The sequence below is a fragment of the Ruegeria sp. B11 genome (assembly GCF_056539785.1).
On sequence record NZ_JBQFVO010000004.1, the window covers coordinates 113,559 to 167,987 of the forward strand.

Consider the following 54,429-nt stretch of genomic DNA (forward strand, 5'->3'; position numbering starts at 1 on the left):
GCAGTGCGCCGAGGTATGACTTTGTTCGCGTTGCCGATCCATGCCGCGGATGGGGCTAAGGCGGTCTGGGGCACCTGTGACCAGATCTGGATAGCGCTTGGCGATACTTCGGACGACGTGAACTGGTACACCAAACGTGCCACTCTGTCGGGCGTCTATTCTTCGACACTGTTGTATTGGCTGGGTGATGACAGCCCGGATTATCAGGCAACATGGGAATTCCTGGATCGGCGGATCGAGGGCGTAATGCAGTTTGAAAAGTTCAAGGCGCAGGTGAATGGCAACCCGCTGCTGAAACCGTTTCTGGCCGTCCCCAACTGGCTTGCGGGTCAGGTGAAGGCTCCGACGAAGTTGCCTGACAACCTGCCCGGTTCGCTGTCATCGGGAAAATAGTCGCAGCGTTTCCACTTGCCGCTGGGCCTCTGCGTTTTCGCCTGCTAGGCATTGGGCAAAGGAGATATGCCCATGACCCAGACAATGCGCGCTGTCGAGATCACTGAAGCTGGTGGCCCGGACGTTCTGCAACTGACGGAACGCCCGATGCCGGAACCGGCAGAGGGTCAAGTGGTTCTGAAAGTCGCGTACGCCGGGGTGAACCGTCCTGATGCGCTGCAGCGGGCAGGGGCGTATGATCCACCTCCCGGTGCAAGCGATTTGCCGGGGCTGGAAGCGTCAGGAGAGGTCGTCGCCATCGGCTCGGGTGTCGAAGGTCTGGTCGTTGGCGATCGGGTTTGCGCCCTGTTGCCCGGCGGCGGTTATGCTGGATATGTCGCAACGCCCGCCGCTCATTGCCTGCCTGTGCCTGCGGGTATGGGTTTGAAAGAAGCTGCCTGCCTGCCCGAAACCTTTTTTACTGTTTGGTCCAATGTCTTCACCCGTGGCGGCTTGAAACCAGGGGAGCGGTTTCTGGTCCATGGCGGTTCCAGCGGGATCGGCACGACGGCCATTCAGTTGGCCAATGCGTTTGGCGCCCGCGCCTTTGCAACCGCCGGGTCGGCTGAGAAATGTGAGGCTTGTATCAAGCTAGGTGCCGAAAAGGCGATCAACTATCGTGACGAAGACTTCGTGGCCGCGATGCGTGCCGAAGGTGGGGCGAACCTGATCCTGGACATGGTCGGAGGTGATTATATCCCGCGCAACATCAAGGCTTTGGCGGAAGACGGGCGGCTGGTTCAGATCGCTTTCCTGCAAGGTCCGGTGGTCGAACTGAACTTTGCGCTGATGATGGTGAAACGCCTCACCCTGACTGGCAGCACCTTGCGCCCACAAAGCGATTTGGCCAAGGCGCGCATCGCGCAAGACTTGCGTGAAGCTGTGTGGCCATTGCTTGAGGCCGGGAAGGTCGCACCGGTGATGGATTCAGAATTCGATCTTTCTGATGCCGCCGCTGCACATGCGCGGATGGAAACATCGGGCCACATTGGCAAGATCGTTCTGAAGGTCTCTGGTTAAGCTGCTGCCATGTAGTCAGGCGACCGCCCGGCGATACAGGTGCCATGTGGCGTGGCCTAGAACGGGCATGACGACGATCAGCCCCAGCAACATCGGGATCGCGCCCAGTACCAACATCGCGGCCACAATAGCCCCCCAGGTCAAGATCACACCCGGGTTCTGACGCAAGACCCGGACCGAGGTTACGACGGCCACGGGAACGCCCACTTTGCGATCCAGCAACAGCGGAAAGCTGACCACGCTTAGCGCCAATGCGACCAGTGCAAACAGGAAACCGGTGGCGGTGCCGATGATGATCATGCTCCAGCCTGCTCCGGTGGTGAACACTTCTGTCACGAATGCCATGGCCGAAGCCGGAGGTTCTGGCCCTAGGGTTTGCGCGTAGATGCCTTGCGCGACCATCAGCCAGATCATCAATAGCATGACCAGATAGAAGCCCAATGCCAGTATGGCTCCGAAGGAAGGCGAACGGAATACGCCGAACGCGTCCAGCCAATGAACGTCTCCGCCCTGTTCCCTCTTGCGACTGATCTCATAAAGCCCGACGGCGGCGACCGGCCCGATCAGCGCAAAGCCCATGACAAGCGGGGCCAGCAGGGGCACCATGTCTTTGTTGAGCCCAATACCGAACATCAGCAGACCTGCGATTGGATAGATCAGAACGACAAAGATCGCATCGGCCCGGGTTTCGAGAAAATCGTTATATCCAGCTTTCAGGCATTCGCGCAGATCCTGCAGGGTCAGCGTATGCACCGTCGGCAGAGCCTGAACATCCGCGCTGCCGATCTCGGTCACGGATTCAGTGACATGATCGCTGGTTGCCCGCAGATTTCGGGCGACCCAGGTGATTGGGTTACCGATTGTCTTGTCCATGTTCATCCCCTTTTCTGGCGTGGGTGCGCCGCGGGATGCATCCGGCGTGGCAATTCGCGTGACCGGATCAGCCGGCAACGTCTGCCCAATTACAACGTCTCGTTGCATTATAGCACATATTGCGAAATTTTGCCCGATCACCCTTGCAGAGCCGGAAGGATTGCTCTGCCGCACAGGCGTGTTAGCTTTGTTTCCACAGGCAAGGGAGGCATTCATGCAGCAGACAGCACGCACAGTCGTCATACACGAATCCGGCGGCCCCGAGGTTCTTCGGATTGAGGATCGCCCGCTTGGCGATCCCGGCCCGGGTGAGGTGCGCATTCGCCATCATGCCTGCGGATTGAATTTCATCGATGTGTACCAGCGTACCGGCCTTTATCCGCTGGAGTTGCCTCATGCGTTGGGAATGGAAGCGGCCGGAGTCGTTGAGGCGGTAGGCGAAGGCGTTACGCATCTTGCTCCCGGCCAACGCGCGGCCTATGCCGCAGGACCATCGGGAGCATATTCCGAAGCGCGCGTGATGCCTGCAGCACAGGTTTGTCCGCTGCCCGAGAGTATCTCGTTCCGCACCGCAGCGGCCATGATGCTAAAGGGCATGACGGTTGAATACCTGTTTCACCGCACAACGCCGCTGCGGCGCGGAGATACCGTGTTGTTCCACGCGGCTGCCGGAGGTGTGGGACTGATCGCCTGCCAATGGGCGAAATCCGAAGGCATCAAACTGATCGGGACAGCGGGAACGGATGAGAAATGCAGCCTGGCGCAGTTCAATGGCGCGTCACATTGCATCAACTACCGGACCGAGAATTTTGTCGAGCGTGTGGCCGAGATCACCGGAGGCAAAGGGGTTGATGTGGTGATGGACTCCATCGGTGCGGACACGTTTGAGGGATCGCTGGATTGCCTGAAACCCTTGGGCATGATGATTTCATTCGGAAACGCTTCGGGGCCAGTGCCGCCTGTCGATCTGGGAATGCTTGCGCAGCGGGGATCTCTGAAGGTGACGCGGCCAACCTTGTTCACGCATATCTCGGATCACGCCACCTGTCAGGCGATGGCGCGACGCTTGTTTGGCAAAGTGGACGGGCGCGAGGTCAAGATCCATGTCGATCAGGAGTTTCCGTTGGATCAAGTTGCTGATGCGCATCGTGCTTTGGAAGCACGACAAACCACCGGCAGCACAGTCTTGGTGCCCTAGCGGCACGGGCCCGGCGCAAATAGCCGGGCCCTACTTTCTCATCAAAACCGATATGCTACACGCAGTTGAACTGTAGTTGCGTCAACATCGACGCCCGATGAGTTGAAGTCGTCGAACTCATGATACAGAATCTCGCCTCCAACGCTGATATTGGGGGCTACGATCTGCTCATAGCCTGCGCCGATGAACCAGCCATCGTCACTGCCCAGATTATCGGTATCCGCATCGGCATAACCGGCGGTGCCATAAAGCAGGCCCTGCGGGTTCACCTTGTAGCCCGCGCGTGCTTTGAGCCGCCAGACATTCTCGACCGTGGCGGCGCCGGAAAGGTCTACGTCGCTCCAGTCATAGTCGAAGCCACCTCCGACGACCCAATCGCCCAGATCGTAATCATATCCAAGGATGATACCGCCGATCGCACCATCGCCGTCGACGCCTGATACGTTTGTGTCGATGTCCGCATAGCCAAACTGTGCACCGCCGTAGAATCCAGTCCAGTTGCCTGAGGATTGCGCCATGGCGGATCCCGCAGTCAATACGGCGACCGTGGTGATCAGTGCCAATCTTCCTGTCATCGTCTCATTCCTTTCGCTCGAAACCTGCTGCCAATCAAATCTAATGGCAGCGTTATGATTGAATCTACGTTCCGGCCCTTAGGCCGGATCAGTGATGTTTTGACTGTCCCGAACAAATTTATTCAGGCCGGTGCCCCGGCGTGGGCCCACTCAGGTTGGGCTCTTTTCTCATATGCTAGATAGGGTGAAACATGATGCCTTCAAACGAAGATCGGCGGCGGATACGATCTGCCGCCGATGCACAAAGGTCTTGTCAGCGAATTATTGCTGTAGTTCAGCCGGGTCTTTGTCGGCGATGTCTTCCCAGTTCGCGCTGGCTTTCTCAACAAAGCCCGGAATGTCGCCTTCCCAACGCTCCTGAATGTCTTGTGACAGGTTCAGATACAGCTTGTTGTCGACGATTTTCCAGTAGTTCGGGTCACCATCGAACTTGAAGCCCATTGCGGTGCCAAATGCGCAGTAGCCGCCGTAGGCAGGCAGATAGGCCTCTGGGTTCGCCTCAAAAGCGGCTTTGTTCTCTTCTGATGCAAAACGGTACAGGGCGTCGTTGTGCAGCGTGGTGATTTTGTAATCACCCTTGGTTGCTTCGCCAACGGTGAAATAGGCAACCGGGTCATAGCCCTGCATTGCCAATCCGGTCGAGCTTGCGTTGATTTCGACGCCAGCCGCCATTGCTGAGCTTGCGATCGCAACAGACAGCGCGACTCCGCTGATGATGGATTTGAACGTGTTCATGACTTCACCTTTCGTGAATAGGCTCGCTGAAGAGCACTGAAATTTTGCCCGGGCGAACCGGATTTGATTGTCGCGACGCCTGTAATTGGCCGTCACAAAATCCCAGTTGGGGAATGGCCTGATCACGTTCAAAGCAATCAATTGTGATTGTGCAGTCACAAAGACCGGTTGTTCATTCCTGCACGTCAGGCACCAGCGCCAGGACAAAATCTACCACCTTTTCCGCAGGCATTTCGCAGGGGCGAAGCAACGCGCCGCTTTTCTGTGTGAGATAAAGGTTCAGGCTGATGTAATCCGGCCCGCCCAATTGGTGAGCCACCAGTTTGTGAGATTTCCCGCGGGCCATGATTTGATGTGAAACCACATATCTATGTGGGCCAACCGTTCCGGTGAACGTGCCGACAGGCAGATAATGGAACGCTTTCAGCAACGCGCTGAGCGCGGTCACGATTTACCGATTCTCGGCTCTGTCCCTGCCTTGATCCGCGCTAGGTTGGCGCTGTGCCGCCAGTAGAGCAGCAAGGTCAGAGCAATTCCAAGAACGAAGGTACTGCCATCTGTCAGCACCATGATCCAGGTGGTGGATAGGGCGGCGGCGGCCAGCGCACCAACGGATGAAATACGCCAGATCAGCGCCGCGACCAGCCATGTCAAACAGCAGGCGACACCCACGCGCCAGTCAAGTGCCAGCCAAAGGCCCAGAAAGGTCGCAACGCCTTTACCGCCTTTGAAGCCCAGCCAGACCGGAAAGCAATGCCCGAGGAACGCGGCCAATGCGGCGATCTGCGCGGCATCTTCACCAGCCAAAGCGCGTGCCAGCAGAACAGCAACGGCACCCTTGGCTGCATCAAACAGCAATGTCAGCGCTGCCGCTGCCTTGTTGCCGGTTCGCAGGACGTTGGTTGCGCCGATATTGCCCGACCCGATTTGCCGCAGATTTCCCAGACCCATCACGCGCGCGACGATCATGCCAAAGGGTATGGAGCCTAGCAGGTATCCCAACGCGGCCCACAGTATGAGCTGAATCATTGTGCTGTCGATCAGGGGCATCAGGCTCTCCGGTACACTTCTTGTCCAGCGACATAGGTTGCGGTGACCTTACCCTGCATCCGCTGGCCGTCAAACGGTGTGTTCTGCGATTTCGATTTCAGCGTAAAGCGGTCCAGAACAAAGGGAACATCCGGGTCGAACTGCACCAAGTCGGCAGGCGCGCCTAGGGCCAGGCGACCGCTCTCCAACCCCAGCCGTTTGGCCGGGTTCAGGGCCATGGCGCGGAACAGGGTCGGCAAGTCCAGCTGTTCGGAATGATATAGCCGAAGCGCAGCAGGCAGCAGTGTTTCCAGCGCCACCGCGCCCGAGGCCGCCTCTTCAAACGGCAGACGCTTGCTTTCCTCATCCTGCGGCGTGTGCATCGAGCTGATCGTATCGATCAGACCGGTTCGCACTGCTTCGATCACGGCTTGCCGGTCATCTTCGGATCGCAGCGGGGGCTTGATCTTGAAGAAGGTGCGATAATCGGACACGTCCAATTCGTTCAACGTCAGATGGTGGATCGAGGTGCCTGCTGTGATGTCCAGCCCGTTGCGCTTGGCGCGCTCCAGTGCGGGTAGGGCGCGGGCCGTGGTGATCTGATCGGCGTGATAGGCGGCCCCGGTCATTTCAAGCAGGGCGATGTCGCGGTCCAACCCCATACGCTCGGCCATAGGCGATACGGCAGGCAAACCTCGCAGTGCGGCGAATTTACCGCTGGTGGCCGCGGCACCGCTGCTCAGGCCCGGCTCTTGCGGGTGGGCAATCACAAGCGCGCCACAGGATTTGGCGTAGGTCAGCGCGCGTGAGAACACCTTGGTATTGGTGATGACATGATCGCAATCGGTGAAGGCCACAGCTCCCGCATCTTGCAGGAACCCGATCTCGGTCATCTCACGCCCTTCGCGCCCTTTGGTCAGGGCGGCCATCGGCAAGACGTTTACCGGCGCGTCCGCTTGCGCGCGGCGGGTGGCGAACTCCAGCGTCTCGGGTGTGTCGACGGCAGGCAGAGTATCGGGACGGGTGACGATGGTTGTCACACCCCCTGCAGCCGCAGCCAGACCTGCGGATTTATAGCTTTCTTTGTGCCGCTCACCGGGCTCACAGACCTTGACGCCAATGTCGACAATGCCGGGGGCGAGGCACTGCCCACCGCAATCGACCACCTGCGTGTCAGCGTCTGGGGCCGTGCCTTCACCAAGCGCTGCGATCCGACCATCGGCAATCTGCAGCCAGCCGATGCTATCTTTGCCAGCTTCGGGGTCGATCAGGCGAGCGTTAGTGAAAATCAGATTGCTCATGCCATGGCCCTTTCGATTGCAGCTTTGGTGGCGGCGGGGTCCGCCTGGTATTTGATAAGGTGTTTGTCGCCGCCTTTGGTGACGATCTGGACAAAACTGCCAATGGTATTGACCGCCTGAATTTGGTTCAGCGCCACCTTACGCGGACCAGGACCGGTGAGAGTGGTGCCCGTCATTTCCCACTTGGCGACCAGTTCTTCCGAAGCCAAATACCAAGCGCGGATGGTGATGGCGGCCAACCCTGCGGGCGCGCCGGTCCAGACGTAAGGGTTGCCTATCAACCAAAGCAAGACCATCGCAGCCGCCATTGCAAACGCGGCGAGCCATGCGTTGGTGCGGATATAAGCGCCCTTGTCTGGCGTGAATGTTACAGGATCAGCCACAAGGCACCTCCGACGGCGATCAGAATCAGCAAGGCAATGACGGCTGAACCGATGCGGCTTGGTTTATTATCCACTGGCGGGCTTTGCGCGGCCGAGAACGGTTTTGCGCTTTCGGTCTCAATCGTGCCGCCGGACCAGTTGGTAGCCTCTTCGGTGAACAGGCCAATCAGATGCAGGCGGGGATCGAGGGAAAGGGTTGCAGATCGACCACCCAGCGCCGCACTGCGCAGGACCATCACCCAGCCTTCAATGGCGTCGAACTTCGCGCGATCCAACTGGTCTTCCGAGACACCACAGCCTTCGCTGAGATAGCCATAAAGCCCGAGATCTTCGAGGTCGGATACCGGAAAAATGTCGATCTGTTCTGGATCCAGCCCCTCGACACCCAACACCTGATCAACAGCCCCCGGTTCGCGCAGGAATTTCGCTTCTTCCGGGCGCATGTCCAGCGAGAACAGGCGGATCACACCGCGCTCATGGGGGGCGATGATCAGATCGTTCATGCGGCTTCTCGCACGTTGCGCGCCAGCAGGTCCATGGCGGCCATGCGGACGGCAACGCCCATCTCGACCTGTTCCTGAATGACGGATCGGTTGATGTCATCGGCCAGAGTGCCGTCGATCTCGACCCCGCGGTTCATTGGACCGGGGTGCATCACGATGGCGTCTGGCTTGGCCAGCGCCAGCTTTTCAGCGTTCAGACCGTAGCGGTGATAATATTCGCGTTCCGAGGGGATAAAGCCGCCGTCCATCCGTTCCTTCTGAAGGCGCAGCATCATCACAACGTCGACGTCTTTCAGACCCTCATTTATATCATCATAGATCTCGGCCCCGAATTCCGCGAATTGCGACGGCACCAGCGTCGGCGGGCCGATCAGACGGATGCGGTTTTCCATCTTGCCCAGCAGGATCAGGTTCGATCGCGCCACGCGCGAATGCGCCACGTCTCCGCAAATCGCGATGTTCAGCCGGTGTAGGCGGCCTTTGGCACGGCGGATGGTCAGCGCGTCCAGCAGGGCTTGCGTCGGGTGCTCATGCCGCCCGTCACCTGCGTTCAGCACGGCGCAGTTTACCTTCTGCGCCAGCAGGTCCACCGCGCCAGAATGAGGATGCCGTACCACCAGCAGATCGGGATGCATTGCGTTCAGCGTCATTGCTGTATCAATCAGCGTCTCGCCCTTTTTGATCGAACTGGCCTGCATCGCCATGTTCATCACATCCGCGCCCAATCGCTTGCCCGCAATTTCGAAACTCGCCTGCGTACGGGTCGAGTTTTCAAAGAACATGTTGATTTGAGTCAGGCCCGACAGCACATCGGAATGCTTAGCCGATTGCCGGTTCAGATCGACATAGGTTTCGGCCAGATCAAGGATAGCGGTGATATCGGATTGCGACAGATGCTCGATGCCAAGAAGGTGACGATGGGCGAAACGCATGGGCGGGCTCCTGTCTGACAATCGGACCGCTTATAGGAAGCCATGCAGGCCAAGGCAACCTAAGGTTCCGACCCTTCGGTTAGTTTCTCACATCCGCCTTCGGGCAGGCATTGTTCCCCTGGTTTGCACCACTTGCCATAGCCACAATCAATGGCCTTGATCGGGACACAGCCCTGATAAGCCGAGCATTTAAAGCCGGGTCGGCATTGCGAACCGGTTTCTTCACACAGAAACCAGCCGGGGCGCGAACATCCGCCGCCCGGCAAACAGGATGAACCGGCTCCGCAACTCCTACCATCTGCGCAGGTTGTGGATGGAGCGGGGACCAAATCCGGTCTGCTGCGCTCGCATTCACCGCGTCCGTTGCAGAAGCTACCACCGGGGCAATCCAGGCGCGAGGTGCACTTATTCGCCCCAGCAGGGGCGCAACGGGTTCCTCCTGCCACGCAGCGCTCGAACGGGCCGCAGGTGCGCCCACCTCCACAATAGGTGTGTCCCGGCGGGATACAGCGACCATCAAAGCTGCAGCGTTGGCCTGCGGGGCAGCAACCGCGCCCGCATTGCAACTGTCCGGCGCGGCATTGAGTATTCCGATCAAACAGCTGCGCACTCGCCGAACCGCCAAAGGTTGCCAGCAATAGAGCAATCAGAAGGAATCGCAGAAATGACAGCATGACCCTGCCATGGTCGGTGCGACCCTGTGCCATGGCAAGGTCTATTCGCTTTCCCTCGGTCAAAAGCTGGTTAGATTGAGGGTTATGGAATCGGGTTTGGACCATCATACCGCGCGGGCGCTGCTGGAATGGCAGATCGAGCTGGGCGCAACCGAGGCGATCGGCGACGCGCCGGTGGATCGCTATGCGTTGCCGGACAAAGCGGCCAAGGCTAAGAAACCAGCTGCGGTTGAACCTGCGAAAAAACCAGAACCGGTCGATGCCGCAGCTGTTGCAAAACAGGCGGCGAAAACCGCTGGATCGCTCGTCGATTTGCGTGCGGCGATGGAGGCGTTTGATCTTTGCGACCTCAAACGCGGCGCGCGGCAGTTGGTGTTTGCCGATGGCACCCCCGGTGCACGGGTAATGATCATCGGCGAAGCGCCCGGCCGTGATGAGGATCGCGAAGGTAAGCCCTTTGTCGGGCGCGCTGGGCAATTGCTGGACCGGATGCTGGCCGCGATTGATCTGGATCGGCGCGAGAATGTCTACATTACCAACGTGTTGCCGTGGCGGCCCCCGCAGAATCGCGATCCCAAGCCGGAAGAGATTGGCATGATGAAGCCGTTTCTGGAGCGGCATGTGGCGTTGGCCAAGCCCGAGGTGCTGGTGGTGATGGGCAATATTAGCTGTCAGGCCTTGCTGGGCAAACGCGGTATCACGCGGCTGCGCGGGAAATGGGATCAGGCGCTGAACCTGCCGGTCATCCCGATGTTCCACCCGGCCTACCTGCTGCGTCAACCGCAGATGAAACGTCAGGCCTGGGCCGATTTGCTGGATTTGCAAGCAAGGCTGAGGGGCGCGGGATGAGAGTTCTGGCGTTTTCCGATCTTCATATGGCGCGCAACCGGGCCGCTGATCTGGTGGTCGCCAGCGCCGAGGCTGATCTTGTCATCGGAGCGGGGGATTTTTGCAATGCGCGGCGGGGCCTGAATGAAGCGATGCAGATGCTGTCGGGCATTGCAGCGCCGCTGATCCTGGTGCCGGGCAACGCTGAGAGCGCCGAGGAACTGACAGCCGCTGCGCCCGAAGGCGCGCATGTTCTGCACGGGACGGGCATGACATTGGATGGTCTGCGCCTGTTCGGGCTGGGCTACGGCGTGCCGGTGACGCCTTTCGGAGACTGGTCCTGCGATCTTACTGAAGCTGAAGCATCGGAACTGCTGGACCGGTGCGAGGCTGCGGATGTTCTGATCGCGCACTCTCCGCCAAAAGGATATGGGGATGTGACATCGCAAGATGTGTCGGTCGGCTCGACCGCAGTTCGGGACGCGGTTGAACGCATCCAGCCCGATTTTGTCTTTTGCGGTCATATCCACGACAGTTGGGGATACCGCGGCATTCTCGGGCGGTCTCAGATCGCCAATCTGGGCCCAAAACCACATTGGTTCGAGGTAACAACGTGATCGAGACAGTGACATTGATGGCCTTCGTCCCAGCCGCACTGGTGCTGAATTTCACACGCGGCGCTGACATGATGTTCTGTTTCGGGCAAGGGTTACGGTCCGGGTCACGCCCAGCGATGATGGCCAGCCTCGGTGTTTCGACGGGTCTGATGGTGCAAGTTTTGCTGGCGGGGCTTGGACTTGGGGCGTTGGTATCAGCCGTGCCTTGGCTGTTTGACGTTATCCGGTGGATGGGCGTTGCTTATCTGTTGGTCCTTGCATGGGGCGCAATCCGGAAAGGGACAGTGTCGGGCGATGCAGCAGTCAAGCCTGCTCATTTCGCGTTTTGCGAGGGGTTGCTGGTGAACCTGACCAATCCCAAGGTCATTTTGTTTGTTTTGGCCTTTATCCCTCAGTTCGTGGACCCAGCAAACGGCCCGGTACTGCCGCAATTCCTAACCTTTGGTGCAATCATTACCTTGGGCAGCATTCTTGTGAACGGGATGGTCGGTATCTTTGCGGGCGGAGCAGGGCGCATTTTGATCTCAAACCCACGCGCTTCACGTGTCATTGGATGGGTCACGGGCGGGATATTCGCGGCTCTTGCTATCCGGCTTGCCATTATGGAAAGGGCTTGACGACATATGTCGCGCATTGACGAAAGCATTGAGTTCATCCCCGTCCGCATTGCGGTTCTGACCGTGTCGGATACACGCTCACTGGACGACGACCGCTCGGGCCAGACGCTTGTCGACCGGATCGAAACGGCTGGACATTCAGTGGCGGACCGCAAGATCATTCAGGACGAACGCGCCCAGATTGCCGAGCAATTGCGCAGTTGGATTGCGGATCCTGAAATCGACGTCGTGATCTCGACCGGCGGCACAGGTCTGACGGGTCGCGATGTGACAGTCGAGGCACATCGGGATGTTTATGAAAAAGAGATCGAAGCGTTTGGCACCGTTTTCACCATCGTGTCCATGGAAAAGATAGGTACTTCTGCCGTGCAGTCACGCGCCACAGGCGGAGTTGCAGGCGGAACCTATCTGTTCGCGTTGCCGGGCAGCCCGGGTGCCTGCAAAGACGCTTGGGATGCGATTTTGGAGAAGCAGTTCGATTATCGCCACCGGCCCTGTAATTTCGTTGAAATAATGCCCAGATTGGACGAACACCTGCGACGGAAGTAGACTGGTTCTGCGTTTAATGGATCATAACCGCTTTGTGGCTTGGCATTTTTTGCGACCCGGCTACCTTTGCGGAAGGCAGCATGTGCGACCAAAGGTGAGTGACCGATGCGATTTCTGCGGCAAAGCCTTGTTGGGGTCTTCCTGGCGTTTCTGACGCTGGGCCTGTTGATCGTTGCCGCACAGATGATCTCGGGCGCGGTTCAGGATGTGCTGACGCGGGACAATCAGGCACCTGAGGCGCGGGAACGCATATTCGCCGTTACCGTACGAACCGCCGAGCCGGAAACCGTCACTCCTTATCTGGAAGCGTTTGGCCAGATTCAAAGCCGCCGCCGGTTAGAGCTGCGCGCGGCCTTGGGTGGGCGCGTTGTATCACTGGCCGAAGACTTTGAAGATGGCGGTACCGTAACGGCGGGAGAATTGCTGGTCGAACTGGACCCAGCCGATATGCAATCGGCTCTGGACCGTGCCAAATCCGATCTACTGGATGCCCAGTTTGAAGAGCGGGACGCCGAACGCTCGCTGCTGTTGGCGCAGGATGAGTTGAAATCAGCCGAGGCACAGGCCGAACTGCGTGACCGGGCGCTGCAGCGCCAGCAGGATCTGCAGACACGTGGTGTCGGGGCTGCTGCAAGCGTCGAAGAAGCGGAACTGGCCGCAACATCGGCTCATCAGGCAGTTCTCGCGCGCAGGATCGCTTTGGCGCAGGCCGAATCTCGTGTGGATCAGGCAACAACCTTGTTTGCGCGGGCTCGTATCGCGTTGGAAGGGGCCGAGCGTGACCTGGAGGATATGACGATCCATGCCGGGTTTGATGGGACGCTGACCGAGGTCACTTTGGTTGAAGGCCGCTTGGTCGCGGCCAACGAAAAGCTGGCCGAACTCGTCGACCCCAATGCGCTTGAGGTCGCGTTTCGGGTTTCCACCGCGCAATTCGTGCGGTTGCTGGACGCGCAAGGTGATCTGATCTCAGCCCCGGTGACTGTATCGCTTGAGGTCACGGGGACCGATCTCACTGCCACCGGCCGGATCAGTCGCGATAGTGGCGCGGCGGGTGAAGGGCAAACCGGGCGTCTGATCTATGCGCGTCTCGACGACGCGCCGGGATTCAAGCCGGGGGATTTTGTCACCGTTTCGATTGAAGAACAGCCGCTCGATAATGTGGTCCGTCTGCCATCCTCGGTTCTGGACGCCACGGGCAATGTGCTTGTTCTCGGCCCCGATGACCGGCTGGAACCGTTGGCTGTGCAATTGATCCGTCGTCAGGGCGATGAGGTGCTTTTGCGTGGTGAAGGCCTGGAAGGCCGCGAGGTTGTGATTGGCCGGACGCCTCTGCTGGGTTCGGGTGTACGTGTGCGGCCCCTACGGATTGAGGCGAATGCCGAAGCTGATCCGGGCATGGTCGAGCTTTCGGACGAAAAGCGCGCTCAGCTTGTGGCTCAGGTCGAGGCCAGTGATGTCATGTCTCAGGAAGACAAAGCCCAAGTATTGGGCCAGTTGAGCGAGGCCAAAGTGCCCGCCACCCTAATACGCCGTCTTGATGACAATCGGGCCGGGGGCTAAGCGCGATGATCCGCGACATTCCCAACGCGGCGGGCGGTATCCTCAGCTATTTCACCCGGCACCGGACTGCGGCCAATCTGTTGCTGCTGATCATGCTGGTGCTGGGGGCCGCCGCGATCCCCAACATGCGGGCACAGTTCTTTCCTGATGTGATTCTCGAACGCGTCGATGTGAATGTCCAATGGGACGGCGCAGGCCCCGAGGATGTCGACAATGGCATCATCCAATTGCTGGAACCTGCGCTTTTGGCGGTTGAGGGCGTTGCCAGCACGGAATCGACCTCACGCGAGGGAACGGCGCAGGTCCGGCTGGAGTTTGAGCCGAACTGGGACATGTCTCGCGCGGTTGAGGAGGTCCGGACCGCCGTCGATAGCGTCACCAACCTGCCCGAAGACGCCGAGGAACCAACCATCAGGCGCGGCGCTTGGCGGGATCGTGTCACGGATGTGGTCATCACGGGGCCCATCGAAGCTGAACAACTGGCCAAATTCACCGATGAATTGATAAGCCGCCTGTTTGCAGTTGGTGTCACGCGCACCACGATCCGGGGACTGGCCGCGCCACGTGTGGTGGTCGAGGTGCCCACCGCGCAATTGATCGCCAATGATATCTCGCTTTCGGACATTGCCGAGGCCATCGCGGCAGAAGTCACCGCGAACCCTGCGGGCGATGTCACAGGTGCCAATGCGCGTATTCGGACAGGCGTTGAGAAACGCACCCCGGAAGAGATCGAAGGTATCGCCCTGCGCAACTTTGCCGATGGTTCAAAGCTGATTGTGGGCGATGTGGCGGAAATCCGGGTCGAGGGAGTCACGCGCAACCGCAGCTATTTCGTCGGCGACAATCCGGCGATGTCGATCCGCGTCGACCGGTCCAATCTTGGCGATGCCATAGGTATCCAGCGCGATGTCGAGGATGTCGTGGCCGAGATGCAGGCCAGCCTGCCCGAAGGTATCACTGTTGAGCTGATCCGCACCCGCGCACAAGCGATCACCGACCGACTGGATATTCTGGTCGACAATGGCCTTGTGGGTCTTGGGCTGGTGGTCTGCCTGCTGTTCCTGTTCCTCAATGCCCGCATTGCGTTCTGGGTGGCCGCCGGTATTCCGGTGGCAATGTCTGCGGCGATTGCGCTGATGTATCTGGGCGGGTTGTCGCTGAACATGGTGTCTCTGTTCGGTCTGATCATTACCTTGGGCATCGTGGTTGATGATGCCATCGTCGTGGGAGAGCACGCTGATTTTCGCGCCCGCCGTTTGGGCGAAGCGCCAATCGTAGCTGCAGAACGCGCCGCTCGCCGTATGGCGATGCCGGTGTTTGCTGCAACAGTTACCACGGTTATCGCTTTCTTTGGCCTCACCGCCATCGGTGGCCGCTTCGGAGAGCTGATCCGAGATATTCCGTTCACCGTTATCGCTGTCTTGATTGCCTCGTTGATCGAATGCTTCCTGATCCTGCCGAACCATATGGCCCATGCCATCGCGCATTCGGCTAAGGAGCATTGGTATGACTGGCCCAACCGGGTTGTAAACAAGGGCTTCCGCTGGGTGCGCGACCACCTGTTCCGCCCGCTGGTCGCGTGGGTGGTCTGGGCACGCTATGTGGTTGTTGCACTGATGGTGGTGATCCTGGCCAGCCAGATTGCTCTGTTTATCCGGGGCGATGTGAATTGGCGGTTCTTCAACGCACCGGAACGCGGTTCGGTCACTGGCAATTTCATCATGGTCGAAGGGGCGACGCGCGCTGAGACGCTGGAAATGATGCGCATGGTCCAGAAAGCCACGGAAGAACTGGGTCAGGTTTACGAAGAACGCCATGGCCGCAACCCGATCGAATACGTTCTAGCCGAGGTTGGCGGTTCGGCCGGATGGGGGCTGCGCGCGGCGGACGGCAAGGATGACGATTTGCTGGGCGGCATCTCGATCGAGCTGATCGATGCCGACTTGCGCCCCTATTCCAGCTTTGAATTTGTGGGCGAGCTGCAGGATTTCGTGCCGCGCCACCCGAAGGTTGAGCTGCTTAGCTTCCGTGGTTGGCGTTCAGGGCCCGGTGGCGATGCGATTGACGTGCAGTTCTACGGTGCGGATGTGAACACGTTGAAATCTGCATCCGAGGATCTCCAGGCGGAACTCGCGAAATACCCTGAAGTTTCAGCGCTCGAGGATAACCTCGCCTATGACAAGGAAGAGTTCATTCTGGACCTCACCGCGCAGGGCCAGGCGCTGGGTTTCCGCATCGAAACACTGGGCCGCGTGTTGCGAAACCGGCTGAACGGGATTGAGGCCGCGACCTTCCCGGATGGTCCGCGTAGCACCGAGATTCGGATCGAACTGCCCGAGGGCGAACTGACTGCTGATTTCCTCGAACGCACATTGATGCGGACTCCGGATGGCGTTTATGTCCCGCTCGCCGATATCGTCTCGGTCGAGCGTAAATCGGGTTTCTCGACCGTCCGGCGCGAAAATGGTCTGCGGGTCATCTCGGTGAATGGTGATATTTCCGAGGACGACCCGGCGCAGGCTGCCGAAATCGCCCGCGCCATGCGCGAAGAGATATTGCCAAACATCGCCGCCGAACGGCAGGTCGAATGGCGCATGGCTGGCCTGAGTGAGCAGGAGGATGAATTCCTGTCCGAGGCCCGCACAGGCCTGATCCTGTGTCTGACCGGAATTTATCTGGTATTGGCTTGGGTCTTTGCCAGTTGGACAAGGCCCTTGGTGGTCATGGCGATCATTCCCTTTGGCCTCGTGGGCGCGATCTGGGGGCATTACCTGTGGGGCGTGCCGTTAAGCATGTTCACCGTCGTCGGCCTGTTGGGCATGACCGGGATCATAATCAACGACTCGATTGTTCTGGTGACCACAATCGACGGATACCGGAAAGAGCGCGGGTTGGTGCCGTCAATCGTCGAAGGCACGGCAGATCGATTGCGGCCTGTGATGCTGACCACGCTGACCACGGTACTCGGGCTGACGCCCTTGATGTACGAAAGCTCGCAGCAGGCGCAGTTTTTGAAACCGACCGTGATCACACTGGTCTATGGGCTGGGCTTTGGCATGGCCCTGATCCTGCTGCTAGTGCCTGCATTGCTGGCCATCCTAAACGACATCTCACGCCCGATGACATCGATGAGACGGGCCTTGCGCGCGCCGGACAGGGTGGTACGCAATGCCGTGCGCGCAACGGGCGCAGCGTTGGCGATCTGGCTGGGTGCCTCGATGATCTGGCCCGTAGTGACAGGTGCGCCGTTGGCGCTGCTCTCGGGTCTCTACCCAGCCGCCGAAGGTCCAAGTGTGCTGCAAATGGGCTTTGGCGTTTTCGTAGCGGGTGCGACCGTGATCCTGCTGGTAGGTGTCGTGCTGTCCAGCGTGCTTTATGCACGCTTGTCGGATCGGGTCGAGGCTTGATCCATCTCTAAAGCACGCTGCAAAAGATCGGGAACGCGGTCGCTCATTGGCAGGTCGCCGCTGGTGATCTGGTCCACCGGAAACCACTGAGCGTCCTGCGCGTCGTCTGCAGCGACAGGCGTGCCGGTTACATAGCGACACGCAACTCCGACCAGCAGGTAGTGCGCCCGGGTCTGCCCGCTATCATCGCGCAGCAAAAGGTCGAGATTGTCGAGATAGACCAAAGGCTCAGCAATCACACCGGTCTCTTCCCGCAGCTCGCGGGTGGCGGCGTCCAGAACCGTTTCACCCCATTCCACATGGCCGCCTGGAAAGCCCCACAGCCCCTGATCGGGTTGCTTGCTGCGTTGCACCAAAAGTACCTGGCCATCGTGCAGCACGACAGCCAAGGCACCGATCTTTGGGGTCTGGCTCATCCGGTCAGCCTGCGCTGCATCCTTGGATATCGACAGCGTGGTTTGCCCCCAGAACCGTGATGCGCACTTCGGACCGATCCAGCGCGAATGGCCCGCCGGAGGCACCGATAATCTCCGAGCTTGCGATCAGGGTGTTGCCCTGACGGCGTGTATCGGGCTGCGATGCCCAGAGTGCCGGGTTTCCTGGTTCAATGACGGCGAATTCGGACCCGCCCGCTGAAGGCATGGTGATACGCGCCTCGATCAGCATTCCGTCTGCAGTGGGAGTCAATTGGCACGTCGCATCCGCCACGCCTGCTTCGCGTTCGGAAAACGGGCGCTGGGCGAGGGCTGCGGCGATGGCCGGATTGCGTGCAGCGTCGGCATCCATTGTGTGATCGAATTCCAACCGACCCGGCACGCAGACATCCTTACACACGCCCAAGTCCATCTCGCCGCGCAAACGCACGGGTTTGGCAGGGTTCTTAGGCGTGATTTCGACGGGCAGTACAAGTTGATCCTCATACCCGACCGAGCGCAGCCCGTTCTGATCAAACACATGCGGCGCGGGCCATGTGAAGGCTATGTCAGCAATATTGCGAGAGCCTTTCCAATCAAACTGTGGCGGAATGCCCGCATCGCCGGGTGCGCGCCAATAGGTCTTCCACCCGTCCTTGAGCTTTAGACGCAAGGCCCCCTGATAGGTACCTTCGGCGGTTTTGCCGCCGTCCAACACCTCAAGCTGAACCAGATTATCAACCCCCTGCGCAGTGGCGGGGGCACCAAAACAAAGGCTGACGGCCAGCACGGCTGCAGCAGATTTGCAAAGCGCTTTCATATGCAGAACATGCGCATTCCGGTCGTGATTGCCAAGTCACGTTCCGGTCACTTCTGTGAAATGCACGGAAATCCCGGCTGATCCCTTGCCATTCCCCGGTTCACAGGGTCATTCTAGGGATATCCTATGGCGCAAGAGATATCTGCTGATGGACCTTACGGGAAAACTGTTGATTGCGATGCCCGGAATGGGCGACCCGCGATTCGAGCATTCGGTCGTCTATATCTGCAGCCATGGTGATGACGGCGCGATGGGATTGATCGTGAATAAGCCTTCGGACTTGCGGATCAAGACCTTGCTGGAACAGCTCAACATCCCGTGTCGGATACCCGTAATTGGCGAACGGCTGGTGCAGTTTGGCGGCCCGGTCGAGATGTCGCGTGGCTTTGTCCTGCATAGCGCAGATTACGAGGCGAATCTGCATTCAATGCAGATTTCCGAAGATTTCAGCATGACCGCAACGCTGGATGTGCTCGAGGATCTGGCCTCGGGCAAGGGGCCGCTGAATTCGATGCTGACTTTAGGTTATTCCGGCTGGGGGCCGGGTCAGTTGGAAGATGAGATCGCGATGAATGGTTGGTTAACGACTGATGCGTCGTCGAAACTGGTCTTTGATGTCCCTGATGACGAGAAATGGGAGGCGGCTTTGGCTACGCTTGGTGTTGATCCGCTGACCCTATCAGCCAGTGCAGGCCGCGCCTAATCGCGAGGGGCTGCTGCGCGGCGTAGACGGTCGTTGATGGCCGCACCTAATCCGTGATGGGGAATTGGTGATACGGCGATTGGCCGACCGGTATCGTTAAGTTTGTGAAGGGCGGCAAACAGGTTGGCGGCGGCCTCGGGCAGGTTGCCGGTGCTGGAGAGGTTCAGATCACAATCAACGGGGCCAAAACCCAGCAACACCTCGTCCCCCTGCCGTGACCGGGCGTTCAGCCGCACCGGCGCGTCCGGCGCGTAGTGGGATTGCAACTGCCCCGGCGCGGTAAGCAGATCGCCGGGTTGGTGGTGATGCAGTTCTGCCTTTAGAACCTCTTCGATTTGTTCCAATGCGACACCACCTGGACGCAACAGGGCAGGGGTGCCGGCCAGACCCACAATAGTGGACTCAAGCCCGACACCGCACGGCCCATCGTCCAGAACTGCGGCTATGCGTCCCTCCAGCCCCGCTCGGACATGGGCCGCCGTCGTTGGGCTGATCTGACCAGAGGGGTTGGCCGATGGCGCTGCCACAGGACCGTCAAAAGCGGTCAGTAAAGCGTGCGCTGTGGGATGCGCAGGCACGCGAACGGCCAGAGTATCCAAGCCAGCTGTGACCAGCGACGAAATCCCGTGATCGGGGCGCAGAGGAAGAACCAGAGTTAACGGTCCGGGCCAGAAGGCATCAGCCATCAAATCAGCCTGATCGGTCCACTCGACGAAGCGTTTCGCGGTCTCGGTTGAGGCGACATGGGCGATCAGTGGGTTAAAACTGGGTCGCCCCTTGGCCTCATAGATCGCGGCCACAGCCTCGCCGTTCCGTGCATCGCCACCCAGTCCATAGACGGTCTCGGTCGGGAAAGCGACCAGCAGCCCCTGTCGCAACAGGTCAGCGGCCTTGGCGAGCCCGTCGGCGTTTGCTGGTAAGTCTTGAGTACCGAGAAGGGTCATGGATCGTGACGCCGCGTTTTGGTTGCTTGCAGTTCAGGTAACGGTAGGTAATCGTGCCAGCCCAGATGAATACCGGCGTGGGGCCGGGATTCCAACCCCACGCTGACAACTTGCCAGAACCAGAGGGAAACCATGCCCTATCGCGCCCCGATCTCAGACTATGAATTCCTGTTCCGCAACGTGATCGGCTTTGACCAGATCGCCGCGACCGAAAAGTTCTCGGAAGCCAGCGAGGATGTGGTTAGCGCCATTCTGACCGAAGCCGGGAAGATGTGCGAAGAGATCATGGCCCCGCTTCAACGCCCTGGTGATCTGGAACCCGCGCGGCTGGAGAACGGCGTGCTGCGGACCTCTCCGGGCTATGCCGAGGGCTGGAGGGCGATTGCCGAAGGCGGCTGGATCGGGATGAGCGGCGATCCCGAATATGGCGGTATGGGTCTGCCCATGACCATGACCACTGCCGTGAATGAGATGATGAGCGCGGCCTGCCTGTCGCTGCAACTGGCCCCGCTGATGACCCAAGGCCAGATCGAGGCGCTGGAGCATCACGCAAGCGATGCGTTGAAGGCGCTCTATCTGCCCAAGATGATGGCGGGTGAATGGTCAGGCACCATGAACCTAACCGAACCGCAGGCCGGATCGGATGTGGGCGCGCTGACCTCGAAGGCCGAAGACAATGGCGACGGCACCTATTCGGTGACCGGGCAGAAGATCTATATCTCTTGGGGCGACAACGACTTTGCCGAGAATGTCTGCCATCTTGTTCTGGCCCGCCTGCCAGACGGTGTTCCGGGAACCAAAGGGATTTCGCTGTTTCTGGTGCCGAAATACATACCCGACGAGAACGGCAACCCCGGCGTGGCCAATGACCTCAAGGTGGTCTCGCTGGAACACAAGATGGGTCTGCACGGCTCGCCCACCTGCGTGATGCAGTATGACGGGGCCAAGGGTTGGCTGGTCGGCAAGGAACATGGCGGCATGGCCGCGATGTTCACCATGATGAACAACGCGCGTTTGGGCGTTGGTGGCGAAGGTGTGGGCGTCGCCGAGGGCGCTTATCAACACGCGTTGGCCTATGCGTTGGAGCGTAAGCAGGGCAAGACGCCCTCGGGCACGATCATCGACCATGCGGATGTGCGGCGGATGCTGATGTCGATGCGCGCGGATGTGTTTGCGGCGCGGGCGATCATGCTGGCCAATGCAGCTGCAATCGACATGGCGCAGGCCACGGGTGAGGCCGATTGGGCGGCACGTGCGGCGCTGCTGACGCCGATCTGCAAGGCTTTTGGCACCGAGACCGGCATGCGCGTTTCCGAGACCGGCGTTCAAGTGCATGGTGGCATGGGCTTCATCGAAGAAACTGGTGCTGCACAATATTATCGCGATGTCCGTGTGACCGCGATCTACGAGGGCACCAATGGTATTCAGGCCATGGACCTCGTAGCGCGCAAGATGATGGATGGGGGTGAGGCGGCCTCGAACCTTCTGGATGAGATCGAGGATCAAGCTGAGAAGGCGCGCGCCACGATGCCTGAACTTGCTGGTCCTGTTTGGGAAGCTTCCGAGTCGCTGCGGGAAGCGACGGAGTGGCTCGTTGCTCAATCGGATATGAACAACCGGTTTGCTGGCGCGGCTTCGTATCTAAAAGCGTTCGCGCGGGTTCTGGGCGGGCATTACCATCTGTCAGCGGCGCTAGCCGATCCCGATGGACCGCGCGCCAAGTTGGCACGTTATTATATTAATGTGCTGCTGCCTGAACATACGGGCTTGCTTGCGCAGGCGCAGAACGGGGCGGATGACCTCTATGCCCTCAGCCCAGAGGAACTGGCGGTTTGATGGATGGCGAGGCTCCGCAAGTGATGCGATATCCGTGGGAGGAACCACCCGCTCCTGGCGAATGGGTCGAAGTTGCAGAAGGAGTTCTGTGGATTAGGCTGCCTTTGCCGATGGCGCTGGATCATGTGAATGTCTATGCACTTGATGATGGCGACGGCTGGACCATAGTCGACACAGGGCTTTCTTCAAAGAAAACACGGGGAATCTGGCAGGCCCTGATGGAAGGGCCATTGGCTGGCAAACCCGTCCGTCGCGTTGTCGTGACTCATCACCATCCTGACCATGTCGGCAATGCGGGCTGGTTCCAGTCCGAGCATGGTGCAGAACTGGTCACCAGTCGTACCGCATGGTTGTTCGCACGTATGCTGACGCTGGATGTGCAAGAGAATTGGCCGAAGGAAACGTTGGATTATTACCGCAGCGCGGGGATGGATCCGGACGTGCTGGCCGGTCGGATGGCTGAGCGTCCGTTCAACTTTGCCGACGCCGTGTACCCTATGCCGCTGGGATTTACCCGTGTCAAACAGGGCGACGTGATCCGCATGGGTGGCCGCGACTGGGATGTTCACATGGGCAACGGCCATGCGCCCGAGCATTGCACCTTCTGGAGCCGCGAGGACAATCTGGTGCTGACCGGTGATCAGATCCTCAGTTCGATCAGTTCCAACTTGGGCGTCTATGCCACCGAGCCGATGGCCGATCCGGTGGCCGACTGGTTGGAGGCGTGCGAACGCCTGCAACCGCTGGCCCGGCCCGATCATTTGGTTTTGGGCGGGCACAAACTGCCGTTCACCGGGTTGCCGATCCGCATGCGGCAGTTGATCGATAACCACCACGGCGCGCTTGAGCGTCTGCTGAACGATCTCGATCAACCCAAAACCGCCGCCGAGTGCTTTGCCCCGCTGTTCAAGCGCCAGATCAGGGGCGGGGAATACGGCCTCGCGCTGGTCGAGGCGGTTGCACATATGAACCATCTCTACCACATTGGAGCGGTCACCCGGACGCGGCGCGCGGACGGAGCTTGGGAATATCAGCGCAAAGGGTAGAGCAATGGACAAGATCGAAACCTCAGCCGAGGCAGCGGAATCTGCGGCTTTGCCGCGGTGCTATGAGGTGCACGCCAACCCTGAAGCGGCATCGGGGAACAAGGATTTGCCCAAGCCATTGCAAAAGCCGGTCGAAAGCAAAAGCCCTGCTCAATGGGCCTATGAGCGGCTGATCATGTATATTCAGAATTTCGAGAAGACTCTGGATGGCGATCACGAGGTTGCCATGGGATTTACCGGTGGTGACGCCGGTGTAATGCGGATCGAGGGCATGGGCTATTTCGATCCGGATGTGATTACCTTCTATGGCTCGGACGGAGGCGGCGCCAAAACGCAGCTCGTCCAGCATGTCAGCCAGTTGAATGTGATGCTGCGTGCCTTGCCGAAATCGATCGAGGATAAACCAGCCAACCGCATTGGTTTCCGGCTGGCGGCTGATCTGGAAGAAAGCTGACGCCCACTCTTGCAATTCACACTTACGCAGCCTTGAATGGATAGACCATTCAGGAGGCAACCGCGTGACCAATTTCTCAGCCGTTACAACTGCCTACCGGGGCGCATGGGCGCGGCGGCGCGTGTTTGTGCCTGTTTATGTCGCTGTCCGGTTGCTGCTGGTTGCACTGATCGCTCCGGGCGTTGCCATCGCCGTCAATCTTGCTGTTTCATTGTCTGATCAATCGGCGCTGACGGATCAGGACATTGCGATGTTCCTGCTGTCACCAGCAGGCTTCATCGCGGCGGTTGTAGTTCTCAGCCTGTTCTTACTGGCCGAGGTCTTTGTCTTCTCGGTCATGGCCGGATCATTGCGGATGGGTGAGCGTGACCCTTGGCGCGCGGGCAGTGCTTCCATCCGGTTGATCTTGACGCGTTTACCTGCACTTTTTGGCTTTGCGGCGCGGTTCATTCTGCGTGTGCTGGTACTTGCGCTGCCTTTTGTCGCCGTGGCAGGTGTGATCGCCTGGTGGATGCTGACTGAATACGACATCAACTATTACCTCACCTTCCACCCGCCTTCATTCTGGGTGGCGGTAGTGCTGATCGGATTTGTGGTGCTGTGTCTGGCTTGGGTTCTGATCCGCAGGCTCTCGGCCTGGGCGCTGTCGCTGCATCTTGTATTATTTGAGGGCTGCAAACCCGCCGAGGCCTTCTCCGCCAGCACGGATCGAATGGAAGGCAAACGCGGTCGCCTCAAGATCGAGCTCGGCCTTTGGCTTGCGATGCGTCTCGTGATCGCCGCACTGATTGCCTTTGTGGCCGGACTGTTGTTCGATCTGGTGCCGTTGCAGGAAAGCACGAACCTGCGTTTTGCGCTGATCCTCAGTATGATCGTAGCGGGCCTCTGGTCGCTGGCTGGGCTTGTGCTTGCAGCTGTCGCTCTGGGCGCATTGGCGGTTCTGCTGGATGGGTTCTTCGACACACAGGGCCGAGAGGTCCCTCATCCCGAACCAGGCAACCTGCGCGCGCCGCTTTACGCTGTGGTCGGTGGCGCGGCAATCGCCCTGCTGATCGGGCTCTGGTCCGGGCAGGAGTTGCTGGTCCGCATTCAGGCCCCCGATCATGCGGATGTCATTGGTCATAGAGGTGCGGCGGCGATAAGGCCGGAAAATACCATGGCGGCAGTGTTGAAGGCTATCGAAGATGGCGCCGATTGGGTTGAGATCGACGTTCAGGAGACTGCGGATGGTGTGGTCATTATCGCGCATGACAGTGATTTCATGAAACTGGCGGGTGTGCCGCTCAAGGTCTGGGACGCAACCATTGAGGATATAGCCGAGATCGATATCGGCAGCTGGTTCGGCCCCGAATATGCTTCGGAACGGACGCCCACGCTGCGGGATGTTCTGGAAGCTGCGAAGGGCAAATCCAAGGTCATCATCGAGCTGAAATACTATGGCCATGACGTCGACCTGGAAAACCGAGTTGCCACGATTGTCGAGGAGCTGGATATGCAGGATGACATCGCCACCATGTCATTGAAATATCCGGCCGTGCAGAAGATGAAAGCGCTGCGCCCCGATTGGCGGGCAGGCGTTCTGGCCGCGACCGCGATAGGCGATCTTTCAGGGCTTGAGGGCGATTTCGTGGCCGTAAACGCAGCAACGGTGTCACCGGGTCTGATCCGCTCGGTCCATGAGGCGGGCAAGGACATCTATGTATGGACGGTGAATGACCCGTTGCAGATGTCGGCGATGGCATCGATGGGGGTTGACGGGCTGATCACTGACCGCCCGGCCATGGCCCGCGAAGTGCTGCGTGTTCGTGCCGAGATGGGACCGGGCGAACGTCTGATGCTATGGTTGGCGACGACATTCGGATTGTCCATTGATACTGCTGAGATGCGTGATGCGGAACCATAGACTGGCCGCCCTTCTGGTCTGTTGCGCGCTGCCTGCAGGTGCGCAGGACCTGATGCGTAGCGTGGAAATGCCCGCTCACCGGGCTTTGTCCGACACGATAAAAGGCACTGAACTGACCCCCTTTGAAACGGATGGCTGTTCGGGTGGATTATCGTCCAGCTGGCGTCTGGTCGCCGAGACCTTTCCGAAGTTCAGCCTGCTTTATGAAGAACACCCGCCATGGGAGTACTGCTGCGTTACCCACGATCGCGCCTATTACAATGCAGGCGGCGCATCGCAGGCCGATGACAGCTTTGACGCCCGGCTCGCTGCCGATGACGCGCTGCGCACCTGTGTCAAAACCCACGGCGAAAGCCACGCTGATGAATACGCCGAACGTTATGACATGACGCCGGATCAGATCCGCTCGGTTCATTCGATCACCTCCGAGGCGATGTTTCTGGCCGTGCGTTTTGGGGGCGGTCCCTGCAGCGGGTTGCCCTGGCGCTGGGGGTTTGGTTATCCAGGCTGCACGATTTTTGGACCAACTGCGCGCGAATGACGTCGTGACAGGCCCTGAGTTTTGCATTATCCAACATTTCAAATACGCGAATTGGGATTCTAATAAACATGGCTGATCACAAGCACGGCGAGATGGACATCACTGTTCAAACCAAAACCTTCGACGGGTTCGTCAAATTCACCACGTGGTGCGTGGTGGCTATTGTACTCCTTTGTCTGTTCCTGGCTGTCTTTGCGGCCTAAACAGCATCCGAGGCGCATCTCTTGTTTAGAATTCTGATTGCCTGCCTGTTGGCGGTGACCGTTGCAGGTTGCGCCGGATCGCAGCGCCCGCAGGCTGATCCCTCGGAAATCGTGGCCCGATCCTATCGTGATCCGGGGCCATCGACGCTGACGCTTTATACGATGATCAGCACACGCACCGGGTCGGGGGCACACACGTCGCTGATGATCAGCGGCAGCGAGCGGGTCATATTTGACCCTGCCGGATCGTTCCGGGCGGATGTGGTGCCGATCAAGAATGATGTCCTTTATGGCATCACGCCAAATGTCGAGCGCGCCTATCGTAGCAGTCATGCGCGCGAGACGCATTATGCCCGTATTCAGACGATCGAAGTGACGCCACAGCAGGCCGAGATCGCGCTGCAATTGGCCAAGCAAATGGGCCCGGTTTCGCAGGCTTTTTGTGCAAATTCGACCTCGCAATTGCTGCAACAGGTCCCGGGGTTCGAGCAAATCAAAACAACATTCTACCCGGTGAAGCTATCCGATCAGTTTGGTCAGATTCCAGGCGTTGTCACCATGGACTATCGTGAGAATGACTCGGCTGATCTGCAGCAGGGGCTGGCGGAAAACAATGCGCGCCTCAATCAGCTTGAAGCGGTCTCAACCAACTAGGTACAGCAGACCGTAAAGCGTGGCGGCCCCTGAAAAGATGGCCGCTATGACGTTCTTCGTCACAATTCCCACCGTCAACGCAACTGCCGCAGCCGCCATGCGCGGCATATCCGGTTGTCCTTCGGTGGCCGTGGGCCAGACTACCAAAGGTGCGATCAGGGCAGGCAGAATCGCCACTGCTGTGTATCTCAGGTGCCGCAGAAGCCAGGGTGGCATCGGGCGGTCGCCAACCAGCCCGATAAAGGTAAAGCGCAGAAGGTAGCTGCCTATCGCCAGACCTACGATGATGATCCACATGGTTGTCGGGTTGATCTGCGTCATGACTTTTTTCGCTCTAACATCAATTCAGCCTGCGCACCTGCCATCATCCCGGCTATCCCTGCGATCAACAGTCCAAGATTGAACGGCACTGCCACGCACAGCAGGGCGACAACAATCGCCACCAGCGCGGCTACAACATGCGCCATGGTGCGCATCATTGGTCCGATCATGGACAAGAACGTGATCGGCAGCGCAAAATCCAGAGCCCAGCTTTCCGGAATCTGTGCCCCCAGAACAGCACCCAGATAAGTGGCGAGTATCCAAAGCGGCGTGATCGGCGTGACCGAGCCGACAAAGTACGCCATGCGCTGAGGCACGGACATATCCGGTTCTTTCTCGAATCGGACAATCGAACAGGCGTAAGACTGATCAACAATAAGATAGGCTCCAAGGGCCCGTTGCCACAGCGGAGCCGCCCCCAGATAAGGGGTCAGTGAAGCCGAATACATGGCCACCCGCAGGTTCACAGCCAGGGCCGAGATCAGAACGATAACCGTTGGTGTATTGTCCTGCAGCAATTGCAATGCGGTGAACTGAGCAGCGCCGGCAAACACCGTGGCGGAAAAGGCCATCGTCTGGATGATATCCAGCCCTGCTTCTGTGGCAAAAACACCAAACAGAAGGCCAAAGGGCATGGCGACGAAGATAAACGGCGTCCCGTCGCGAAAACCTTTCCAGAAATATGACTTGGATGTGGCAGAGGCCATGGCTAAATCCTATGGTGACGCGAGCAGCAGTAGCCGTCTTGGGAAGGGGTTGCAATTGGCCACGGAGATCGACCTGTCAGACTACCTCATTGCGCCCGATCCGGGGGCTGCCCGCCTGACGCGCGGTGTCGAGGGTGTGGACCAGAATGGTGAGATCAGTCAGATCTCGGTGGTCGAGGAACGCCCGCTGACCATTTTCCTCAACTCACAGGAAATCGTGACGGCAATGACCATCGGCGACTATCCCGAATACCTTGCGCTCGGGTTTCTGCGTAATCAGGGGATGCTGCTTGCAGATGATGAAATTACTCGGGTCGACTATGACGACGATCTGGAAACCGTGGTCGTGCGTACCGCGCGTGAGACCTCATACGAGGACAAGCTGAAGAAGAAGACCCGCACCAGCGGTTGCGCAGTAGGCACTGTGTTCGGAGACATGATGGAGGGGCTAGAGGACGTGCGCCTGCCACAGGTCTCGGTGCGCACCTCATGGCTGTATGAGTTGGCGTCGAAGATCAACCGCACCCCGTCTCTGTACCTCGAGGCGGGTGCCATCCATGGTACGGTGCTTTGTCATGAAAGCCACCCGTTGGTTTATATGGAAGACGTGGGCCGCCATAACGCAGTCGACAAGATCGCAGGCTGGATGCTCTCCGAGAGTGCGAGCGCGTCTGACAAGATCCTCTATACGACCGGTCGTTTGACCTCGGAAATGGTGATCAAAACGGCGATGATGGGCATCCCAGTTCTCGCTTCGCGATCGGGATTCACCGCCTGGGGCGTCGAGATCGCGCGCGAGGTTGGTTTGACCCTGATCGGCCGGATGCGCGGGCAGCGGTTTGTGTGTTTGTCGGGCGAAGACCGATTGGTGCGCGATGTTGATCCGTCGAGCGTGGCGATTGAGGACAAAAAACATCGCAGGAAAAGTGCCGATGGCTGAACAGTCGCAAAAACCGCTGGGGGTTATTCTGGCAGGCGGCCTCGCTACGCGGATGGGAGGCGGTGATAAAGGGCTGTTGCAGATCGGCGGGCAGAGCCTGCTGGATCGGGTGATAGACAGGCTGCGCCCTCAGGTCGGCGGGCTGGCTTTGAACGCCAACGGCGATGCCGAACGGTTTGCTCGCTTGAACTTGCCGGTTGTTTCGGACTCGATCGAGGGCTTTGCAGGACCGCTGGCCGGCGTTTTGGCCGGGCTTGATTGGGCCGCTGAACAGGGCGCTCAATCTATCGTGACGGTTGCGGCGGATACTCCGTTCTTTCCGCATGATCTTGTGGCGCAACTGGTGAACGCATCCAAAGGGCAGAAATACCCCCTTGTTCTGGCAACCACCCCGCGCACGAGTGACGAGGCTTTAAAATCCGGCGGCGGCAAGCGGATCAATCGGCATCCGACCTTTGGGCTCTGGCCGGTGGCATTGCGAGATGATCTGAGGGCGGCGTTGAACGGTGGACTGCGCAAGGTTGTCCTGTGGACCGACCAGCATGATGGGCGAGAGGCGCTGTTTTCGGCCCAGCCGTTTGATCCGTTCTTCAACGTCAACACTCCCGATGATCTGGCCCGCGCTGAAACCTTGTTGGAGCAGGTATGAGGGTCTACGGCGTCACCGGTTGGAAAAACGCGGGCAAAACCGGCCTAGTGGAACGGCTGGTGGCTGAAATCACCGGACGTGGGTTTACCGTTTCCACCGTTAAACATGCGCATCATTCCGTCGACGTAGACCATCCGGGTACCGACAGCCAGCGGCATCGCGCGGCGGGTGCGTCCGAAGTGCTGTTGGCATCCGGCCAGCGGATCGCACTGATGCAGGAGTTGCGCGGTGCGCCCGAGCCGAAGCTGGACACCCTGCTGTCGCGTTTGTCTCCGGTCGATCTGGTGTTGATCGAAGGCTTCAAACGCGAGCGTCACCCCAAGATCGAAGCGTTTCGCGCAGAACCCGGAAATCCGCTGATCGCCACGGATGATGAGACGGTTCGCGCGGTTGCAAGTGATACGCCTTTGGAATTGGATTGCCCGGTGTTTGATCTGGATGATACGGCGGCCATTGCAGATTTTATCTTGGAAGAGGTCGGATTATGAGCACGCCGGATATCTCACCTCCGCCCTTGCGCAATGATTGTTTCGCCTTGCCTGCAGGGGTGAACTGGACACCCGTTGATGAGGCTCTGGCGCTTTTGCGAGACAGATTGTCGGTGGTAGCTGGGGTTGAAAACGTGCCCGTGATGCGGGCGGCGGGCCGAGTTCTGGCGGTGGACGTGTCGGCCAAACGATCAAACCCGCCTCAGCCCAACACCGCTGTCGATGGGTACGGATTTGCCGGTCCGGTGCCGGACGGACCCTGTGTCATGCCTTTGGTAGAGGGCCGGGCGGCCGCGGGTGTACCCTTTGACGGTGAGGTCCCAGAGGGCCATGCGATACGCATTCTTACCGGAGCTGCACTGCCAAAGGGTGTTAATACGGTCATATTGGAAGAGGATGTGACCTTTGATCATGGGCACATTGCATTCCGAGGTCCGTTGAAACAGGGCGCGAACACGCGAAAGGCAGGCGAAGACGTGGTTGAAGGCGCGCTGACCTTGCCAGTTGGGCGGCGTTTAACACCAACGGATCTGGCGCTTTTGTCGGCGGTTGGTCTGGCTGAGGTTTCCGTCCGCAAGGTTTTGCGCGTCGGAGTGCTATCGACCGGGGATGAGTTGGTCGAGCCGGGTGACAGCGCCGGACTGGGGCAGATTTATGATGCCAATCGTCCGATGCTGCTGTCACTGGCCGAGCGGATTGGATTCAAAGCGGTTGATCTTGGGCGCGCCGAGGATGATCGCGCGGCGCTGAAACAGCATTTGGATCGCGCGGCTCAGCAAGTGGATGTAATCCTGACCAGTGGCGGCGCCTCCGCCGGCGATGAAGATCACGTCTCGGCATTGTTGCGAGAGGCCGGGGCGATGCAGGAATGGCGCATCGCATTAAAACCCGGGCGACCATTGGCGCTGGGCATGTGGGGTCAGACGCCGGTGTTTGGCTTGCCGGGCAATCCGGTGGCAGCACTGGTTTGCACGTTGATCTTTGCCTGTCCGGCACTAAACCTGCTGGCCGGTGCAGGCTGGCAAGAGCCGCAAGGCTTCGACGTGCCCGCCGCTTTCGAAAAGCGCAAGAAACCGGGGCGTCGCGAATATCTGCGGGCACGAATCCGTGAAGGACGGGCCGAGGTGTTCCATTCGGAAGGATCTGGCCGGATCAGCGGGCTGAGCTGGGCCGAAGGCTTGGTCGAAATCGAGGACGGTGCCCGCGATATCAAGCCCGGCGATCTGGTGAGGTTCATACCCTACGGGAATTTTGGGCTTTAATCGAACGTCCCTGCGACACGCCCCACCAGCATGAAGGCACGCGCTGTGCGGGTTTCGCTCAGGGCTGTAAGCTCGGCATCGCTGGCATTAGGTTCGAACTCGACGATCATATGGTCAAAGCGGCGCAGGAAATGGTGTGCGGCATCGCGAAAGATCGGATCCTGTTTCATCCGCGCCGCAGTCAGCGCCAGTGACGAACGGTCCCGAATGCCACCCAAGGCAGCCACCGACCGCCCGCGCGCGCCTTGGGCAAATTGCCGCCAGACTTCGGGTCGCGCCATATCGGGGCGCAGGTCATCCATATAGATGCCTTCCTGGCTGAGAAGGGTCAGAACATCTTGTGAGGCCTGCACAAGTTTCGAGGTCTTGCGATCTTTCAATGCAAGCCGCAGCGCGTTAAATCCCTCGGCATCGCTTTGCGTCTCGGGGAAGTTCAGGGCGCGGATAAAGATGTCGGTGGGCAACGGGGGCGCCATTTCTTCCGCTGAGGTGCCAAGTTCCAACGAAGTCTGATTGGCCATGTCCGGCGCGGGCCTTTGGGTGCGCCCGGGTTCACCGCGATTGGTCGAGAATGTCGCCAGCGCGCTCTCGGTCTTTTTTGCGCTTTCGGCGATTTCATCCAGTTTCTTGCCGACCGTCGGCTCATACGTGCTGGCCGCGCGTTGTTGCTGAACGACATAGCTGTTGCGGATCGCATCGATGGCTGTCTGCAGGCGGGCGCTTTCTTCGCGCATCACCCGGCTGGCGCGCATCGCGAGGGCTGCGACCCAGATCATTGCAACCGGCATGAACACCGCCAGGAAGGTGACGATGAACCCTCCTTGTTGCCCGCCGGGCAGTACCAGAAACACGACCGACACCACCAGCCAGATCAGGCTGAGAACAACTGCTGCAATCTCGATCTCGGTGACCGAACGGTGCGCCGGACGGTCGTAGATACCCAGCGAGGTGGGTTTCTCGGGTTCTTGCTCAGGTTCAGACCCTGACATGACAAACGCTCCGGTCAGGCGTATTCGATACTCAGAACTTCATAAGAGCGCACGCCTCCGGGGGTGCGGACCTCGACACTGTCGCCTTCTTCTTTGCCAATCAGGGCGCGGGCGATGGGGGATTTGATGTTCAGAAGGCCCGCTTCGATATTGGCCTCATACTCACCCACGATCTGCCAGGTCTTTTCTTCGTCGGTATCTTCATCCACCAACGTGACCTTCGCGCCGAACTTGATGGCCCCTGACAGTTTGGCCGGATCAATGACATCTGCCAGCGACAGGATGCCTTCAAGCTCTTTGATGCGGCCTTCGATAAAGCCCTGCTTTTCGCGCGCCGAGTGGTATTCGGCGTTTTCTTTCAGGTCGCCCAGTTCGCGGGCTGAGGCAATCGCCTCGATGATCGCCGGGCGCTCGACGGATTTCAGATTCTTCAGCTCTGCCTCGAGCGCGGCATTGCCCGAAGGCGTCATGGGGATCTTTTCCATTGTCTTGTCGTCCACGCAGAAATTGTTACGCCCCGCCGCACAAAAGCGTCGGGGCGAAGGATGGGTTGGCATTTACCTGACCCAAATGGCACGTGAATTGCAAGAGGGGAGGCGCGCGTTGTCAGTAAACTCGCAACTTAGCGCCGCCGTTCAGGGGGTTGGGTGCGCCTGTGGCGCTGTCCCAACAATTCCCCACTTCGCCAGCGACTGGCTTCATGTCCAAGCCACAGCATCTCAATCATACTGAACCACTTCGAATTCGATGCCATTGTCATCTTCGAAATAGAACCGCTTGCCTGGCTCATAGTCTGCGTGGTTGTGCGGTTCAAATCCCGCTTTGCGGACCTTTTCCTCGGTGGCGTCGATATCTTCGACCAGCACACCTACATGGTTCAAGCCGCCGACGTAATCATAGCTGCTTTCGCCTGATGGCTTGGGATCGCCGGGGGCGTAGAGTGCCAGATAGGTATGAGGGCTGCCCACATGCACCGTATAGCCACCGGCAATAGCAGGGCCTTCCCAGCGTGTTTTCCAGTCAAAGACTTTCTGCATCCACGCCGCAGATGCCTTTGGGTCGCGGACCGTGAAATTAGTATGTTCCAGCGTCGCCATCATGGGATTCTCCTTCCAATTTGAGGCTTGTCCCGACTCACTGTAATTTCTAAACCTAACTTTAGGTCAAGAGATTTCTTTGGGAGGATGTAATGGTTGTTTCGGAAGGTCTGGCGATTGGAGCATTGGCCCGGCGCACTGGGTTGGCAGTGTCGGCGATCCGATACTACGAGGCGCAAGGTTTGATATCTCCATGGCGTAACGCGGGTGGGCAGCGGCGTTATCAGCGCGCCGATATCCGACGGCTAAGCTTTGTGATGATCGCGCAGCAATTCGGTCTGACTTTGCCCGAGATCCGCGAGGTATTGTCGGGCTTGCCAGGAAACCGCACACCGACGCCTCAGGACTGGAAGAGTATCAGCGAACGGCTGCGCACGCATCTGGATCAGCGAATCGATACGCTGATGCGACTGCGCGACAATCTGGATGGATGTATTGGTTGCGGCTGCCTCAGCCTGCCGAAATGCAAGCTTTACAACCCCGATGACAGGGCCAAATCCCATGGTAGCGGTCCCAGATACCTCATGGGGGACGCACCCGAAGCCTGAAGTGTCGAATAGCGGCGTTGTTACGCCGTGTTTCGATTGACCAAAGTCTTTATGACCATGTAATCAGCCGTGAAACAATATTGCGCCGACCGCATAAAGAAAGCGCCAATTCGGAAAGTTAGCTAAGGAGCCCGCGATGGCCGAGATTGAACGCGAAGCGATGGAATATGACGTGGTGATCGTGGGTGCTGGCCCTGCGGGACTGTCTGCGGCCATCCGTCTGAAACAGCTGGATGCCGACCTGAACGTCGTGGTTCTAGAGAAGGGTTCAGAAGTGGGTGCGCATATCCTGTCGGGTGCGGTGCTGGACCCTTGTGGTCTGGATGCTCTGATCCCCGATTGGAAGGAAAAGGGTGCCCCGCTGAACGTGCCTGTGCATGAAGACAATTTCTACATGCTGGGCGAGGCTGGCAAGATCCGCATCCCCAATTTCCCGATGCCGCCGCTGATGAACAACCACGGCAACTACATCGTCTCGATGGGCAATGTCTGCCGCTGGATGGCAGAGCAGGCCGAAGAACTAGGCGTCGAAATCTTCCCCGGCATGGCCTGTTCCGAGCTGGTCTACGGTGAGAACGGTGAAGTCAAAGGCGTTGTAGCCGGTGTATTTGGTCTGGAGCCAGACGGATCCTACGGCCCCAACACCGAACCGGGCATGGAACTGCATGGTAAATATGTCTTTCTGTCGGAAGGCGTGCGCGGCTCACTGTCCAAGGAAGTCATCGCCAAATACGACCTGTCTGCCGGTAAAGAGCCGCAGAAATACGGCGTTGGCATGAAAGAGATCTGGGAGATTGATCCAGCCAAGCACAAAGAAGGCTCGGTCACGCACACCATGGGTTGGCCGCTGGGCAGCAACGCGGGTGGCGGGTCGTTCATCTATCACCTTGAAAACAATCAGGTCTATGTCGGTTTTGTGGTCCACCTTAACTACAAGAACCCGCACCTGTACCCCTACATGGAATTCCAGCGCTTCAAGCATCACCCGATGGTGGCTGACCTGCTTAAGGGCGGCAAGCGTGTGGCTTATGGTGCCCGCGCGATCACCGAGGGTGGCTACCAGTCGATGCCGAAACTGGTCGCACCGGGTGTTGCGCTGTTGGGTTGCTCGGCGGGCATGGTCAACGTGCCGCGCATCAAGGGCAACCACAACGCGATGCTGTCAGGCAAGGCCGCGGCCGAGGCCGCCTATGATGCCATCAAGGCCGAGCGTTCGGGTGATGAGCTGACCGCTTATGAGGCCAACGTTCGCGATGGTGCAATCGGCTCGGATCTGAAGAAGGTGCGCAACGTCAAACCTCTTTGGTCGAAATACGGCCTGACCGCCAGCCTGGTACTGGGCGGTATGGACATGTGGACCAATACGCTGGGCTTCTCGCTGTTGGGCACGCTGGGCCACGGCAAGAACGACGCGGAATCGACCGAAGATGCCAGCAAGCATCAACCCATCGACTACCCGAAACCCGATGGCACACTGTCCTTTGACCGCCTGACGAACGTATCGTTTGCGGCCACCAACCACGAGGAAAGCCAGCCTTGCCATCTGAAACTGACCGACCCGGACATCCCGGTTAAGGTCAACCTGCCCAAATTCGACGAGCCGGCACAGCGTTACTGCCCCGCAGGCGTCTATGAGATGGTCGAGGATGAAGACGGGCCGCGATTCGTGATCAACTTCCAGAACTGTGTTCACTGCAAGACCTGTGACATCAAGGATCCCAGCCAGAACATCACCTGGACTACACCGCAGGGCGGCGACGGGCCGAACTACCCCAATATGTAGGCAAGAACACGGGCGTTGGCAGGGTCGTGAAGGCTCTGCCATTGCCTCTCGCCCAGCAAAGCCCTAGCTTGTCGGTCAGTCAACGACAGCAAGGCAGATTATCAGTGGTTTCCCTGGTTCGACGTGCGGCACTGGCCGTGATCCTCAGCTCTTCAATTGCGCTCCCTGCGGTATCGGATACCGGATCGGGGTCGTATCTGGCTGGACGTCAGGCGATTTATCAGAGCGATTATCCCGCTGCCGAGCGTTACTATGCGCAGGCGCTGCGCGCTGATCCCCAAAATCCGAAACTGCTGGAAAACGTGGTCGTCGCCCGGCTCGCTTTGGGTGAGATTGAGCGAGCCCTGACCGTCGCCGAAGTTATCGAGGAAAATGAACTGCCCAGCCAGGCCGCTCGGATGGTGATCGCCGCCAATCTGGTGGCAGATGGCAAGCTGGATGAATTTCTGGCCCGCGATCCTGAAACGCAAGGGGTTGGACCGCTGGTTGATGGCCTGATGATTGCTTGGGCTCATATGGGGCAAGGCGCCATGACCAAAGCGATGGAACAATTTGACGTTGTTACCACGCAGGAAGGTCTGAAAGAATTTGCACTTTATCACAAGGCCATGGCGTTGGCGTCAGTCGGAGACTTTGAGGGGGCCGAGGCGATCCTTGCCGCAGATGATGGCCTGGTCGCCCGTTTTTCACGCCGGGCTGCGCTGGCGCGTGCCGAAGTGCTGTCGCAGCTGGATCGCAACGACGATGCGCTGGAATTTCTGGATAACGTCTTTGCCGCCGGCAGTGATCCGACCATCGAAAGTTACGTCACCCGGCTGTCTGATGGCGAAACGCTGCCCTTTACCCATGTCCGTTCTGCACAGGATGGCATGGCCGAGGTTTTCTTTACCGTTGGCGCTGCGCTGAGTGCGGAGGCCGCGCAGGATTATGTTCTGCTATATGCCCGGGTCGCGGCCTTTCTGCGGCCTGACCATATTGATGCGCTTTTGCTAAGCGCTGAGTTGTTGGATGGGCTGGAACAATATGATCTGGCGGTTGATGTCTATCGGCAGGTGCCTCCGGACAGCAGCGATTATCACGCCGCCGAGCTGGGGCGCGCCGAGGTCCTAAGTCGCTCTGACAGAAAAGAAGCTGCCGCCGAGGTCCTGCAAAACCTTGCCGCTCAAAGCCCCGATTTGCCCGGTGTGCATGTAGCTTTGGCCGACCTGCGGCGCCAGCAAGAGGACTACGCGGCAGCGGTCACCTCTTACGACAAGGCGATTGGCCTGACGGAAGAGGGTGCAGGCGGAAACTGGTTCCTGCACTATGCCCGCGGGATATCGCATGAACGCCTGAAGAACTGGGACGAGGCCGAGGCCGATTTCCGCCGCGCGCTTGAGTTGAACCCGGACCAACCACAGGTGCTGAACTATCTCGGGTATTCGCTGGTCGAGCGGCGCGAGAAATTGGACGAAGCGTTGAATATGATCGAACGCGCCGTCGCAGCGCGCCCTGACAGCGGCTATATCGTTGACAGCTTGGGCTGGGTGTTGTTCCGCCTGGGCCGGTACGACGAAGCAGTTGACCACATGGAGCGCGCCGTTGAGCTGATGCCGGTCGATCCGGTGGTAAATGACCATCTGGGCGATGTTTACTGGGCCGTAGGTCGTGGGCGTGAAGCCGAGTTCCAGTGGAAACGAGCACTGTCTTTCATTGATCCTGAAGATACCGACGGCGAAGCCGATCCTGAACGCATCCGCCGCAAGATCGAAGTCGGATTGGATGCGGTTCTGGCCGAGGAAGGCGCCGAACCCCTGAAGGTCGCCAATGAAGGCTGAGGCATTTGCCCCCGCCAAGATCAACCTGACCCTGCATGTGACCGGCCAACGCGCGGATGGCTATCATCTGCTTGATTCGTTGGTTGCCTTTGCCGATGTTGGGGATCAGTTGAGCCTCAGTTCCGGCCCCGAGCTGTCTCTGTCGGTCACGGGTGAGTTTTCGGATGGCGTACCGACCGATGATCGCAATCTGGTCTGGCAGGCCGCCGAGGCCGCAGGCTGGACCGGTCGCATTCATCTGAACAAACAACTGCCGCACGGTGGCGGTGTCGGGGGCGGCTCCTCGGATGCTGCGGCGGTATTGCGCACTGCGACGAAGGGGGGAGAGTGGCCTGATAGCGTGCCGCTGTCGCTTGGCGCGGATGTCCCGGTATGCATACATGCTGCTGCAGCGCGTATGCGCGGGATTGGTGAACAGATTGAGCCGATGGCGTTGCCGCCCCTCCCGGCGCTTTTGGTAAATCCGGGTATTGAAGTTTCCACCGGCCCGGTGTTTTCCGCTTTGCACAGCAGAGACAACGCACCGATGCCTGCTGAGATCCCTGCATTCAAAACACCCGAAGACTGCGCTACGTGGTTGCAGGTTCAGCGGAATGATTTAGAGGCACCTGCAATATCTGTAGCGCCGGGCATTGCGGAGGTCATAGCGGCGTTGGAAGGCACCCGAGACGCGTTGATGGTTCGTATGTCGGGTTCAGGCTCAACCTGTTTCGCACTTTATCCAACGCTCAAAGCAGCCCATTTTGCCGCCTATGAGATCGGCGCGGCCCAACCCGGCTGGTGGTACCGCGCAACGACGCTCAGTTAAGGCGCGATACGACGTAATCGGCCAGATCGCCTAACAGGGTGCGGATTTCGTGATCCGGAAGAGGCGCCAGCGCAGCCTTGGCCTTGGCCGCCCAACCAAACGCATCCGCGCGGGTTGCATCCAGCGTGCGGTATTTGGCCATCAGCGACAAAGCGTGATCCAGATCGCCCTCTTCCTGCCGTCCGCGACCGATCGTCCGTTCCCAAAACGCGTGTTCCTCGGCAGTTGCCTGAGCCACGGCTTTGATCACTGGCAGGGTCAATTTTCGTTCACGGAAGTCGTCGCCGACGTTTTTGCCTGTGGCCGCACTATCGCCTTGATAATCCAGAAGATCATCAGCGATCTGGAACGCGATTCCGAGCGCATCGCCATAGTGATACAGCGCCTTGACCTGCGCCTCGGTCGCGCCTGCGATCACACCACCCACTTCGGTTGCGGCAGAAAACAGCGCCGCTGTCTTGCCGCGCACAACCTGCAGGTAGACACTTTCATCCGTGCCCAGATCGGTGGCCGCTGTCATCTGCAGCACCTCGCCTTCGGCAATTGTGGCCGACGCATTTGCAAGGATATCCAGAACCCGCAACGAACCGGTTTCGACCATCAACTGAAAGCTGCGGGAAAACAGGTAATCTCCAACCAGAACACTGGATTTATTGTCCCATAGCAGGTTTGCCGTGGGTCGCCCGCGCCGCTGCCCGCTTTCATCGACGACATCGTCATGCAGCAGGGTTGCGGTATGAATGAACTCGACCGTTGCAGCCAGCTTGACGTGATGGTCGCCTGAATAGCCGAACAGCTGCGCCGCCGCCAGGGTCAGCATCGGGCGCAGACGCTTACCGCCCGCCTCGACCAGGTGTGCGGTCACTTCGGGAATGCGCGGGGCATGTTCCGACGCCATACGCGTCCGAATCAGCGTATTTACTGCGGCCATTTCGCCCGCAAGCATCTCTGCCAGACGCTCATGCGGTTTCGAGATCGTGCTGACGTTCATCACTCTCCTGATACAAGGCTCGACATCCCTGTCACCTTGCCCTTACATCCATCCCCATGAAAGAACTATTGCGCAGCACCGATCCGACAATCCTAGCCTTTGCAACGGCTCTCCTTGAGGGCGAGGATATAGACTGCTTTCAGATGGACGTAAATATGAGCATCCTAGAAGGCGGCATCGGAATCTTTCCCCGTCGCCTAATGGTGCGGGCAGATGATCTGACCCGCGCCGAACGGGTCATGCGCGATAACGAGATCCCGCTGGGGCGATGAGCAGCTTTTCCGACAGTGATCTGACCTGCAATGATTTTCTGGGCGGGCGTGTGCGTCTGTGGCAGCCGCGCTCAGGATATCGTGCAGGGGTCGATCCGGTCTTACTGGCGGCATCGGTCCCGGCACAAGCTGGCCAGTCGGTGCTGGAATTGGGCTGCGGGGCAGGGGCTGCTATTCAGTGCCTAATGGCACGAGTGCCCCACCTGAAGGCAACTGGGGTTGAACTGCAGGCTGGCTATGCAGATCTGGCCCGCCGCAATTCGGAACAAAACGCAGCGATCACCGTGGTTGAGGCGGATTTGAACGCACTACCGAATGATCTGCGACAAGAACAGTTCGATCATGTGATCGCCAATCCGCCCTACTACCGGGCAGGCGCGCACAGCCCTGCCACCGATGCGGGACGGCAGATCGCACTGGGTGAAGACACGCCGCTTGAGGACTGGATCAATGTCGCCGCCCGACGTCTGGCGCCGCGCGGTTATCTTCACATGATCCAGAGGGCAGACCGGCTGCCCGATATGCTTGCGGGGTGCGCGGGCCGCTTGGGCTCGGTTCAGGTGCTGCCTCTGGCTCCCCGTGCGGATCGCGCGGCTGAGCTGGTGATATTGCGCGCCAGAAAGGGCGGGCGCGCCGCTTTTCGGCTACATGCACCGCTGATTCTGCACCTCGGTGACCGGCACTTAGAAGACGGTGAAAGCTATACCCCCAAGGTCTCGGCGGTGTTGCGCGATGGGGCGGATTTGACCGGGCACTTTGCCTGATCGGCAATGACCAGCCGAATTTGTCGGATTTATTATAGATTTCGTGCGTCTGCAGCGTGACAGGCTGGAAATGATGTGATCAACTTCCTACGTGACACTTACAAACCAGAGAAGGAGGACCGCCATGAGCGTGAGCGCACATCTGACGGAGTTGAAGAAAAAACACGAAATTCTCGGTCTTGAAGTGGAAGAAGCGCAACGCTCACCTGGTATTGACGATCTCCATATCGCACAGCTTAAAAAACAGAAGCTGAAGCTAAAAGAAGAGATCGAGCGCCTGTCGACCTAAGGTTCTAGGCCTTCAGGCTGGCGCGGGCCGCGATGGCAGCGCCACCGGTGACAAACAAGGCCGCGATCGCCAAGCCCCAGGACGGGGCGGCGATCCCGGCCAGAACCAGTACAAGTGTCGATAACAAAGGTGCCGCGTATGAGGCGGTGCCCAGGATTTGAATGTCTCCGCGCTTGACCCCGATATCCCAGACATAGAATGCCAGCCCCACAGGCCCGAGGCCGAGCGCAAGGGTCGAGGCCCAGCCGAATGCGCCTTGCGGCCAGATCGTTTCTTCCACCGCGAAATGCAGGCCCCATGAGGCGATGGCCGTCAGGACGCAGAACACCGCGACCGAGCTTGTGGGCACATCGCCCAGCCGACGCGACAGTACTGAATAGCTGGACCATGTCAGCGCGCAGAGCAAAGCCAGCCCGTAACCGGGCAAGTGTTGAATCTGGAAGCCAGCGCTGCCTCCACCGGTGATGATGACGGCGGCTCCAGCAAAGCCAAGGCAGGCTCCGATAAGGTGGCCCGGTTTCAGATGCTCTCCGGGCAGCAGGCCTGACAGAAGAACGATCAGCAAAGGCCAGAGATAAGCGATAAGCCCAGCCTCGGCTGCAGGGGCCATGCGAAGGGCTGAAAAGTACAGCGCGTGGTAGCCAAAAAGGCCAATTGATCCAAGCAGGTATGTCGTCCACGCGACCCGGCGCAGTTGACCCAGCCCGCCGCTGGCGAATGTCCAAATCAGACCCAGCGTACCGCCGATGGTAAAACAGATCGCGTTCAACAACAAAGGCGGCGTCGGGGCCGAACCCACAGTGAACAGCGCCAGCAGAGACCATAGCAAAACGGCGACAAAACCAATCGCGGTCGCGCCCATTCTGCTCATTCACCAGCTACCTTCTCAACAGGGATGATTTCAAACTCATCCGATATATGCGCGGTCTTTTCAATCTCGGAAATGAACCAGTCGCGGAACGCTGCGATCTGCGGTCGCTTCTCTGCCCCTTGCAGGCAGAGGAAACGAAATCGCCCGGCGGTCTCCAGTGCCACTTTGAACGGCGCGACCAGTCGCCCTTCGGTCAGGTCTTTCAGGATCATGGCGCGCCGCCCCAGAACCACGCCCACCCCGGCCACGGCAGCGTCGATGGCGTGATCGGCGTTCGAAAAATGCGCCCCATGGGTCGGAGTGAAATCCAATCCAACCGCACGGAACCACGCGGGCCAGTCGCAACGCGGCTTGAGAAAACTGATCGAATCGTCATGGATCAGGGGGGCGTCGCGCAACGACGCTGGCGTGGGGAATTGTTCGGCCAGCTCCGGGGTCATAACCGGTGTCAGCCACTCCTTGCGGACGGGAACCGAATAGAGCCCCTCATCCGGCCCGTAGCCAAAGCGGATCGCCACGTCCACGTCATCCCGTTCAAGGTCCATGTTGCGCAGAGTGGCCGAGAATTTCAGGTCAATCCCCGGATTTGCACGGGCAAACTCATAAAGGCGCGGTGCCAGCCATTTCGCCGTCAGGGCAGGGCCTGCTGTAACCGTGAGGCTGGTTTCATCCTGCAGCCTCCGCGTCGCCTGCCACGCGGCTTGCAGGGCGGCAAAGCCATCTGCGGTTCCGGGTGCCAATGTGCGCCCGGCTTCGGTCAGTTCGACAGCGCGATTGAGCCGGCGAAACACGGGGTGGCCCAGATGCTCTTCTAACGACTTGATTTGAAAGGACAGAGCCGCAGGTGTCACATTCAGTTCCTCCGCCGCCTTGGCAAACGACATATGTCGTGCGGCGGCATCGAAGGCGCGCAAAGCAGTCAGCGGAGGCAGGCGGTCGGTCATGTCGGTTAAGTTTTTCTGAACTGAAGGATCGAAAACTCTCGTTTGTGCAATTTAAAATCAAAGGCCATGTTGATGGCAAGTCAAAACCAACTTGATTGAGAAGGGTTCAGCATGATCGAGATGACAACAAACCCAGCCATTCAGAACGCCATTCACCGCGCGCATGAAGAGCGCGGCAAGGCGGTTGTAGGATTCTGGTCCTGGCTATTCGGTTCCCGCTGATCGCAGCGCGCGTGATCTTACGGGATAAAAGAAGGGCCGGTCCTTGATGGACCGGCCCGTTTTCATTCTCAGATCGTCGGTTTAGACGAAGAACTGTGCACCGTTTGCGGAAATGGTCGAGCCGTTGATGAACTGCGAATCGTCTGACGCCAGGAAGGCCACGCAACGCGCGATTTCTTCCGGTTCACCCAGACGACCAGCCGGGATTTGACCGATGATCGATTCGCGCACTTTTTCCGGCACCGCCATGACCATTTCGGTCGCGATATAACCGGGGCAGATCGCGTTGGCCGTGATACCGGCCCGCGCACCTTCCTGCGCCAGAGATTTCACGATGCCCAGATCGCCCGCTTTGGTTGCGGCATAGTTGACCTGCGCAAACTGGCCTTTCTGACCGTTGATCGAGCTGATCACGATGATACGACCAAATTTACGCTCGCGCATACCCGGCCATACCGGGTGCACGGTGTTGAAAACACCAGTCAGATTGGTGTCGATGACCTGATGCCACTGTTCAGGTGTCATCTTGTGGAACGGTGCGTCGCGGGTGATACCGGCGTTGGCGACCACGATGTCGATCGGGCCAACCTCGGCCTCGACTTTTTCGATGCCCGCTTTGGATTCGTCGTAATCCGCAACATTCCATTTATAAGTTTTGATACCGGTTTCGTCGGTGAACTTTGCGGCGGCTTCGTCATTGCCTGCATAAGTGGCGGCAACATTGTATCCTTCGGCCTTCAGCGCCTTGGAAATTGCTGCGCCGATGCCGCGGGAACCGCCGGTTACGAGTGCTGTACGTGCCATTTAGGACTCCTCCAAATTTAGTCGTCTTGGTAATTCTGTTACTCTGAGAGTTAAGGATGCGCAATATCGTTTCGTGATCGATCTTGTCTTTCTGTCCGGCGATATTGTCGCATCTAAGGGGTATGATCCGATTGTAACAAAAAAGGGCGCCCAGTAGACGCCCTTTTGTAATTAGTTTTCAGCGCACTTAGTCACGCTCCACACACAGGGCGACACCCATGCCGCCGCCGATGCAGAGGGTCGCGAGACCTTTCTTGGCATCCCGGCGCTTCATTTCGAACAGCAGGGTGTTCAGAACCCGGCAACCGGACGCGCCGATTGGGTGTCCGATGGCAATTGCACCACCGTTGACGTTTACGATCGACGGATCCCAACCCATGTCTTTGTTTACAGCGCAGGCTTGCGCTGCGAAGGCTTCGTTGGCTTCGACCAGATCCAGATCATCGACCGACCATCCAGCTTTCTCCAGAGCCTTGCGCGAAGCGTAGATCGGGCCAACGCCCATGATCGACGGGTCAAGTCCGGCGGTCGCGTAGGATGCAATTCGGGCCAAGGGCTCAATCCCACGCTTTTCGGCATTCTCAGCCGACATCAGCAGGGTGGCTGCGGCACCGTCATTCAGGCCCGAAGCGTTTGCGGCCGTGACAGAACCGTCCTTGGCGAAGGCGGGGCGCAGTTTGCCCATGGCTTCGATTGTCGCGCCGTGGCGGATGTATTCGTCCTTGTCCATCACGATGTCGCCCTTGCGGGTCTTGATGGTGAAGGGCACGATTTCATCGGCGAACTTGCCAGCGTTCTGGGCCGCTTCGGCTTTGTTTTGCGAGGCGACCGCAAATTCATCCTGCATATCGCGGCTGATCTGCCATTTCTCGGCGACGTTCTCAGCCGTTTGACCCATGTGATAGCCGTTGAAGGCATCCCACAGACCATCGCGGATCATCGTGTCGATGTATTTCATGTCACCCATTTTATGACCGGCGCGCAGGGCGGCGGCATGGGGCGACAGGGTCATGTTTTCTTGTCCACCAGCCGCAACGATGTCGGCATCGCCCAATTGGATATGCTGTGCACCCAGAGCAACAGCACGCAGACCCGAACCGCAGACCTGGTTGATGCCCCAAGCCGCGCTTTCCTGCGGCAGGCCCGCATTTATATGCGCCTGGCGCGCTGGGTTCTGACCTTGGGCGGCAGTCAGGACCTGGCCCATGATGGTTTCGCTTACTTCGCCCTTGTCGATCCCGGCACGTTCGACAACTGCTTCAAGGACGGCAGCGCCCAGATCATGTGCGGGGGTGTTCGCAAACGAACCGCTAAAGCTACCGACGCCCGTACGTGCGGCGGATGCGATTACTACGTTGGTCATAAAGTCAATCCTTTACCGTCATGGTCCTGTGGGAAATCTGACGGCGCGGTTTGAGGAGAAGTCTTCTCCGGGTGCAAGAGCGCCTCGTGATCCCCCGCTCAAGCATCTTCTGCAATAGCGCAATGCTGCATCTGCAGCAACGGACAGCTTGTCTCAGAGTGAGCCTTGGCGGTGTTCCGCGCGACCAGCTGCTATCAACTGCCCGTTTTTGCAGCTTTTTCCGAGCTCCAGGGCGGAGTGACTGAAGGCGCTCCATACAGAAAGCCCTGCAGACAATCGACACCGTTTGCGATCAGGAAATGAGCATCTTCGTCACTTTCGACCGATTCGGCGGTGACAAGAATTTCGAATTCCCGCGCAACTGCAATCAGTGCGCGCGCCAGCGATTGATTGTCGGGATTGCTGCTGATGCCCCTGATGAACTGCCCATCGATCTTGGCGGCATCGAACAGAAATTCACGAAAGTGGCGAAAGCCAAAGTTACTGGCCCCAAAATCATCCAGCGCAAAGGCGATACCGCGGGCTTGTTGGCGATCCATGAAATCTACCACCAGTTCGGGCACCTGCATCGCCGAAGATTCTGAGATTTCCAGAATCAACCTTTCGCCCAAGCTTGCGTCTTTTTTCAGAAACCTATCCAGCACACGCGACCAGTTGGAATAACCGATGGACCGCGCGGACATGTTGATCGACAGGCGGATGCCGGGGTTGCGGATCAGAGTGCGCAGCCCCATTTCAAGCGCGACGCAATCAAGGTCCCGGCCAATTGGCGTGTTCTCAACCTGTGGCATGAACTCGCGCGCGGGGATGACGCGGCCGGTTTCATCCAATACACGGATGAACCCTTCGTAGAACGCGATTCCCTGAGGAGGATGTGCTTGAACGACAGGCTGGAACGCCAGCCTGCATTGTCTATGCTTTACGGCTTCGGTCGCCATCTGTACCACCGATCGATCCCGTGAAGTGACGGCGGCGCTCAAAGGGTCGTCCGATCCCTCGGGCAGGTCTGCGCGTTTCCTGTTTCCCATGACGTACCGTTCCCCTGATCCCGATGATTTTGGCCGGGGCCAGTTTCAGGGAAGACAGGTAAAACCGGGGTTAACGCTCAAAATTTTATCGCAGGTGGTGGGGCGGAAGATCAGTGTGTTGATTGCCATGCATGACGCAGCGAAGCAGCTGCACCGATAAGCGCTCCTAAAAGTCCCAGCGCGGCCATGACAAATCCCAGCCCCAATAGCGCGGGCATTGCTCCGTTGAGTGCGGCTGTCATTGTGATGACGAGGCCCAGCAAACCTGTGATCGTAGAAATTCTCATCAGCTTTGACATGCGGGCCTCCGGAAATGCACTCTTAAAACATCTCAGGGGATATGGAGCGCTTGTGCCAAATTTCAAGCAAAGAAAAGGTCTTTTTGAGATCTAGGCCCGCTTGGCTGTGGAAGCAGGTGATTTGGTGCCGAACTGCTCGAATCCCGGTGTGCCATGATCTTGCGGATGGCGGACAAGGTGCTTGGCCTTGATCTGTTGGGAATTGTCGCGGCTTCCATCGTGGCTATAGCCCGGAGGGGCAAAACAATAAGCCAGACGTTGGCGCAAGGACAGGCCCGGTTGGGTGGCGTCCCGCCAGATTCCAACCCATTCATGAAACGCCACGCGCAGCGGATTGAACGTGCCGATATTGTGGACAAGCCCATAGTCGACCTTGTCATCTTCTTGCTCGGGGACAAATGTGCCGAACATCTTGTCCCAGATGATAAAGACACCCGCATAGTTGCAATCAAGATATCGCGCATTTCGCCCATGATGGGCGCGGTGGTGACTGGGCGTATTCATGACGGCTTCGAACCAGCGCGGCATTTTGCCGATCGCTTCGGTATGGATCCAGAATTGGTAGATCAGGTTCAGACCTCCGACGAACAGCACCATCGCCGGGTGAAAGCCCAGCAGGATAAGCGGCGCACGTACCACCATCATGAAGGTGAATGTATAGGTCCAGGTCTGCCGTAGCGCCGTTGTCAGGTTGTAATGCTGTGAGCTGTGGTGGTTCACATGACTGGCCCAGACCCAGCGAATGCGGTGCCCAAAGCGGTGCACCCAGTAGTACCGCAGATCGTCCAGTACAAAGCACAAGATGATGACCGGGATCGAGGTCCCTAGGTTGAGCGGTGTGATCTGCCACAGCCACATGAAAAACGCATATGCGATGAAGCCCAGCAAAAAGCCCGAGGCGATATTGCCTGCCCCCATGATCAGCGAGGTCAAGGCATCGCGGGTTTCGTACCTACCGCCCCGGCCTTTGATCGCGATCCAAAGGAATTCGGCCAGAATGGCCGCGATGAAGAAGGGCACGGCCCATTGCACCGCGTCGGGAAAGCTCACGTGATCGGTCATGCGGGATCCATCAGATTTTGCCAGTGCTGGCGTTCGGTCTCATCAAGGTGGACGATGACCCGAGGAGTGCTGAAATCGTGGAACAGGACTTCAAAGCCTTCGGGATGATCCAGCCAATCGAAATCCCGTAAATGGCGGGCCACGGTATCGGCACCAAAGGACCACAGCAGACCGGCTCCGGTTTCGGTTCGGATAAGGGCGGCGTGACCATCATGGGCAACGGTTACGTCAATGATGGAATCATCTGGAAAGTGACGCAGCCACTGTTCGTGCGCTGTCTCGGGCGTCAGCGCTTGCAAGCGTGACTTGCCCGTCAGATGCAGCAGCAATGCGACCCCGGCAATGCCGCCGACGACGAGGATCAATAGTATTTCCAGCGGCATTCCATCCTCCTGCAGATAACCTGCAAGCGGGCGATTTGTCTGTCAAAGGTGGCGTGGCGTCAGCCGCTTTCCAGGCTTTCCAGAATCTCATGCTGGACGATGCGCGCGACAAACGGCATTAACCCGTCAGGGCCAGAGGCCCGATCTTTGAGATGGATGCAGATATCGGGCCTTCGCGCGGCGATGATGCCAACCATTTCTCCGCGTATCTTGTCATCAAGGCCCGCGCCCATGATCGCACAGGCGATGCGCGGTTCCGCGTCCAGCTGCCGCCGCACCTCATCCTGATCATGCGCGCCCAGCCACTGAATCGGCAGGTGATCCAGTTGTTGTGCCACGTTGCCGATTACATTCGGCAACCGCCCAATCAACAGAACTACCGGTTTCATCGGAGTCTCCCTTTCTTCCGGTCGCAAACGAAAACCGGCCCGTCGGGGCCGGTCTCATTCTAACACAGATTTTCTGCAAGAGCGCGCGGGACCTCAGCTATTGCCTTCGACAAGCGCTGAAATTATCGCCTTGGCACTGTCCGAGTTCCATTCTGCATCACCGATCAGGCGTGCGATCTCATTGCCATCGGGGTCGATGATCACAGTGATCGGCAGGCCAATCACTCCCATTTCGCGTGCAACCGCCTGTTTCGGATCCTGATGACGCGGCAAGTTGTCGATGCCGTTTTCGTCAAAGAACTTCTTGATCCCGGCAGGTGTGTTGCGACCGGTCGCCAGGGTCAGAACCTCGAATTTGTCACCGCCAAACTCCTGTTGCAGTTCAGCGATCTGAGGCATTTCTTTGCGGCACGGCGCACACCATGTGGCCCAGAAGTTCAGCAGCACATACTTGCCTTTGTAGTCGGCCAGCGATCCGGTGCCACCATCATCTTCTAGTTCAAAATCGACCACTTTGACCGGCTTGGGCTCACTATGCAGGATCAGCCGCTTCAGGCTGCCCTCACGCAATGGGCCAAGCGTTGCCGCATCTGTTGCCAAAGCGGCGTTTGCACCCAGCGCTAGGGCCATATAAAGGGGGATCAGACGTAACAGGCGCATATCAACTCCGGGTTTTCTTTCATGACCGATCAATCTTCGAACCAGATGTGGGGCGGCCGCTTTGCCGCTGGTCCAGACGCGATCATGGAGGCGATAAATGCCTCGATCGGGTTCGATCAGCGGATGGCAGCCCAGGACATCGCAGGCTCGCGCGCCCATGCCGCCATGTTGGCTGCCACAGGCGTTATTACTGATAGTGATGCGCACGCCATTCGGGAAGGCCTGCTCACCGTTTTGTCAGAAATTCAGAACGGAGAATTTCAGTTCTCGACTGCGCTGGAAGACATTCACATGAATGTCGAGGCGCGACTGAAAGAGGTGATCGGAGAACCCGCAGGCCGACTGCACACGGGCCGGTCGCGAAACGACCAGGTGGCGACCGATTTCAAACTCTGGGTTCGCGACCAGCTAGATGCCGCAGAATCCGGTCTTCTGGCCCTGATCCGCGCGCTTTTGGCGCAGGCCGAGGCCGGGGCAGACTGGGTCATGCCCGGTTTCACCCACCTGCAAACCGCGCAGCCGGTAACCTGGGGTCACCACATGATGGCCTATGTCGAGATGTTTGGCCGCGATCTGTCCCGCGTGCGCGACGCCCGTGCCCGGATGAACGAATCCCCCTTGGGCGCAGCCGCGTTGGCCGGGACCTCTTTCCCAATCGACCGCCAGATGACAGCTGAGGCGCTGGGCTTCGACCGCCCCGCAGCCAATTCACTGGACGCTGTCAGCGACCGCGACTTCGCATTGGAGTTCCTGTCGACCGCCTCGATTTGCGCCATGCACTTGTCGCGCTTTGCCGAGGAATTGGTAATCTGGTCCTCGGCCCAATTCCGGTTTGTATCACTGTCTGATCGCTTCTCGACTGGTTCATCAATCATGCCGCAAAAGAAGAACCCCGATGCAGCTGAGCTCATCCGTGCCAAGGTTGGCCGCATATTTGGTGCGAATACTGGCCTGATGATGGTGATGAAGGGGCTGCCGCTGACCTATTCCAAGGACATGCAGGAAGACAAAGAACAGGTATTTGATGCGGCAGATAACTGGATGCTGGCACTTGCCGCGATGGAAGGCATGGTCAAGGACATGACCGCCAATCGCGAAAGCCTGGCTGCCGCTGCCGGGTCTGGCTTTTCAACTGCGACCGACCTGGCCGACTGGTTGGTCCGCGTGCTGGGCCTGCCCTTCCGCGACGCGCACCATGTCACTGGATCGCTGGTGGCCATGGCTGAAAGCAAGGGCTGCGACCTACCGGATCTGACGCTGGAGGACATGCAATCGGTCCACGCGGACATCACCGACGACGTCTATTCTGTTCTTACCGTCGAAAATTCGGTAAACTCTCGCCAATCCTATGGCGGCACCGCACCGGATCAGGTGCGGGCCCAGATCAAGCGATGGAAGGCGCTGGTGTAATGCAGATACGACGGGTGGTGCTATTGATTGCGGTCGCAGCGGCCTTGGCCGGGTGTGGTGCCGATGGCGAACCCATACAGCCCACCATGAGCGCAAGCGTCGGCGTAGGCAGCAGCGGCACCTATGGTGGTGTTGGCGTTGGTCTCAGACGCGGTGGGCTGGGCGTTTATCTGGGGCTCTGAACTCCAAAATTGCAATTTGCTGATCGCACACCCATCTGCATCTGACACATCCTGAATGACAAAGAGAAAATGCATGAGACCTGCCGGCCTGATCCTCTGCCTCGCCGTACTTGCAGCTTGCGACCCGTCAGGCGCACCCCGAACGGAACCAACCGCCGCACCTAGCGGGTCCGGGGTCTCGGTTTCAGGATATGCGAGGGTTGGCGCGTCAAAGACATTCTGAACCGCGACGGTGACCACAACCCTACCGGAATCATTTGATCCACATACCTCTTTTGGTCTAAGCGCGCGGTATGGATCATTTTCTCTACCGCGACGGCGCGCTTTTCGCCGAGGATGTGCCAATCTCCGAAATCGCTGCCGCGGTCGGAACCCCGTTCTATGTCTATTCGACGGCGACGCTGCAGCGGCATTTCAAGCTGTTCGATGACGCGCTTGAGGGCACTGATCACCTAGTCTGCTATGCGATGAAAGCGGCCAGCAATCAGGCCATCCTGAAGACGCTGGCGCAGGCAGGTGCGGGAATGGATGTGGTTTCGGGCGGGGAATATCTGCGCGCCAAAGCCGCGGGCGTGCCCGGAGACAAGATTGTCTTTTCGGGCGTCGGCAAGACAGCGGATGAGATTCGTACCGCTCTGACCGGTGGCATTCGTCAGTTCAACGTCGAATCCGAGCCCGAAATGCAGGTGATCAATGCGGTTGCACTGGAATTGGGCAAGGTTGCGCCGATCACTGTTCGGGTGAATCCGGACGTGGATGCAAAAACCCACGCCAAGATCGCCACCGGCAAGTCCGAGAACAAGTTCGGTATCCCAATCTCGCGTGCGACCGAGGTTTATGCACTGGCCGCAAGCCTTCCGGGACTGGAGGTGATTGGGATCGATGTCCATATCGGATCGCAACTAACCGAGCTTGAGCCGTTTGAACTGGCTTATATGAAGGTTGCGGAACTGACAGAGCGCCTACGCGCAGAGGGGCATAACATCCGCCGCCTCGATCTGGGCGGTGGTTTGGGTATTCCTTATGCCCGTTCCAACGACGCGCCTCCGCTGCCGGTTGAATATGGTGCGATGGTCAAGAAAACACTGGGCCATCTGGGCTGCGAGATCGAGATTGAGCCCGGTCGACTGATCGCTGGCAATGCGGGTCTGATGGTGTCCAAGGTCATCTATGTTAAATCCGGCGAAGACCGCGATTTCCTGATCCTCGATGGCGCAATGAACGACCTGATCCGCCCCGCGATGTATGAGGCGTATCATGATATAGTGGCGGTCGAAGAACCTGCCGCAGGGGTCGAACAGCGCCCGTATGATATCGTTGGTCCGGTCTGTGAATCCGGGGATACCTTTGCAAAACAACGCAACATGCCGGCTTTGAAATCGGGCGATCTTATCGCATTCCGCAGTGCAGGTGCCTACGGTGCAGTCATGTCTAGCGAATACAATACGCGGCCCCTGATCCCTGAGGTTCTGGTGAACGGGGATCAATTTGCCGTAATTCGTGAACGCCCAAGCTTTGACGAAATCATAAACCGCGATACCATACCTGAGTGGCTTTGACGCGATAGGCGCGTCGGGCCGATCAGGAGGCCCGCCTTGCGCGACAACCAGACCTTGCCAATTCCAAGACTGTCCCTGTGGCTGACGCACGGGGGTATGCTGGCTGAGCAGGTGATGCGCGCCTTCTGGCCGTTCTTTTCTATTCTTATGGCGCTGCTGGCCGCCCTGATGCTGGGTCTGCACGATCTTGTGCGCATTGAAGCCGTTTGGATTTCTGCAGCGATCGGATTGATTGCTTTAATTGCGACAGCGGTTTTGGGAATCAGACGGTTCCACCTGCCAACCCGGGCCGAGGCGCTGGTTCGGCTGGATGAAACCCTGCCCGGACGCCCGATACAAGCACTGATGGACGATCAGGCAATCGGTGCGATGGATGCGGATTCGGTGGCACTGTGGCATGCGCACCAGACGCGCATGGCAGATCGTGCATCAAAGGCCGATCCGGTGAAACCCGACTTGCGGCTGGCGTCTCGCGATCCCTATGCGCTTCGCTATGCTGCCTTATTGGCACTCGTCGTTGCGGCTCTGTTCGGCTCGTTCTGGCGGATAGGCTCGGTCGCTGACATGACGCCGGGGACCGCTCAGGCGGGGCAGGGCCCGACTTGGGAGGGTTGGATTGAACCGCCGCGCTACACCGGGCTGCCAACGCTCTACCTTGCCGATCAGACCGATCCGACGTTGACGGTGCCTAAAGGCAGCCGCATCACACTTCGGTTCTACGGCGAGATCGGCGCGCACAGCCTGACAGAATCTTCGACACCTCTGGGCACCGAAGCCGCGACGGACCCGGAACAGGAATTTGTTGCGGAACGCTCGGGCCAAATGCGGATTGATGGCCCGGCAGGGCGCGATTGGGCGCTTGAGATCCTTCCGGACACTGCGCCCAGGATCGCGACGGCAGGAGTGGCGCAATCAGAGGCTGGCGGACAGATGAAGCTGCCCTTCGCTGCTGCGGATGACTATGGAATCGTCTCCGGCACAGCCCGGATCGAATTGGACCTGCTAGCGGTCAACCGTCAATTCGGTCTTGCGACCGAGCCAGAACCGCGCGAGATCATTACGGTCGAGTTGCCAATGCCGATTACAGGCGATCGGACCGATTTCACCGAAGACTTGATCGAGGATTTCTCGCAGCACCCTTGGGCACATTTGCCGGTGAAAATAACCCTCATGGCCATCGATGCGGCGGATCAAGAGACGGTGGCAGAACCTTATCTGACAGAACTGCCGGCCCGTAGGTTCTTTGACCCATTGGCTGCTGCGGTGATCGAACAGCGGCGCGATCTGCTCTGGTCGCGCGAAAATGCGCTGCGTGTATCGCAATTGCTGCGCGCGGTTTCGCACCTACCCGAGGACCTGTTCCGCTCAGATACAGCGTATCTGCGTCTGCGTGTGATCCTGCGGCGGCTGGAGACCTTCGACAAATACGGCGCACTGAACGTCAAACAGCAGGAAGAAATTGCGCAAGCGCTGTGGGATCTGGCGGTTCTGATCGAGGATGGCACGCTGGCCGACGCACTGGAACGGATGCGCCGTGCGCAGGAGCGTCTGACCGAAGCGATGCAGAACGGTGCCAGCGACGAAGAGATTGCCGAACTGATGCAGGAGCTGCGCGAAGCGACACAGGATTACATGCGGCAACTCCAGCGTCTGGCGCAGGAAAACGGTGAGACGCAGCAAGGACAGCAGGGCCAGAACGGCGAAACCCTGCAGATGACGCAGGATGACCTGCAGCGAATGATGGACCGCATTCAGGAGCTCATGGAACAAGGCCGCATGGCCGAGGCGCAGCAGGCATTAGAAGAGTTCCAGCAAATGATGGAAAACATGCGCGTCACACAAGGGCAGGGCCAAGGTGGCCAGTCCGAAGGACAGCAGGCCATGGAAGGGCTGGCAGAAACCCTGCGCGAACAACAGGGCCTCAGCGATCAGGCATTCCGCGACCTGCAGGAACAGTTCAACCCCGGTGCGCAAGCGGGCGAAAGTCAGGGCAATGAGGGTCGCAACGGTGGTCTGGGACGCGGCCAGAGCCATGAAGGCCAGGGCGGCCAGGGCCAGGGTCAGGATGAGGCTGGTGAAGGCCAGCAAGGTCAGGGGTCACTGGCGGATCGGCAGCAGGCGCTGAGGGATGAGTTGAGACGGCAACAACAAGGTCTGCCCGGCGGTGGTACACCTGAAGGCGACGCTGCGCGCGAAGCATTGGGCCGTGCGGGCCGGGCCATGGACGACGCCGAAGACGCCTTGCGCAGCGATGATCTGGCCGAGGCGATTGACCGTCAATCCGAGGCGATGGAAGCCTTGCGCGAAGGCATGCGTTCACTGGGCGAAGCCCTGGCGCAGAACCAGCAGAACCAGCCGGGTCAAGGGACCGAGGCCGGCGACATGCAGGCCAATAACCGCGATCCATTGGGTCGTACGCCAGGTTCCGCGGGATCAATCTCGACCGACGACAACTTGCTGCAAGGCGAAGATGTATATCGTCGTGCGCGCGAGTTGCTGGATGAAATCCGCCGTAGGACCGGTGAACAGGATCGGCCTCAGATCGAGTTGGAATACCTCAAGCGATTGCTCGAAAGGTTCTAGTTCTGCCCTGCGCCCCCGGTCTGTGTCTCAAGCCAAAGGCGCGCTTGATCGACCAGTGAGACATATGATTTCAGCATCGGATCAGCCTGAGGAACCGCCTCGCTGATCTGATTGGCATTGCCATATATCAGAAACAGAATGACGCCGATGATAATGATCAAGGCAAAGCCACGCAGAAACCCACCGGATTTG

General features: G+C 58.8%; 61 protein-coding genes (2 of these 61 running past the window's edge). 32 read left to right on the top strand and 29 right to left on the bottom strand.

What is annotated here, in order from left to right; all coding sequences use genetic code 11:
- Both ACR0I1_RS14975 and ACR0I1_RS14980 read left to right on the top strand, forming a co-directional pair.
- Window positions 1–393, top strand: the 3' portion of a protein-coding gene (locus ACR0I1_RS14975; RefSeq protein ID WP_170636679.1) for a COQ9 family protein. The gene continues 300 nt to the left of window position 1, outside the view; the window shows 393 of its 693 coding nt (coding positions 301–693); the start codon falls outside the window, past its left edge; the stop codon is at window positions 391–393.
- Window positions 394–465: 72 nt separating this feature from the next.
- Window positions 466–1,452 (top strand): NAD(P)H-quinone oxidoreductase, encoded by a 987-nt coding sequence (locus ACR0I1_RS14980; protein ID WP_480707072.1) that lies wholly within the window; start codon window positions 466–468, stop codon window positions 1,450–1,452.
- A gap of 15 nt (window positions 1,453–1,467) precedes the next feature.
- Here the strand turns inward: ACR0I1_RS14980 and ACR0I1_RS14985 are convergent, their stop codons facing one another.
- The gene (locus ACR0I1_RS14985) at window positions 1,468–2,325 is read right to left on the bottom strand and encodes a DUF2189 domain-containing protein (RefSeq protein WP_170408392.1); all 858 of its coding nucleotides are present in this window, start codon (window positions 2,323–2,325) and stop codon (window positions 1,468–1,470) included.
- A gap of 214 nt (window positions 2,326–2,539) precedes the next feature.
- On the opposite strand from ACR0I1_RS14985, the gene ACR0I1_RS14990 reads away from it, so the two are divergent.
- Window positions 2,540–3,523 carry a quinone oxidoreductase family protein gene (locus tag ACR0I1_RS14990; protein WP_170423639.1) on the top strand — a complete coding sequence of 328 codons (984 nt, stop codon included), beginning with the start codon at window positions 2,540–2,542 and terminating at the stop codon, window positions 3,521–3,523.
- Between the two features lie 41 nt (window positions 3,524–3,564).
- On the opposite strand, the gene ACR0I1_RS14995 is transcribed toward ACR0I1_RS14990, so the two are convergent.
- The 8 genes from ACR0I1_RS14995 to ACR0I1_RS15030 all read right to left on the bottom strand — a co-directional run bounded on the left by ACR0I1_RS14995 (window position 3,565) and on the right by ACR0I1_RS15030 (window position 8,981).
- Complete coding sequence (locus ACR0I1_RS14995; RefSeq protein ID WP_480707073.1) at window positions 3,565–4,098, bottom strand: outer membrane protein; 534 nt, start codon at window positions 4,096–4,098, stop codon at window positions 3,565–3,567.
- A 261-nt stretch (window positions 4,099–4,359) separates the two neighbouring features.
- Window positions 4,360–4,833 (bottom strand): YHS domain-containing (seleno)protein, encoded by a 474-nt coding sequence (locus tag ACR0I1_RS15000; RefSeq protein WP_170395661.1) that lies wholly within the window; start codon window positions 4,831–4,833, stop codon window positions 4,360–4,362.
- 172 nt (window positions 4,834–5,005) lie between these two features.
- The gene (locus ACR0I1_RS15005; RefSeq protein WP_170636683.1) at window positions 5,006–5,281 is read right to left on the bottom strand and encodes a hypothetical protein; all 276 of its coding nucleotides are present in this window, start codon (window positions 5,279–5,281) and stop codon (window positions 5,006–5,008) included.
- Entirely contained in the window at window positions 5,278–5,883 is a 606-nt protein-coding gene (plsY, locus tag ACR0I1_RS15010) for a glycerol-3-phosphate 1-O-acyltransferase PlsY (protein WP_170612814.1), read from the bottom strand. Before plsY ends, ACR0I1_RS15005 begins: the two co-directional genes overlap by 4 nt.
- Window positions 5,883–7,163, bottom strand: a complete 1,281-nt coding sequence (pyrC, locus tag ACR0I1_RS15015; protein WP_480707075.1) for a dihydroorotase — start codon at window positions 7,161–7,163, stop codon at window positions 5,883–5,885. Before pyrC ends, plsY begins: the two co-directional genes overlap by 1 nt.
- Window positions 7,160–7,546, bottom strand: coding sequence for a hypothetical protein (locus ACR0I1_RS15020; RefSeq protein WP_170597242.1), 387 nt, complete (start codon window positions 7,544–7,546; stop codon window positions 7,160–7,162). Before ACR0I1_RS15020 ends, pyrC begins: the two co-directional genes overlap by 4 nt.
- Window positions 7,531–8,049 carry a hypothetical protein gene (locus ACR0I1_RS15025; protein WP_170626197.1) on the bottom strand — a complete coding sequence of 173 codons (519 nt, stop codon included), beginning with the start codon at window positions 8,047–8,049 and terminating at the stop codon, window positions 7,531–7,533. The genes ACR0I1_RS15020 and ACR0I1_RS15025 overlap by 16 nt, the downstream gene beginning before the upstream one ends.
- The gene (locus tag ACR0I1_RS15030; protein WP_170566212.1) at window positions 8,046–8,981 is read right to left on the bottom strand and encodes an aspartate carbamoyltransferase catalytic subunit; all 936 of its coding nucleotides are present in this window, start codon (window positions 8,979–8,981) and stop codon (window positions 8,046–8,048) included. The genes ACR0I1_RS15025 and ACR0I1_RS15030 overlap by 4 nt, the downstream gene beginning before the upstream one ends.
- A 758-nt stretch (window positions 8,982–9,739) precedes the next feature.
- Between ACR0I1_RS15030 and ACR0I1_RS15035 the strand changes: the two genes are divergently transcribed.
- The 6 genes from ACR0I1_RS15035 (at window position 9,740) to ACR0I1_RS15060 (ending at window position 17,236) form a co-directional block, all read left to right on the top strand.
- Window positions 9,740–10,504 carry a uracil-DNA glycosylase gene (locus tag ACR0I1_RS15035; protein ID WP_170514155.1) on the top strand — a complete coding sequence of 255 codons (765 nt, stop codon included), beginning with the start codon at window positions 9,740–9,742 and terminating at the stop codon, window positions 10,502–10,504.
- Window positions 10,501–11,100, top strand: a complete 600-nt coding sequence (locus ACR0I1_RS15040; RefSeq protein ID WP_170597246.1) for a metallophosphoesterase — start codon at window positions 10,501–10,503, stop codon at window positions 11,098–11,100. Before ACR0I1_RS15035 ends, ACR0I1_RS15040 begins: the two co-directional genes overlap by 4 nt.
- Window positions 11,097–11,717: a LysE family translocator gene (locus ACR0I1_RS15045; RefSeq protein ID WP_480707076.1), complete on the top strand. Its 621-nt coding sequence runs from the start codon at window positions 11,097–11,099 to the stop codon at window positions 11,715–11,717. The genes ACR0I1_RS15040 and ACR0I1_RS15045 overlap by 4 nt, the downstream gene beginning before the upstream one ends.
- 6 nt (window positions 11,718–11,723) lie before the next feature.
- The gene (gene moaB, locus ACR0I1_RS15050) at window positions 11,724–12,266 is read left to right on the top strand and encodes a molybdenum cofactor biosynthesis protein B (RefSeq protein ID WP_170408382.1); all 543 of its coding nucleotides are present in this window, start codon (window positions 11,724–11,726) and stop codon (window positions 12,264–12,266) included.
- 105 nt (window positions 12,267–12,371) lie between these two features.
- Window positions 12,372–13,829, top strand: a complete 1,458-nt coding sequence (locus tag ACR0I1_RS15055) for an efflux RND transporter periplasmic adaptor subunit (protein ID WP_480707078.1) — start codon at window positions 12,372–12,374, stop codon at window positions 13,827–13,829.
- Window positions 13,830–13,834: 5 nt separating this feature from the next.
- Window positions 13,835–17,236 carry an efflux RND transporter permease subunit gene (locus tag ACR0I1_RS15060; protein ID WP_480707080.1) on the top strand — a complete coding sequence of 1,134 codons (3,402 nt, stop codon included), beginning with the start codon at window positions 13,835–13,837 and terminating at the stop codon, window positions 17,234–17,236.
- Here ACR0I1_RS15060 and ACR0I1_RS15065 read toward each other — a convergent pair.
- Both ACR0I1_RS15065 and ACR0I1_RS15070 read right to left on the bottom strand, forming a co-directional pair.
- Window positions 17,203–17,652 (bottom strand): NUDIX hydrolase, encoded by a 450-nt coding sequence (locus ACR0I1_RS15065; protein ID WP_170395689.1) that lies wholly within the window; start codon window positions 17,650–17,652, stop codon window positions 17,203–17,205. The two genes, ACR0I1_RS15060 and ACR0I1_RS15065, sit on opposite strands and share 34 nt — an antisense overlap.
- A gap of 4 nt (window positions 17,653–17,656) precedes the next feature.
- Window positions 17,657–18,469: a protein-disulfide reductase DsbD domain-containing protein gene (locus tag ACR0I1_RS15070; protein WP_480707082.1), complete on the bottom strand. Its 813-nt coding sequence runs from the start codon at window positions 18,467–18,469 to the stop codon at window positions 17,657–17,659.
- Window positions 18,470–18,617: 148 nt separating this feature from the next.
- Here ACR0I1_RS15070 and ACR0I1_RS15075 point away from each other — a divergent pair, with 148 nt between their 5' ends.
- Window positions 18,618–19,172, top strand: a complete 555-nt coding sequence (locus ACR0I1_RS15075; protein ID WP_170395693.1) for a YqgE/AlgH family protein — start codon at window positions 18,618–18,620, stop codon at window positions 19,170–19,172.
- Here the strand turns inward: ACR0I1_RS15075 and ACR0I1_RS15080 are convergent.
- Window positions 19,169–20,116, bottom strand: a complete 948-nt coding sequence (locus ACR0I1_RS15080) for an L-threonylcarbamoyladenylate synthase (RefSeq protein ID WP_480707084.1) — start codon at window positions 20,114–20,116, stop codon at window positions 19,169–19,171. The two genes, ACR0I1_RS15075 and ACR0I1_RS15080, sit on opposite strands and share 4 nt — an antisense overlap.
- Window positions 20,117–20,248: 132 nt before the next feature.
- Between ACR0I1_RS15080 and ACR0I1_RS15085 the strand changes: the two genes are divergently transcribed.
- The 7 genes from ACR0I1_RS15085 to ACR0I1_RS15115 all read left to right on the top strand — a co-directional run bounded on the left by ACR0I1_RS15085 (window position 20,249) and on the right by ACR0I1_RS15115 (window position 26,753).
- Window positions 20,249–21,952, top strand: coding sequence for an acyl-CoA dehydrogenase family protein (locus tag ACR0I1_RS15085; protein ID WP_480707085.1), 1,704 nt, complete (start codon window positions 20,249–20,251; stop codon window positions 21,950–21,952).
- A complete protein-coding gene (locus tag ACR0I1_RS15090) occupies window positions 21,952–22,998 on the top strand; it encodes an MBL fold metallo-hydrolase (RefSeq protein WP_170395699.1) in 1,047 nt (348 codons plus the stop codon). Before ACR0I1_RS15085 ends, ACR0I1_RS15090 begins: the two co-directional genes overlap by 1 nt.
- Before the next feature lie 4 nt (window positions 22,999–23,002).
- A complete protein-coding gene (locus ACR0I1_RS15095; protein ID WP_170395701.1) occupies window positions 23,003–23,452 on the top strand; it encodes a DUF6173 family protein in 450 nt (149 codons plus the stop codon).
- Window positions 23,453–23,516: 64 nt separating this feature from the next.
- On the top strand, window positions 23,517–25,355 hold the full coding sequence (locus tag ACR0I1_RS15100) for a glycerophosphodiester phosphodiesterase family protein (RefSeq protein ID WP_480707087.1): 1,839 nt from the start codon (window positions 23,517–23,519) through the stop codon (window positions 25,353–25,355).
- Window positions 25,342–25,896, top strand: a complete 555-nt coding sequence (locus tag ACR0I1_RS15105) for a hypothetical protein (RefSeq protein ID WP_480707089.1) — start codon at window positions 25,342–25,344, stop codon at window positions 25,894–25,896. The genes ACR0I1_RS15100 and ACR0I1_RS15105 overlap by 14 nt, the downstream gene beginning before the upstream one ends.
- A 68-nt stretch (window positions 25,897–25,964) precedes the next feature.
- Entirely contained in the window at window positions 25,965–26,099 is a 135-nt protein-coding gene (locus ACR0I1_RS15110) for an aa3-type cytochrome c oxidase subunit IV (protein ID WP_480707091.1), read from the top strand.
- 21 nt (window positions 26,100–26,120) lie between these two features.
- Window positions 26,121–26,753, top strand: a complete 633-nt coding sequence (locus ACR0I1_RS15115) for a hypothetical protein (RefSeq protein ID WP_480707093.1) — start codon at window positions 26,121–26,123, stop codon at window positions 26,751–26,753.
- On the opposite strand, the gene ACR0I1_RS15120 is transcribed toward ACR0I1_RS15115, so the two are convergent.
- Both ACR0I1_RS15120 and ACR0I1_RS15125 read right to left on the bottom strand, forming a co-directional pair.
- Window positions 26,742–27,074: an AzlD domain-containing protein gene (locus ACR0I1_RS15120; RefSeq protein ID WP_480707095.1), complete on the bottom strand. Its 333-nt coding sequence runs from the start codon at window positions 27,072–27,074 to the stop codon at window positions 26,742–26,744. The genes ACR0I1_RS15115 and ACR0I1_RS15120 overlap by 12 nt on opposite strands.
- Window positions 27,071–27,781 carry an AzlC family ABC transporter permease gene (locus tag ACR0I1_RS15125; protein ID WP_170423672.1) on the bottom strand — a complete coding sequence of 237 codons (711 nt, stop codon included), beginning with the start codon at window positions 27,779–27,781 and terminating at the stop codon, window positions 27,071–27,073. The genes ACR0I1_RS15120 and ACR0I1_RS15125 overlap by 4 nt, the downstream gene beginning before the upstream one ends.
- On the opposite strand from ACR0I1_RS15125, the gene ACR0I1_RS15130 reads away from it, so the two are divergent.
- Genes ACR0I1_RS15130 through ACR0I1_RS15145 form a run of 4 tightly spaced genes read left to right on the top strand, consistent with a single transcriptional unit; the run spans window position 27,780 to window position 31,120 of the window.
- Complete coding sequence (locus ACR0I1_RS15130) at window positions 27,780–28,721, top strand: formate dehydrogenase accessory sulfurtransferase FdhD (protein WP_480537163.1); 942 nt, start codon at window positions 27,780–27,782, stop codon at window positions 28,719–28,721. The genes ACR0I1_RS15125 and ACR0I1_RS15130 overlap by 2 nt on opposite strands.
- Window positions 28,714–29,370, top strand: a complete 657-nt coding sequence (gene mobA, locus ACR0I1_RS15135) for a molybdenum cofactor guanylyltransferase MobA (protein WP_170395715.1) — start codon at window positions 28,714–28,716, stop codon at window positions 29,368–29,370. The genes ACR0I1_RS15130 and mobA overlap by 8 nt, the downstream gene beginning before the upstream one ends.
- Window positions 29,367–29,858: a molybdopterin-guanine dinucleotide biosynthesis protein B gene (gene mobB, locus ACR0I1_RS15140; protein ID WP_170395716.1), complete on the top strand. Its 492-nt coding sequence runs from the start codon at window positions 29,367–29,369 to the stop codon at window positions 29,856–29,858. Before mobA ends, mobB begins: the two co-directional genes overlap by 4 nt.
- Window positions 29,855–31,120, top strand: a complete 1,266-nt coding sequence (locus tag ACR0I1_RS15145; RefSeq protein ID WP_170395718.1) for a molybdenum cofactor synthesis domain-containing protein — start codon at window positions 29,855–29,857, stop codon at window positions 31,118–31,120. The genes mobB and ACR0I1_RS15145 overlap by 4 nt, the downstream gene beginning before the upstream one ends.
- Here ACR0I1_RS15145 and ACR0I1_RS15150 read toward each other — a convergent pair.
- The 3 genes from ACR0I1_RS15150 to ACR0I1_RS15160 form a co-directional block, all read right to left on the bottom strand.
- Window positions 31,117–32,109 carry a hypothetical protein gene (locus tag ACR0I1_RS15150; protein WP_170395720.1) on the bottom strand — a complete coding sequence of 331 codons (993 nt, stop codon included), beginning with the start codon at window positions 32,107–32,109 and terminating at the stop codon, window positions 31,117–31,119. The genes ACR0I1_RS15145 and ACR0I1_RS15150 overlap by 4 nt on opposite strands.
- Window positions 32,110–32,123: 14 nt before the next feature.
- A complete protein-coding gene (gene greA, locus ACR0I1_RS15155) occupies window positions 32,124–32,594 on the bottom strand; it encodes a transcription elongation factor GreA (RefSeq protein WP_170395722.1) in 471 nt (156 codons plus the stop codon).
- Between the two features lie 234 nt (window positions 32,595–32,828).
- Entirely contained in the window at window positions 32,829–33,209 is a 381-nt protein-coding gene (locus ACR0I1_RS15160; RefSeq protein ID WP_170513859.1) for a VOC family protein, read from the bottom strand.
- Between the two features lie 89 nt (window positions 33,210–33,298).
- On the opposite strand from ACR0I1_RS15160, the gene soxR reads away from it, so the two are divergent.
- The 4 genes from soxR to ACR0I1_RS15180 all read left to right on the top strand — a co-directional run bounded on the left by soxR (window position 33,299) and on the right by ACR0I1_RS15180 (window position 38,162).
- Window positions 33,299–33,754 (top strand): redox-sensitive transcriptional activator SoxR, encoded by a 456-nt coding sequence (soxR, locus tag ACR0I1_RS15165; protein WP_170395726.1) that lies wholly within the window; start codon window positions 33,299–33,301, stop codon window positions 33,752–33,754.
- A 136-nt stretch (window positions 33,755–33,890) separates the two neighbouring features.
- The gene (locus ACR0I1_RS15170; protein WP_170566250.1) at window positions 33,891–35,537 is read left to right on the top strand and encodes an electron transfer flavoprotein-ubiquinone oxidoreductase; all 1,647 of its coding nucleotides are present in this window, start codon (window positions 33,891–33,893) and stop codon (window positions 35,535–35,537) included.
- A gap of 104 nt (window positions 35,538–35,641) precedes the next feature.
- Window positions 35,642–37,354: a tetratricopeptide repeat protein gene (locus tag ACR0I1_RS15175; protein ID WP_480707098.1), complete on the top strand. Its 1,713-nt coding sequence runs from the start codon at window positions 35,642–35,644 to the stop codon at window positions 37,352–37,354.
- A complete protein-coding gene (locus ACR0I1_RS15180; protein ID WP_480707100.1) occupies window positions 37,344–38,162 on the top strand; it encodes a 4-(cytidine 5'-diphospho)-2-C-methyl-D-erythritol kinase in 819 nt (272 codons plus the stop codon). Before ACR0I1_RS15175 ends, ACR0I1_RS15180 begins: the two co-directional genes overlap by 11 nt.
- On the opposite strand, the gene ACR0I1_RS15185 is transcribed toward ACR0I1_RS15180, so the two are convergent.
- Window positions 38,155–39,153 (bottom strand): polyprenyl synthetase family protein, encoded by a 999-nt coding sequence (locus ACR0I1_RS15185; RefSeq protein WP_480707102.1) that lies wholly within the window; start codon window positions 39,151–39,153, stop codon window positions 38,155–38,157. The genes ACR0I1_RS15180 and ACR0I1_RS15185 overlap by 8 nt on opposite strands.
- A gap of 56 nt (window positions 39,154–39,209) precedes the next feature.
- Here ACR0I1_RS15185 and ACR0I1_RS15190 point away from each other — a divergent pair, with 56 nt between their 5' ends.
- The 3 genes from ACR0I1_RS15190 (at window position 39,210) to ACR0I1_RS15200 (ending at window position 40,478) form a co-directional block, all read left to right on the top strand.
- Window positions 39,210–39,425: a putative signal transducing protein gene (locus ACR0I1_RS15190; RefSeq protein ID WP_008755664.1), complete on the top strand. Its 216-nt coding sequence runs from the start codon at window positions 39,210–39,212 to the stop codon at window positions 39,423–39,425.
- Window positions 39,422–40,189 (top strand): tRNA1(Val) (adenine(37)-N6)-methyltransferase, encoded by a 768-nt coding sequence (locus ACR0I1_RS15195; RefSeq protein WP_480707104.1) that lies wholly within the window; start codon window positions 39,422–39,424, stop codon window positions 40,187–40,189. Before ACR0I1_RS15190 ends, ACR0I1_RS15195 begins: the two co-directional genes overlap by 4 nt.
- A 124-nt stretch (window positions 40,190–40,313) precedes the next feature.
- Complete coding sequence (locus ACR0I1_RS15200; protein WP_170395738.1) at window positions 40,314–40,478, top strand: YdcH family protein; 165 nt, start codon at window positions 40,314–40,316, stop codon at window positions 40,476–40,478.
- A 4-nt stretch (window positions 40,479–40,482) separates the two neighbouring features.
- Here ACR0I1_RS15200 and yddG read toward each other — a convergent pair whose 3' ends face one another.
- The 10 genes from yddG to ACR0I1_RS15250 form a co-directional block, all read right to left on the bottom strand.
- On the bottom strand, window positions 40,483–41,349 hold the full coding sequence (yddG, locus tag ACR0I1_RS15205) for an aromatic amino acid exporter YddG (RefSeq protein WP_480707106.1): 867 nt from the start codon (window positions 41,347–41,349) through the stop codon (window positions 40,483–40,485).
- A complete protein-coding gene (locus ACR0I1_RS15210) occupies window positions 41,346–42,293 on the bottom strand; it encodes a transcriptional regulator GcvA (RefSeq protein ID WP_170513880.1) in 948 nt (315 codons plus the stop codon). The genes yddG and ACR0I1_RS15210 overlap by 4 nt, the downstream gene beginning before the upstream one ends.
- A 303-nt stretch (window positions 42,294–42,596) precedes the next feature.
- On the bottom strand, window positions 42,597–43,319 hold the full coding sequence (phbB, locus tag ACR0I1_RS15215) for an acetoacetyl-CoA reductase (RefSeq protein ID WP_170395744.1): 723 nt from the start codon (window positions 43,317–43,319) through the stop codon (window positions 42,597–42,599).
- 187 nt (window positions 43,320–43,506) lie between these two features.
- On the bottom strand, window positions 43,507–44,682 hold the full coding sequence (locus tag ACR0I1_RS15220; RefSeq protein ID WP_170395746.1) for an acetyl-CoA C-acetyltransferase: 1,176 nt from the start codon (window positions 44,680–44,682) through the stop codon (window positions 43,507–43,509).
- A gap of 194 nt (window positions 44,683–44,876) precedes the next feature.
- Window positions 44,877–45,710 (bottom strand): EAL domain-containing protein, encoded by an 834-nt coding sequence (locus ACR0I1_RS15225; protein WP_170513107.1) that lies wholly within the window; start codon window positions 45,708–45,710, stop codon window positions 44,877–44,879.
- Window positions 45,711–45,820: 110 nt separating this feature from the next.
- The gene (locus tag ACR0I1_RS15230) at window positions 45,821–46,009 is read right to left on the bottom strand and encodes a hypothetical protein (RefSeq protein WP_170395750.1); all 189 of its coding nucleotides are present in this window, start codon (window positions 46,007–46,009) and stop codon (window positions 45,821–45,823) included.
- 90 nt (window positions 46,010–46,099) lie between these two features.
- Window positions 46,100–47,071 (bottom strand): sterol desaturase family protein, encoded by a 972-nt coding sequence (locus tag ACR0I1_RS15235; RefSeq protein WP_170566270.1) that lies wholly within the window; start codon window positions 47,069–47,071, stop codon window positions 46,100–46,102.
- Window positions 47,068–47,454: a hypothetical protein gene (locus ACR0I1_RS15240; RefSeq protein ID WP_480571480.1), complete on the bottom strand. Its 387-nt coding sequence runs from the start codon at window positions 47,452–47,454 to the stop codon at window positions 47,068–47,070. Before ACR0I1_RS15240 ends, ACR0I1_RS15235 begins: the two co-directional genes overlap by 4 nt.
- A 59-nt stretch (window positions 47,455–47,513) precedes the next feature.
- Complete coding sequence (locus tag ACR0I1_RS15245; RefSeq protein WP_170395756.1) at window positions 47,514–47,843, bottom strand: hypothetical protein; 330 nt, start codon at window positions 47,841–47,843, stop codon at window positions 47,514–47,516.
- A 93-nt stretch (window positions 47,844–47,936) separates the two neighbouring features.
- Window positions 47,937–48,503: a TlpA disulfide reductase family protein gene (locus ACR0I1_RS15250; RefSeq protein ID WP_170395758.1), complete on the bottom strand. Its 567-nt coding sequence runs from the start codon at window positions 48,501–48,503 to the stop codon at window positions 47,937–47,939.
- Between the two features lie 21 nt (window positions 48,504–48,524).
- Here ACR0I1_RS15250 and argH point away from each other — a divergent pair, with 21 nt between their 5' ends.
- The 4 genes from argH to ACR0I1_RS15270 all read left to right on the top strand — a co-directional run bounded on the left by argH (window position 48,525) and on the right by ACR0I1_RS15270 (window position 54,237).
- Window positions 48,525–49,913, top strand: a complete 1,389-nt coding sequence (argH, locus tag ACR0I1_RS15255; protein WP_170408352.1) for an argininosuccinate lyase — start codon at window positions 48,525–48,527, stop codon at window positions 49,911–49,913.
- A complete protein-coding gene (locus ACR0I1_RS15260) occupies window positions 49,913–50,095 on the top strand; it encodes an argininosuccinate lyase (protein ID WP_170395762.1) in 183 nt (60 codons plus the stop codon). The genes argH and ACR0I1_RS15260 overlap by 1 nt, the downstream gene beginning before the upstream one ends.
- Before the next feature lie 293 nt (window positions 50,096–50,388).
- The gene (lysA, locus tag ACR0I1_RS15265; protein ID WP_223117535.1) at window positions 50,389–51,654 is read left to right on the top strand and encodes a diaminopimelate decarboxylase; all 1,266 of its coding nucleotides are present in this window, start codon (window positions 50,389–50,391) and stop codon (window positions 51,652–51,654) included.
- 96 nt (window positions 51,655–51,750) lie between these two features.
- Window positions 51,751–54,237, top strand: coding sequence for a TIGR02302 family protein (locus ACR0I1_RS15270; RefSeq protein ID WP_480707226.1), 2,487 nt, complete (start codon window positions 51,751–51,753; stop codon window positions 54,235–54,237).
- Here the strand turns inward: ACR0I1_RS15270 and ACR0I1_RS15275 are convergent.
- Window positions 54,234–54,429: the 3' portion of a zinc-ribbon domain-containing protein gene (locus tag ACR0I1_RS15275; protein WP_170597269.1), read on the bottom strand. It continues 572 nt past the right edge of the window; 196 of the gene's 768 nt are visible here — the last part of the coding sequence; its start codon lies off the right edge, out of view; the stop codon is at window positions 54,234–54,236. The two genes, ACR0I1_RS15270 and ACR0I1_RS15275, sit on opposite strands and share 4 nt — an antisense overlap.

Coding starts and splice junctions, on each gene's coding strand:
- ACR0I1_RS14980 (WP_480707072.1), top strand. CDS start 466: ATGACCCAGACAATGCGCGCTGTCGAGATCACTGAAGCTGGTGGCCCG.
- ACR0I1_RS14985 (WP_170408392.1), bottom strand. CDS start 2,325: ATGGACAAGACAATCGGTAACCCAATCACCTGGGTCGCCCGAAATCTG.
- ACR0I1_RS14990 (WP_170423639.1), top strand. CDS start 2,540: ATGCAGCAGACAGCACGCACAGTCGTCATACACGAATCCGGCGGCCCC.
- ACR0I1_RS14995 (WP_480707073.1), bottom strand. CDS start 4,098: ATGACAGGAAGATTGGCACTGATCACCACGGTCGCCGTATTGACTGCG.
- ACR0I1_RS15000 (WP_170395661.1), bottom strand. CDS start 4,833: ATGAACACGTTCAAATCCATCATCAGCGGAGTCGCGCTGTCTGTTGCG.
- plsY (WP_170612814.1), bottom strand. CDS start 5,883: ATGCCCCTGATCGACAGCACAATGATTCAGCTCATACTGTGGGCCGCG.
- pyrC (WP_480707075.1), bottom strand. CDS start 7,163: ATGAGCAATCTGATTTTCACTAACGCTCGCCTGATCGACCCCGAAGCT.
- ACR0I1_RS15025 (WP_170626197.1), bottom strand. CDS start 8,049: ATGAACGATCTGATCATCGCCCCCCATGAGCGCGGTGTGATCCGCCTG.
- ACR0I1_RS15030 (WP_170566212.1), bottom strand. CDS start 8,981: ATGCGTTTCGCCCATCGTCACCTTCTTGGCATCGAGCATCTGTCGCAA.
- ACR0I1_RS15035 (WP_170514155.1), top strand. CDS start 9,740: ATGGAATCGGGTTTGGACCATCATACCGCGCGGGCGCTGCTGGAATGG.
- ACR0I1_RS15040 (WP_170597246.1), top strand. CDS start 10,501: ATGAGAGTTCTGGCGTTTTCCGATCTTCATATGGCGCGCAACCGGGCC.
- moaB (WP_170408382.1), top strand. CDS start 11,724: ATGTCGCGCATTGACGAAAGCATTGAGTTCATCCCCGTCCGCATTGCG.
- ACR0I1_RS15055 (WP_480707078.1), top strand. CDS start 12,372: ATGCGATTTCTGCGGCAAAGCCTTGTTGGGGTCTTCCTGGCGTTTCTG.
- ACR0I1_RS15060 (WP_480707080.1), top strand. CDS start 13,835: ATGATCCGCGACATTCCCAACGCGGCGGGCGGTATCCTCAGCTATTTC.
- ACR0I1_RS15065 (WP_170395689.1), bottom strand. CDS start 17,652: ATGAGCCAGACCCCAAAGATCGGTGCCTTGGCTGTCGTGCTGCACGAT.
- ACR0I1_RS15070 (WP_480707082.1), bottom strand. CDS start 18,469: ATGAAAGCGCTTTGCAAATCTGCTGCAGCCGTGCTGGCCGTCAGCCTT.
- ACR0I1_RS15075 (WP_170395693.1), top strand. CDS start 18,618: ATGGACCTTACGGGAAAACTGTTGATTGCGATGCCCGGAATGGGCGAC.
- ACR0I1_RS15080 (WP_480707084.1), bottom strand. CDS start 20,116: ATGACCCTTCTCGGTACTCAAGACTTACCAGCAAACGCCGACGGGCTC.
- ACR0I1_RS15085 (WP_480707085.1), top strand. CDS start 20,249: ATGCCCTATCGCGCCCCGATCTCAGACTATGAATTCCTGTTCCGCAAC.
- ACR0I1_RS15090 (WP_170395699.1), top strand. CDS start 21,952: ATGGATGGCGAGGCTCCGCAAGTGATGCGATATCCGTGGGAGGAACCA.
- ACR0I1_RS15095 (WP_170395701.1), top strand. CDS start 23,003: ATGGACAAGATCGAAACCTCAGCCGAGGCAGCGGAATCTGCGGCTTTG.
- ACR0I1_RS15105 (WP_480707089.1), top strand. CDS start 25,342: ATGCGGAACCATAGACTGGCCGCCCTTCTGGTCTGTTGCGCGCTGCCT.
- ACR0I1_RS15110 (WP_480707091.1), top strand. CDS start 25,965: ATGGCTGATCACAAGCACGGCGAGATGGACATCACTGTTCAAACCAAA.
- ACR0I1_RS15120 (WP_480707095.1), bottom strand. CDS start 27,074: ATGACGCAGATCAACCCGACAACCATGTGGATCATCATCGTAGGTCTG.
- ACR0I1_RS15130 (WP_480537163.1), top strand. CDS start 27,780: ATGGCTAAATCCTATGGTGACGCGAGCAGCAGTAGCCGTCTTGGGAAG.
- ACR0I1_RS15125 (WP_170423672.1), bottom strand. CDS start 27,781: ATGGCCTCTGCCACATCCAAGTCATATTTCTGGAAAGGTTTTCGCGAC.
- mobA (WP_170395715.1), top strand. CDS start 28,714: ATGGCTGAACAGTCGCAAAAACCGCTGGGGGTTATTCTGGCAGGCGGC.
- mobB (WP_170395716.1), top strand. CDS start 29,367: ATGAGGGTCTACGGCGTCACCGGTTGGAAAAACGCGGGCAAAACCGGC.
- ACR0I1_RS15145 (WP_170395718.1), top strand. CDS start 29,855: ATGAGCACGCCGGATATCTCACCTCCGCCCTTGCGCAATGATTGTTTC.
- ACR0I1_RS15150 (WP_170395720.1), bottom strand. CDS start 32,109: ATGTCAGGGTCTGAACCTGAGCAAGAACCCGAGAAACCCACCTCGCTG.
- greA (WP_170395722.1), bottom strand. CDS start 32,594: ATGGAAAAGATCCCCATGACGCCTTCGGGCAATGCCGCGCTCGAGGCA.
- ACR0I1_RS15160 (WP_170513859.1), bottom strand. CDS start 33,209: ATGATGGCGACGCTGGAACATACTAATTTCACGGTCCGCGACCCAAAG.
- soxR (WP_170395726.1), top strand. CDS start 33,299: ATGGTTGTTTCGGAAGGTCTGGCGATTGGAGCATTGGCCCGGCGCACT.
- ACR0I1_RS15170 (WP_170566250.1), top strand. CDS start 33,891: ATGGCCGAGATTGAACGCGAAGCGATGGAATATGACGTGGTGATCGTG.
- ACR0I1_RS15180 (WP_480707100.1), top strand. CDS start 37,344: ATGAAGGCTGAGGCATTTGCCCCCGCCAAGATCAACCTGACCCTGCAT.
- ACR0I1_RS15185 (WP_480707102.1), bottom strand. CDS start 39,153: ATGAACGTCAGCACGATCTCGAAACCGCATGAGCGTCTGGCAGAGATG.
- ACR0I1_RS15190 (WP_008755664.1), top strand. CDS start 39,210: ATGAAAGAACTATTGCGCAGCACCGATCCGACAATCCTAGCCTTTGCA.
- ACR0I1_RS15195 (WP_480707104.1), top strand. CDS start 39,422: ATGAGCAGCTTTTCCGACAGTGATCTGACCTGCAATGATTTTCTGGGC.
- ACR0I1_RS15200 (WP_170395738.1), top strand. CDS start 40,314: ATGAGCGTGAGCGCACATCTGACGGAGTTGAAGAAAAAACACGAAATT.
- yddG (WP_480707106.1), bottom strand. CDS start 41,349: ATGAGCAGAATGGGCGCGACCGCGATTGGTTTTGTCGCCGTTTTGCTA.
- ACR0I1_RS15210 (WP_170513880.1), bottom strand. CDS start 42,293: ATGACCGACCGCCTGCCTCCGCTGACTGCTTTGCGCGCCTTCGATGCC.
- phbB (WP_170395744.1), bottom strand. CDS start 43,319: ATGGCACGTACAGCACTCGTAACCGGCGGTTCCCGCGGCATCGGCGCA.
- ACR0I1_RS15220 (WP_170395746.1), bottom strand. CDS start 44,682: ATGACCAACGTAGTAATCGCATCCGCCGCACGTACGGGCGTCGGTAGC.
- ACR0I1_RS15225 (WP_170513107.1), bottom strand. CDS start 45,710: ATGGGAAACAGGAAACGCGCAGACCTGCCCGAGGGATCGGACGACCCT.
- ACR0I1_RS15230 (WP_170395750.1), bottom strand. CDS start 46,009: ATGTCAAAGCTGATGAGAATTTCTACGATCACAGGTTTGCTGGGCCTC.
- ACR0I1_RS15235 (WP_170566270.1), bottom strand. CDS start 47,071: ATGACCGATCACGTGAGCTTTCCCGACGCGGTGCAATGGGCCGTGCCC.
- ACR0I1_RS15240 (WP_480571480.1), bottom strand. CDS start 47,454: ATGCCGCTGGAAATACTATTGATCCTCGTCGTCGGCGGCATTGCCGGG.
- ACR0I1_RS15245 (WP_170395756.1), bottom strand. CDS start 47,843: ATGAAACCGGTAGTTCTGTTGATTGGGCGGTTGCCGAATGTAATCGGC.
- ACR0I1_RS15250 (WP_170395758.1), bottom strand. CDS start 48,503: ATGCGCCTGTTACGTCTGATCCCCCTTTATATGGCCCTAGCGCTGGGT.
- argH (WP_170408352.1), top strand. CDS start 48,525: ATGACCGATCAATCTTCGAACCAGATGTGGGGCGGCCGCTTTGCCGCT.
- ACR0I1_RS15260 (WP_170395762.1), top strand. CDS start 49,913: ATGCAGATACGACGGGTGGTGCTATTGATTGCGGTCGCAGCGGCCTTG.
- lysA (WP_223117535.1), top strand. CDS start 50,389: ATGGATCATTTTCTCTACCGCGACGGCGCGCTTTTCGCCGAGGATGTG.
- ACR0I1_RS15270 (WP_480707226.1), top strand. CDS start 51,751: ATGCTGGCTGAGCAGGTGATGCGCGCCTTCTGGCCGTTCTTTTCTATT.